The sequence below is a fragment of the Synechococcus sp. CC9902 genome (assembly GCF_000012505.1).
Lineage (GTDB): Bacteria > Cyanobacteriota > Cyanobacteriia > PCC-6307 > Cyanobiaceae > Parasynechococcus.
Window position 1 is genome coordinate 559415 of sequence record NC_007513.1, and the last position, 55585, is coordinate 614999.

General features: G+C 55.1%; 56 protein-coding genes, 2 tRNA genes and 1 pseudogene (2 of these 59 cut by a window edge). 28 read left to right on the forward strand and 31 right to left on the reverse strand.

From position 1 onward, the window contains the following. Together SYNCC9902_RS02780 and purC are read left to right on the forward strand one after the other, a co-directional pair. Positions 1–741 carry the 3' portion of a hypothetical protein gene (locus SYNCC9902_RS02780; RefSeq protein WP_011359367.1) on the forward strand. It extends 153 nt beyond the left edge of the window, so the window shows 741 of its 894 coding nt (coding positions 154–894); its start codon lies beyond the left edge, outside the window; it ends in the stop codon at positions 739–741. Beyond that, a complete protein-coding gene (gene purC / locus SYNCC9902_RS02785; RefSeq protein WP_011359368.1) occupies positions 738–1490 on the forward strand; it encodes a phosphoribosylaminoimidazolesuccinocarboxamide synthase in 753 nt (250 codons plus the stop codon). The genes SYNCC9902_RS02780 and purC overlap by 4 nt, the downstream gene beginning before the upstream one ends. 2 nt (positions 1491–1492) lie before the next feature. Here purC and SYNCC9902_RS12855 read toward each other — a convergent pair whose 3' ends face one another. Continuing rightward, on the reverse strand, positions 1493–1747 hold the full coding sequence (locus tag SYNCC9902_RS12855; protein WP_232179252.1) for a hypothetical protein: 255 nt from the start codon (positions 1745–1747) through the stop codon (positions 1493–1495). 83 nt (positions 1748–1830) lie between these two features. Between SYNCC9902_RS12855 and SYNCC9902_RS02790 the strand changes: the two genes are divergently transcribed. The 7 genes from SYNCC9902_RS02790 (at position 1831) to SYNCC9902_RS02820 (ending at position 8020) form a co-directional block, all read left to right on the forward strand. Continuing rightward, a complete protein-coding gene (locus SYNCC9902_RS02790) occupies positions 1831–3753 on the forward strand; it encodes a BamA/TamA family outer membrane protein (RefSeq protein WP_232179253.1) in 1923 nt (640 codons plus the stop codon). After that, positions 3753–4580, forward strand: a complete 828-nt coding sequence (lpxC, locus tag SYNCC9902_RS02795; RefSeq protein WP_011359370.1) for a UDP-3-O-acyl-N-acetylglucosamine deacetylase — start codon at positions 3753–3755, stop codon at positions 4578–4580. The genes SYNCC9902_RS02790 and lpxC overlap by 1 nt, the downstream gene beginning before the upstream one ends. Continuing rightward, the gene (gene fabZ / locus SYNCC9902_RS02800) at positions 4577–5032 is read left to right on the forward strand and encodes a 3-hydroxyacyl-ACP dehydratase FabZ (RefSeq protein WP_011359371.1); all 456 of its coding nucleotides are present in this window, start codon (positions 4577–4579) and stop codon (positions 5030–5032) included. Before lpxC ends, fabZ begins: the two co-directional genes overlap by 4 nt. Positions 5033–5037: 5 nt before the next feature. Beyond that, positions 5038–5865, forward strand: a complete 828-nt coding sequence (gene lpxA / locus SYNCC9902_RS02805) for an acyl-ACP--UDP-N-acetylglucosamine O-acyltransferase (protein ID WP_011359372.1) — start codon at positions 5038–5040, stop codon at positions 5863–5865. Beyond that, positions 5865–7046, forward strand: a complete 1182-nt coding sequence (gene lpxB / locus SYNCC9902_RS02810) for a lipid-A-disaccharide synthase (RefSeq protein WP_011359373.1) — start codon at positions 5865–5867, stop codon at positions 7044–7046. The genes lpxA and lpxB overlap by 1 nt, the downstream gene beginning before the upstream one ends. Continuing rightward, on the forward strand, positions 7046–7684 hold the full coding sequence (gene msrA, locus SYNCC9902_RS02815) for a peptide-methionine (S)-S-oxide reductase MsrA (protein ID WP_011359374.1): 639 nt from the start codon (positions 7046–7048) through the stop codon (positions 7682–7684). Before lpxB ends, msrA begins: the two co-directional genes overlap by 1 nt. 150 nt (positions 7685–7834) lie before the next feature. Then, a complete protein-coding gene (locus SYNCC9902_RS02820) occupies positions 7835–8020 on the forward strand; it encodes a hypothetical protein (RefSeq protein ID WP_041424832.1) in 186 nt (61 codons plus the stop codon). Here the strand turns inward: SYNCC9902_RS02820 and SYNCC9902_RS02825 are convergent, their stop codons facing one another. From SYNCC9902_RS02825 to SYNCC9902_RS02850, 6 genes are read right to left on the reverse strand one after another with little or no spacing between them, the layout of a single operon-like run. Further along, entirely contained in the window at positions 8021–8257 is a 237-nt protein-coding gene (locus tag SYNCC9902_RS02825; protein WP_011359375.1) for a hypothetical protein, read from the reverse strand. It abuts the gene before it with no gap. Continuing rightward, complete coding sequence (locus SYNCC9902_RS02830) at positions 8254–9726, reverse strand: leucyl aminopeptidase (protein ID WP_011359376.1); 1473 nt, start codon at positions 9724–9726, stop codon at positions 8254–8256. The genes SYNCC9902_RS02825 and SYNCC9902_RS02830 overlap by 4 nt, the downstream gene beginning before the upstream one ends. A gap of 47 nt (positions 9727–9773) precedes the next feature. Continuing rightward, entirely contained in the window at positions 9774–10361 is a 588-nt protein-coding gene (locus SYNCC9902_RS02835; RefSeq protein ID WP_011359377.1) for a hypothetical protein, read from the reverse strand. A gap of 4 nt (positions 10362–10365) precedes the next feature. Further along, the gene (locus SYNCC9902_RS02840; protein WP_011359378.1) at positions 10366–10947 is read right to left on the reverse strand and encodes a hypothetical protein; all 582 of its coding nucleotides are present in this window, start codon (positions 10945–10947) and stop codon (positions 10366–10368) included. Positions 10948–10995: 48 nt separating this feature from the next. Next, complete coding sequence (locus tag SYNCC9902_RS02845; protein ID WP_011359379.1) at positions 10996–11340, reverse strand: hypothetical protein; 345 nt, start codon at positions 11338–11340, stop codon at positions 10996–10998. Positions 11341–11374: 34 nt separating this feature from the next. Further along, entirely contained in the window at positions 11375–12094 is a 720-nt protein-coding gene (locus SYNCC9902_RS02850) for a response regulator transcription factor (protein ID WP_011359380.1), read from the reverse strand. 136 nt (positions 12095–12230) lie between these two features. On the opposite strand from SYNCC9902_RS02850, the gene SYNCC9902_RS02855 reads away from it, so the two are divergent. The 3 genes from SYNCC9902_RS02855 to SYNCC9902_RS02865 all read left to right on the forward strand — a co-directional run bounded on the left by SYNCC9902_RS02855 (position 12231) and on the right by SYNCC9902_RS02865 (position 14820). Next, positions 12231–12560 carry a DUF1825 family protein gene (locus tag SYNCC9902_RS02855; protein ID WP_009790413.1) on the forward strand — a complete coding sequence of 110 codons (330 nt, stop codon included), beginning with the start codon at positions 12231–12233 and terminating at the stop codon, positions 12558–12560. A gap of 47 nt (positions 12561–12607) precedes the next feature. Beyond that, the gene (gene tyrS, locus SYNCC9902_RS02860; RefSeq protein ID WP_011359381.1) at positions 12608–13855 is read left to right on the forward strand and encodes a tyrosine--tRNA ligase; all 1248 of its coding nucleotides are present in this window, start codon (positions 12608–12610) and stop codon (positions 13853–13855) included. An 89-nt stretch (positions 13856–13944) separates the two neighbouring features. Beyond that, positions 13945–14820: an SMP-30/gluconolactonase/LRE family protein gene (locus tag SYNCC9902_RS02865; RefSeq protein ID WP_011359382.1), complete on the forward strand. Its 876-nt coding sequence runs from the start codon at positions 13945–13947 to the stop codon at positions 14818–14820. A 19-nt stretch (positions 14821–14839) separates the two neighbouring features. Here the strand turns inward: SYNCC9902_RS02865 and SYNCC9902_RS02870 are convergent, their stop codons facing one another. After that, on the reverse strand, positions 14840–15760 hold the full coding sequence (locus tag SYNCC9902_RS02870) for a hypothetical protein (protein ID WP_011359383.1): 921 nt from the start codon (positions 15758–15760) through the stop codon (positions 14840–14842). Positions 15761–15798: 38 nt separating this feature from the next. Here SYNCC9902_RS02870 and pyrF point away from each other — a divergent pair, with 38 nt between their 5' ends. Further along, complete coding sequence (pyrF, locus tag SYNCC9902_RS02875; protein WP_011359384.1) at positions 15799–16554, forward strand: orotidine-5'-phosphate decarboxylase; 756 nt, start codon at positions 15799–15801, stop codon at positions 16552–16554. Here pyrF and SYNCC9902_RS02880 read toward each other — a convergent pair. From SYNCC9902_RS02880 to SYNCC9902_RS02905, 6 genes are all read right to left on the reverse strand, one after another. Then, positions 16544–17962, reverse strand: coding sequence for an autotransporter outer membrane beta-barrel domain-containing protein (locus SYNCC9902_RS02880; protein ID WP_041424834.1), 1419 nt, complete (start codon positions 17960–17962; stop codon positions 16544–16546). The genes pyrF and SYNCC9902_RS02880 overlap by 11 nt on opposite strands. A 564-nt stretch (positions 17963–18526) precedes the next feature. Next, positions 18527–19129: a glycerol-3-phosphate 1-O-acyltransferase PlsY gene (plsY, locus tag SYNCC9902_RS02885; protein ID WP_011359386.1), complete on the reverse strand. Its 603-nt coding sequence runs from the start codon at positions 19127–19129 to the stop codon at positions 18527–18529. Next, on the reverse strand, positions 19129–20145 hold the full coding sequence (locus tag SYNCC9902_RS02890) for a DUF3086 domain-containing protein (RefSeq protein WP_011359387.1): 1017 nt from the start codon (positions 20143–20145) through the stop codon (positions 19129–19131). Before SYNCC9902_RS02890 ends, plsY begins: the two co-directional genes overlap by 1 nt. A gap of 141 nt (positions 20146–20286) precedes the next feature. Then, the gene (locus SYNCC9902_RS02895) at positions 20287–20697 is read right to left on the reverse strand and encodes a DUF3119 family protein (protein WP_011359388.1); all 411 of its coding nucleotides are present in this window, start codon (positions 20695–20697) and stop codon (positions 20287–20289) included. Continuing rightward, positions 20694–21443, reverse strand: a complete 750-nt coding sequence (locus tag SYNCC9902_RS02900) for an MlaE family ABC transporter permease (protein WP_011359389.1) — start codon at positions 21441–21443, stop codon at positions 20694–20696. Before SYNCC9902_RS02900 ends, SYNCC9902_RS02895 begins: the two co-directional genes overlap by 4 nt. Next, positions 21440–22762 (reverse strand): MFS transporter, encoded by a 1323-nt coding sequence (locus SYNCC9902_RS02905; RefSeq protein WP_049749476.1) that lies wholly within the window; start codon positions 22760–22762, stop codon positions 21440–21442. The genes SYNCC9902_RS02900 and SYNCC9902_RS02905 overlap by 4 nt, the downstream gene beginning before the upstream one ends. A 133-nt stretch (positions 22763–22895) precedes the next feature. On the opposite strand from SYNCC9902_RS02905, the gene SYNCC9902_RS02910 reads away from it, so the two are divergent. Further along, a tRNA-Gly gene (locus SYNCC9902_RS02910) sits at positions 22896–22966 on the forward strand. Positions 22967–22969: 3 nt separating this feature from the next. On the opposite strand, the gene SYNCC9902_RS02915 is transcribed toward SYNCC9902_RS02910, so the two are convergent. Further along, the gene (locus SYNCC9902_RS02915; RefSeq protein WP_011359391.1) at positions 22970–25048 is read right to left on the reverse strand and encodes a glycogen debranching protein; all 2079 of its coding nucleotides are present in this window, start codon (positions 25046–25048) and stop codon (positions 22970–22972) included. A gap of 54 nt (positions 25049–25102) precedes the next feature. Between SYNCC9902_RS02915 and SYNCC9902_RS02920 the strand changes: the two genes are divergently transcribed. From SYNCC9902_RS02920 to SYNCC9902_RS02940, 4 genes are all read left to right on the forward strand, one after another. Continuing rightward, positions 25103–25762 carry an MBL fold metallo-hydrolase gene (locus SYNCC9902_RS02920; protein ID WP_011359392.1) on the forward strand — a complete coding sequence of 220 codons (660 nt, stop codon included), beginning with the start codon at positions 25103–25105 and terminating at the stop codon, positions 25760–25762. Between the two features lie 102 nt (positions 25763–25864). After that, complete coding sequence (locus SYNCC9902_RS02925; RefSeq protein ID WP_255346187.1) at positions 25865–26170, forward strand: HU family DNA-binding protein; 306 nt, start codon at positions 25865–25867, stop codon at positions 26168–26170. A gap of 57 nt (positions 26171–26227) precedes the next feature. After that, positions 26228–27109 (forward strand): tRNA glutamyl-Q(34) synthetase GluQRS, encoded by an 882-nt coding sequence (gene gluQRS / locus SYNCC9902_RS02930; protein WP_011359393.1) that lies wholly within the window; start codon positions 26228–26230, stop codon positions 27107–27109. A gap of 512 nt (positions 27110–27621) precedes the next feature. Continuing rightward, positions 27622–27900 (forward strand): hypothetical protein, encoded by a 279-nt coding sequence (locus tag SYNCC9902_RS02940; RefSeq protein ID WP_156771046.1) that lies wholly within the window; start codon positions 27622–27624, stop codon positions 27898–27900. Positions 27901–27980: 80 nt separating this feature from the next. Here the strand turns inward: SYNCC9902_RS02940 and SYNCC9902_RS02945 are convergent, their stop codons facing one another. Then, positions 27981–28184: a hypothetical protein gene (locus tag SYNCC9902_RS02945; protein WP_011359395.1), complete on the reverse strand. Its 204-nt coding sequence runs from the start codon at positions 28182–28184 to the stop codon at positions 27981–27983. Between the two features lie 279 nt (positions 28185–28463). Here SYNCC9902_RS02945 and SYNCC9902_RS02950 point away from each other — a divergent pair, with 279 nt between their 5' ends. Next, positions 28464–29018 carry a hypothetical protein gene (locus SYNCC9902_RS02950; RefSeq protein ID WP_011359396.1) on the forward strand — a complete coding sequence of 185 codons (555 nt, stop codon included), beginning with the start codon at positions 28464–28466 and terminating at the stop codon, positions 29016–29018. 51 nt (positions 29019–29069) lie between these two features. Here SYNCC9902_RS02950 and SYNCC9902_RS02955 read toward each other — a convergent pair whose 3' ends face one another. The 3 genes from SYNCC9902_RS02955 to SYNCC9902_RS02965 are packed head-to-tail and all read right to left on the reverse strand — an operon-like array spanning position 29070 to position 32331. After that, a complete protein-coding gene (locus tag SYNCC9902_RS02955) occupies positions 29070–29795 on the reverse strand; it encodes a succinate dehydrogenase/fumarate reductase iron-sulfur subunit (protein WP_011359397.1) in 726 nt (241 codons plus the stop codon). Beyond that, complete coding sequence (locus SYNCC9902_RS02960) at positions 29792–31708, reverse strand: fumarate reductase/succinate dehydrogenase flavoprotein subunit (RefSeq protein WP_011359398.1); 1917 nt, start codon at positions 31706–31708, stop codon at positions 29792–29794. Before SYNCC9902_RS02960 ends, SYNCC9902_RS02955 begins: the two co-directional genes overlap by 4 nt. Beyond that, positions 31705–32331 (reverse strand): succinate dehydrogenase cytochrome b subunit, encoded by a 627-nt coding sequence (locus SYNCC9902_RS02965; RefSeq protein ID WP_011359399.1) that lies wholly within the window; start codon positions 32329–32331, stop codon positions 31705–31707. Before SYNCC9902_RS02965 ends, SYNCC9902_RS02960 begins: the two co-directional genes overlap by 4 nt. A 424-nt stretch (positions 32332–32755) precedes the next feature. Here SYNCC9902_RS02965 and SYNCC9902_RS02970 point away from each other — a divergent pair, with 424 nt between their 5' ends. Then, complete coding sequence (locus SYNCC9902_RS02970) at positions 32756–33553, forward strand: hypothetical protein (RefSeq protein ID WP_232179254.1); 798 nt, start codon at positions 32756–32758, stop codon at positions 33551–33553. Positions 33554–33644: 91 nt separating this feature from the next. Then, positions 33645–34643, forward strand: a complete 999-nt coding sequence (locus SYNCC9902_RS02975; RefSeq protein ID WP_232179255.1) for a hypothetical protein — start codon at positions 33645–33647, stop codon at positions 34641–34643. Positions 34644–34708: 65 nt separating this feature from the next. Here the strand turns inward: SYNCC9902_RS02975 and SYNCC9902_RS02980 are convergent, their stop codons facing one another. Together SYNCC9902_RS02980 and SYNCC9902_RS02990 are read right to left on the reverse strand one after the other, a co-directional pair. Beyond that, a complete protein-coding gene (locus SYNCC9902_RS02980) occupies positions 34709–35089 on the reverse strand; it encodes a hypothetical protein (RefSeq protein WP_041425303.1) in 381 nt (126 codons plus the stop codon). Between the two features lie 1097 nt (positions 35090–36186). After that, positions 36187–36259, reverse strand: a tRNA-Thr gene (locus SYNCC9902_RS02990). Between the two features lie 86 nt (positions 36260–36345). Here SYNCC9902_RS02990 and SYNCC9902_RS11970 point away from each other — a divergent pair. Continuing rightward, on the forward strand, positions 36346–36567 hold the full coding sequence (locus SYNCC9902_RS11970) for a DUF3493 domain-containing protein (RefSeq protein ID WP_369776182.1): 222 nt from the start codon (positions 36346–36348) through the stop codon (positions 36565–36567). A gap of 501 nt (positions 36568–37068) precedes the next feature. Here SYNCC9902_RS11970 and SYNCC9902_RS12860 read toward each other — a convergent pair. The 9 genes and pseudogenes from SYNCC9902_RS12860 to grrP all read right to left on the reverse strand — a co-directional run. Next, positions 37069–37644, reverse strand: a pseudogene (locus SYNCC9902_RS12860) (low-complexity tail membrane protein); the annotation flags it as partial. 14 nt (positions 37645–37658) lie between these two features. Continuing rightward, entirely contained in the window at positions 37659–41189 is a 3531-nt protein-coding gene (gene infB, locus SYNCC9902_RS03000) for a translation initiation factor IF-2 (protein WP_011359405.1), read from the reverse strand. A 69-nt stretch (positions 41190–41258) separates the two neighbouring features. Next, entirely contained in the window at positions 41259–41537 is a 279-nt protein-coding gene (locus SYNCC9902_RS03005; RefSeq protein ID WP_011359406.1) for a YlxR family protein, read from the reverse strand. Beyond that, positions 41534–42991, reverse strand: a complete 1458-nt coding sequence (nusA, locus tag SYNCC9902_RS03010) for a transcription termination factor NusA (RefSeq protein WP_011359407.1) — start codon at positions 42989–42991, stop codon at positions 41534–41536. Before nusA ends, SYNCC9902_RS03005 begins: the two co-directional genes overlap by 4 nt. 39 nt (positions 42992–43030) lie before the next feature. Further along, positions 43031–43498 carry a ribosome maturation factor RimP gene (gene rimP / locus SYNCC9902_RS03015; protein WP_198001747.1) on the reverse strand — a complete coding sequence of 156 codons (468 nt, stop codon included), beginning with the start codon at positions 43496–43498 and terminating at the stop codon, positions 43031–43033. Positions 43499–43606: 108 nt separating this feature from the next. Next, a complete protein-coding gene (locus SYNCC9902_RS03020; protein WP_011359409.1) occupies positions 43607–43804 on the reverse strand; it encodes a hypothetical protein in 198 nt (65 codons plus the stop codon). A gap of 100 nt (positions 43805–43904) precedes the next feature. Continuing rightward, positions 43905–45110, reverse strand: coding sequence for a cyclophane-forming radical SAM/SPASM peptide maturase GrrM/OscB (gene grrM, locus SYNCC9902_RS03025; RefSeq protein WP_011359410.1), 1206 nt, complete (start codon positions 45108–45110; stop codon positions 43905–43907). Then, positions 45104–45493: a GrrA/OscA1 family cyclophane-containing rSAM-modified RiPP gene (grrA, locus tag SYNCC9902_RS03030; protein ID WP_011359411.1), complete on the reverse strand. Its 390-nt coding sequence runs from the start codon at positions 45491–45493 to the stop codon at positions 45104–45106. The genes grrM and grrA overlap by 7 nt, the downstream gene beginning before the upstream one ends. A 49-nt stretch (positions 45494–45542) precedes the next feature. Further along, complete coding sequence (grrP, locus tag SYNCC9902_RS03035) at positions 45543–46400, reverse strand: extracellular substrate binding-like orphan protein GrrP (RefSeq protein ID WP_011359412.1); 858 nt, start codon at positions 46398–46400, stop codon at positions 45543–45545. 185 nt (positions 46401–46585) lie between these two features. On the opposite strand from grrP, the gene SYNCC9902_RS03040 reads away from it, so the two are divergent. Then, a complete protein-coding gene (locus SYNCC9902_RS03040) occupies positions 46586–47647 on the forward strand; it encodes a trypsin-like peptidase domain-containing protein (protein ID WP_011359413.1) in 1062 nt (353 codons plus the stop codon). 37 nt (positions 47648–47684) lie between these two features. Then, positions 47685–48404: a ribose-5-phosphate isomerase RpiA gene (rpiA, locus tag SYNCC9902_RS03045; protein ID WP_011359414.1), complete on the forward strand. Its 720-nt coding sequence runs from the start codon at positions 47685–47687 to the stop codon at positions 48402–48404. On the opposite strand, the gene hisD is transcribed toward rpiA, so the two are convergent. Then, positions 48397–49728: a histidinol dehydrogenase gene (hisD, locus tag SYNCC9902_RS03050; RefSeq protein ID WP_041424847.1), complete on the reverse strand. Its 1332-nt coding sequence runs from the start codon at positions 49726–49728 to the stop codon at positions 48397–48399. The two genes, rpiA and hisD, sit on opposite strands and share 8 nt — an antisense overlap. A gap of 109 nt (positions 49729–49837) precedes the next feature. Here hisD and rpsT point away from each other — a divergent pair, with 109 nt between their 5' ends. The 4 genes from rpsT to SYNCC9902_RS03070 form a co-directional block, all read left to right on the forward strand. Further along, positions 49838–50134: a 30S ribosomal protein S20 gene (rpsT, locus tag SYNCC9902_RS03055; RefSeq protein WP_011359416.1), complete on the forward strand. Its 297-nt coding sequence runs from the start codon at positions 49838–49840 to the stop codon at positions 50132–50134. A gap of 47 nt (positions 50135–50181) precedes the next feature. Further along, positions 50182–50970: a TatD family hydrolase gene (locus tag SYNCC9902_RS03060; RefSeq protein ID WP_011359417.1), complete on the forward strand. Its 789-nt coding sequence runs from the start codon at positions 50182–50184 to the stop codon at positions 50968–50970. Between the two features lie 287 nt (positions 50971–51257). After that, positions 51258–54551 carry a DNA-directed RNA polymerase subunit beta gene (gene rpoB, locus SYNCC9902_RS03065; protein WP_011359418.1) on the forward strand — a complete coding sequence of 1098 codons (3294 nt, stop codon included), beginning with the start codon at positions 51258–51260 and terminating at the stop codon, positions 54549–54551. 61 nt (positions 54552–54612) lie between these two features. Continuing rightward, positions 54613–55585, forward strand: the 5' portion of a protein-coding gene (locus SYNCC9902_RS03070; RefSeq protein ID WP_011359419.1) for a DNA-directed RNA polymerase subunit gamma. Its footprint extends 932 nt past the window's final position; 973 of the gene's 1905 nt are visible here — the first part of the coding sequence; it begins with the start codon at positions 54613–54615; its stop codon lies off the right edge, out of view.

Genomic DNA, 55585 nt, shown 5'->3' on the forward strand with positions numbered 1-55585 from the left:
GCGGGAACAAAGCTGCGAAAGCAGAAGCTTCGCGATCGTCTGCTGGCCATCCACCCAGTTCCGGCAAGCTTTGATCTCACGATGCGCAATGCAGGCGCCCTGTTGACCTGTGGTTCCCCAGAAGGAACTGCCTTGGTGCTGAATCGCTTCATTCCAGCCCGTGGCGACGAGCGTCGTCGGTGGCTGTTGATCCGCTGGCAGGCGGCTGCAGCTGCCCTGGATCATCGGCAGGCCGCTCTAGCTCTGCGGCGTCTTGTCGACGGCAACGTGGCGACCCTCGACGACATCACCTTGGCGGGCCCCCGCAATGGCCTTGATGCTTTGGCCGCCCATGAAGCGTCGCGGGGACGGCTCCAAGCGGCTGCACTCGTGCTTCTTCAAGGTGACTTGCAGGGTGTTACGGGGTCTCGACGACGGGGGCAAGTGGCTGAGTGGCTTGCCGCGACTGAGCCTGAGCAAGCTGATCAGCTCCTAGAGGCAGCCCTTGATGAGGCGGCCTCGAACCAGGCCTGGAGCTTGGCGATGGAGTTATTGCAGTTGCAGTTGCAGTTGCAACTGGCCGCTGGTGGTGACGGTGAGCGGCCGCGAATCAGGCTGGAACGGTTGGCGGCTCGTTTGGATGATGCCTACACCCTGTTGCAGCTCAATCCGCAGAGCAATCCGCTACCGTCGCTGCGCTCTCCGCGGGAGCCGGGAGGCCATGCTGCGGTAGGAGAATCAACGACAGCACCGTCGCTATGACGCCGGATCACGGACCGCTTTTGTACGAAGGCAAGGCCAAGCGGGTTTTCGCTTTGGCAGAAACCGACCGGGTTTTGGTCGAATTCAAAAATGATGCAACGGCCTTTAATGCCCAGAAGAAGGCTCAGTTAGACGACAAAGGCCGCCTCAATTGTCAGATCTCCGCCCGTTTATTCGAGTTGCTTGAGCAGCACGATGTGCCGACGCATTACTGCGGATTGGTGGATGACACCTGGATGCAAGTGCGGCGGGTTGAGATCATTCCGCTGGAAGTGGTTCTTCGCAATGTGGCGACGGGTTCCCTTTGTCGACAGACGCCGATCGCCGAGGGCACAGGGCTGAATCCAGCTTTGTTTGATCTCTATTACAAGGATGATGCGCTGGGAGATCCTCTGCTGACCGAGGCCAGGGTGCAGCTGTTGGGGGTGGTGAAGGCGGACCGTCTGTCAGCAATTGAACAACTGGCCCGTCGTGTGAATGAGATTCTCTGCCCATTTTTTGCTGCTATCGACCTTCAATTGATCGATTTCAAGCTCGAATTTGGGGTGACATCGGGGGGAGAGTTATTGCTGGCTGATGAGATCAGCCCAGACACCTGCCGACTTTGGGACCGCCGAAGCTCCGATGTGAATGATCGAATTTTGGATAAAGATCGATTCCGTAAGGATCTTGGCGGTGTAATGGAGGCCTACGGGGAGGTCTTTAAACGGGTCCAATCCCAATGCCCGAACCCACGCAACTGCCTGTAAGGTCAGCGGACATTTTTGTGGCTTCGGCCCTCATATCGCTTCGATGACCCGACGTACTCGCCGTTCCTCGGTTGCCATCCGTCGCGGAGTCTTGGGTCTCGTACTGGGTGTTCCGTTAATAAGCCAACCGCTTCAGGCTCAGCCTTCAGAACCTGTTGGTGATCTAGCTCCTGACGAGACCAACATTGAAATGGTTGATATTCAACCTGGGGAGATGGAAGCTCCTGCGGTTGAAATGGTCCAAGTGGAGCAACCACGGGTCCTCATCTCTGAGGTCACGATTGAAGGACTGTCGGGGCACCCAGAGGAAGATCGTCTGCAGCTGTCTGCCTACGACGCCATGCAAGTACGTCCTGGCAGCCGAGTTACTCGAGATGAACTTCAGAACGACCTCAACGCGATTCAGTCGACGGGTTGGTTCTCCGATGTGCGAATTGTCCCCGAGAACGGTCCCCTTGGCGTTCGGGTAATTGTGCAGGTGGAACCATTCCCACCGCTGACAAGTGTGGAGTTGAACCCTGTTTCCGAAGAGTTGCCAACCACTGTGTTGGAGGAGACCTTCGCTTCGGACTATGGGCGCACTCTGAACCTGAATGATCTTCAGCAACGGATGAAAACGTTGCAGGACTGGTTTGCTGCTGAGGGTTACTCATTGGCACGGATCACTGGCCCAGAACGGGTGAGTCCTGATGGAGTTGTTTCGTTGAAACTGACCCAAGGTCGTGTTGCTGACGTTGAGGTGAAATTCCTTACCAAAGATGGTGATGACGTTGATGAAAATGACAATCCAATTAATGGAAAGACCAGGGATTGGGTGATCACTCGAGAAATTTCGATCAAGCCGGGTGATGCATTCAACCGCAACATGCTTGAACGGGATATCAAGCGGCTGTACGGAACGCAGTTGTTCAGCGATATCAAAGTTACTTTGAAGCCATTGCCTGAGCAGCCTGGTGAAGTGGTGCTTGTTCTTGGGATTGTTGAACAATCCACGGGCCAGGTTTCTGGTGGATTGGGATATAGCCAATCTCAGGGTGTCTTTGGTCAGGTTCAGCTTCAAGACACCAACCTGTTTGGGCGAGCTTGGAACCTTGGTTTGAATGTGACCTATGGACAATATGGAGGGTTGTCAAACCTCACCTTTACGGATCCGTGGATATACGGTGATAACCATCGAACTGGATTCCGCGGCTCGCTTTTCTTGAGTCAACAGGTTCCCCAGGTTTTCCAAAGTGAAGACAATGGAAATATTCGTACGCTGAAAGATTACGAGGACAATGGTGGCCGCAATGCCTATGAAACTGGCCGTAAATATGGTTTTAGCGATAATGACAAAGTCCCCGGCTCTGTCAACAAGGCAGACGATGAATATCCCAATAAAAGTTGGTTTAACTACGAAGGCGATTCCATTGCACTTCGCAAGGTCGGCGGAAATTTTGCCTTCACACGCCCTCTTAATGGTGGCGATCCATTCAAGGATGTTCCCTGGCGAGTGCTTGCAGGAATGTCGTTCGAGAATGTAAGGCCAATCAATTTTTCTGCAGATTCCCGACCTTATGGTGTGGCCTCTCGGAAAATTAAGAGCGGAAAAGTTAAAAATAAGGATATTGTGTGTATCTCTTACAATTGTGCCGATAGTAATTATCTAACTTCCTTCCGTTTTGCTGCCACCTACAATTCATATAACGATCCAAGTAACCCCACGAGCGGAAGTTTTTTCACCGCTAGTACTCAGCAATTTATTGGAATTAACGAAGATTCTCCAACCTTCAACAAACTGCGCACGAGTTATACCCAATTCTTCCCTGTGGATTGGTTGAAGCTACACAAAGGATGTCGACCCAAGCCCGGTGAAGCGGCTGATTGCCCCCAGGCGATTGGAGTTCAGGTCAAAGCCGGTGCTGCTATCGGTGATATGCCTCCCTACGAAGCGTTTTGCTTGGGCGGCTCCAATTCGATCCGTGGTTGGTACGACTGTGACCTTGCCGTTGGTAAAGCGTTTGGTGAGATCACCCTTGAATATCGCTTCCCACTGATCAGCATTTTCTCTGGTGAGGTGTTTATGGACGCCGGAACAGACTTTGATACGCAAAAGGATGTTCAAGGCAAGCCTGGATTGCTTCTCAATAAAGACGGTTCCGGTGTTTCTGTTGGTACTGGCGTGATTGTGAAAACACCGGTGGGCCCGTTGCGTCTAGAAGTCGCTACGAAAGATTTCACGGACGATTACCGCTTCAATTTGGGAATTGGCTGGAAGTTCTAGTGACCAACTGGCCTGAGGATTATTCGGGTTCATGGACGCTCGCCGGGCATGCCGAGCGTTCTGGTGTCTGTCTTCACAGTGGTCATTCTTCAGTCGTTCAACTCAAGGGATCTGTCGATCCAGGCTTTTATCTGAGAGTTGAGGGCCATGACCAGGCCTTTCGCCTTTCACCCCATCAGGTTCGCGATAGCCAGCTCTGCACCACCCTGGATTTGGGCCCATGCAAGGTGGCCACAGTGGAACATTTATTGGCAGCCTTAGCTGGGTGTGGCTTAACCCATGTGGAAATCCAGCTTCAGGGTGATGAAATCCCCCTGATGGATGGTTCAGCCTTGAACTGGGTTGAAGCAATTGTGGAAGCTGGAATTCAACCAGCGGTCACCCCACGACTGCCCACCCCACCGTTGACTCAACCGCTGATTTGCTCTCGCGGGGGGAGTGTGATTACGGCGACTCCGGCGACAACATTCCGAGTGGTGGGAATTATTGATTTCCCTCAGCAAGCGATTGGTCAGCAGCAGTTGTCCCTGGATCTCACCCCCGAACGGTTCGTGAGAGAAATCGCCCCCGCACGCACCTTCGGCTTTCGCGATCAAGTGGAACAGTTGCGCGCAGCTGGATTAATTCAGGGTGGGGCCCTGGACAATGCCCTGGTCTGCGATGGTGATCATTGGGTGAACCCTCCGCTTCGTTTTCCAGATGAACCGGTGCGCCATAAGCTTTTAGATCTCATTGGAGATCTGGCCCTCGTCGGCTTTCCCCAAGCTCAGGTCCTCGTTTATCGGGGCTCCCACGGACTCCACACCGATCTCGCTGCTGCCCTGTGACTGACCCAACGCCATCGGATGTCGTACTGACAAGCGAGCAGATCGCTGGGTTATTGCCGCACCGTTATCCATTTGCCCTTGTTGATCGGGTGATTGCTTATGAGCCAGGGGTTTCGGCCACGGCCATTAAAAACATCACGATGAATGAGCCTCAATTTCAAGGGCATTTCCCAGAACGTCCATTGATGCCTGGGGTGTTGATCGTGGAGGCGATGGCCCAAGTTGGTGGTTTGATCGTTGCTCAAATCCCCGATTTGCCCAAAGGGTTGTTTGTGTTTGCAGGAATTGATGGGGTTCGGTTTCGACGACCGGTTGTACCCGGTGATCAATTGATCATTCAATGCGAGTTGTTGAGCTTGAAACGCAAGCGTTTCGGCAAAATCAAAGCTGAAGCCACTGTGGAGGGTGCATTGGTTTGCTCCGGTGAATTGATGTTCTCCTTGGTGGACTGAGGCTGATGACGGTGGAAAGGTCTACTCCACAGATTCATCCACAAGCGGTGGTTGATCCCAAGGCCGAGCTTGGAACTGGTGTGGTGATTAGTTCTGGTGCTGTGATCGGTCCGCAGGTGGTGATTGGTGATCACACCTGGATTGGTCCCAATGCGGTCTTGGATGGACGGGTCACATTGGGGAAGGACAACAGGGTCTTTCCTGGTGCTTGTTTGGGGCAAGAGCCCCAGGATTTGAAATACCGCGGTGCCAACACGGAGGTGGTGATTGGCGATGGCAACACGCTTCGGGAATTTGTCACGATCAATCGCGCCACGGAGGAGGGTGAGCAAACCCGTCTAGGTGATCGAAACCTCTTGATGGCCTATTGCCATCTGGGCCACAATTGTTTGTTGGGCAACGGCATCGTGATGTCCAATGCCATTCAGGTGGCAGGCCATGTGGTGATTGAAGATCGTGCGGTGATTGGCGGTTGCCTCGGCATTCATCAATTTGTACACATCGGTGGATTGGCCATGGTGGGTGGCATGACCCGTGTGATTCGCGATATTCCTCCTTATTCCATGGTTGAAGGTCATCCAGGGCGCTTACGTGGCTTGAATCGGGTTGGTTTGCAGCGCAGTGGACTCGCTGATCGGCATGAAGGTCGCGAACTCAAACAACTCAAAGACATCTGGAATTTGCTCTACCGCTCAGATGTCGTCATGGCGGAGGCTTTGGTGCAGGCTCGCAGCCAAGAGCTTTTCCCCGCAGCAGACCATTTGTGCAGCTTCCTTGAGGCGTCAACTGCCCCGGGTCGGCGCGGACCGACCCCTGTTTTGAGTCATCGCTGATGGTGCGTCTGCTCATCAGCACCGGCGAAGTCTCCGGAGATTTGCAGGGCAGCCTGTTGATCCATGCTCTTAAAGCTGAAGCCTCAAGACGGGGGATCGAATTAGAGATCTTGGCCCTCGGTGGTCCACGGATGAAGGCGGCTGGTGCCGAGTTGATTGCCGACACCGCTCCGATGGGTGCGATCGGTCTCTGGGAAGCCGTTCCGTTGATCGTGCCCACCTTGCGGCTCCAGGCCAAGGTGGATCGCTTGTTGGCACAACGACCTCCCGATGCGGTGGTGTTGATCGACTACGTGGGGGCGAACGCTCGGCTGGGCACTCGGTTACGCAAACTCCGTCCGTCGTTGCCGATCACCTATTACATCGCTCCCCAGGAATGGGCTTGGCGCTTCGGTGATGGCAGTACGACCCAATTGCTCGATTTTACGGATCAGATTCTGGCCATTTTTCCTGCTGAAGCCGAGTTTTATGCCGAGCGTGGAGCAAAGGTCGCTTGGGTTGGCCATCCACTGCTGGATAGCTTTCAAGATTTGCCGGAACGGCAGGAATCTCGTCGGGCGCTTGGACTTGATCCCGATGCCCCGGTCTTGCTTTTGGTTCCAGCATCACGGCCGCAGGAACTGCGCTATTTGATGCCGGCTCTGGCTCGTGCAGCGGCGATGCTTCAGCAGCGTTGCCCCGGCCTGCAAGTGTTGGTGCCTGCAGGGCTAGAGCGGTTTGAACAGCCCTTGGCCGAAGCCCTTGCGGCAGCGGGTGTCCGGAACGGTCGTGTGATCCCCGCGGCCGCTGCCGATGGTATGAAAAAGCAGCTAGCAGCGTCGGCGGATGTGGCGCTTGGAAAGTCCGGCACGGTGAATTTGGAGTTGGCATTGCAGGGGGTTCCGCAAGTGGTGGGCTACCGGGTGAGCCGAGCTACAGCCTTCGTTGCAAGGCATGTGCTGCGCTTCAAGGTGGACCATATTTCGCCGGTGAATCTCTTGCTCAAGGAGCGCCTGGTTCCAGAATTGCTGCAGGATGAGTTCACGCCTGAGGCTCTGGTGGAGTTGGCTCAACCCTTGCTGTATGTGGGCAGTCCAGAACGGAACGCGATGCTCCACGGTTATGGCCGGCTTCGCGCCACCCTTGGGGAGCCTGGCGTCACCACAAGAGCGTCTCAGGCGATCTTTGATCAATTGATGTGATGGCTCGAGTGATCGGCGTACTGCTCAGTGCCCTATTGGTGCTTGGAGGGTCGCAGTCCGTTGCGGCGGCTGAACAAACGGCGGTTTTTGCTGGGGGATGTTTCTGGTGTTTAGAACACGATTTGGAACACCTGCCTGGGGTGATTGATGCGATCAGTGGCTATAGCGGCGGGCATGTGGATCAGCCCACCTACCGCCAGGTGAGCGGAGAAGATACAGGCCATCAGGAGGCGGTACAAGTGCGCTTCGATCCAGCTCTGATCTCCTACAGCACGTTGTTGCGCAGCTACTGGCGCAACGTGGATCCCTTTGACGGTGGTGGTCAGTTTTGTGATCGCGGCGACTCCTACCGACCCGTGATTTTCACGGCTGATGCCGTCCAAGCCAAAGCTGCAGAAATGAGTGCGGCGGCGGCGGCTCAAGATCTAGGCCGACCGCGATCCGCCATCAAAGTAGAACTTCGTGGTTCTGCACCGTTCTGGCCCGCAGAGCAATATCACCAAAATTATGCCGAGCTCAACGACCTGAAGTATTCGTTTTATCGGTTTAGTTGTGGCCGTGATCGCCGCCTCGATGCGGTGTGGGGCGCTCAAGCCAGAACTGATCAAAGTTGGCAAAAAGCTACCGAATTAGAATAAAATCCTTAAGAAAACTGCCTCTATCCTTTTCCAGGCATTAAATAATTGAGTTCCTAAATTATCAGTGATTTCTCAGTGAAGATGCGGGTTGTCCGCTATCGACGTTCCTGAGAAACATGTTTACCATCAGAACTGGAAGGAGAGAGATGTATGTATCTGCTGACCGTTAAGGATGGCCTTGGTACCCGTCACATTGGACCATATCCATCTCCGAAGCATGCTTCGGATGATTTGGATCGGATTTTGGAGTCGTGTTCAGATCGCGCCCGTTGGCAGATCCATGCCCTGGAAATGCCCGAGCGTGTCGGTCGAGAACTTCACGCCATGGCGTCCTGATTAGGGACGTTTGCGCCCTGGAAATCCTCGGGTCAGACCGCTTTCCACCATCAGTCCAATGCCTGCATTGATGCAGATCAAGCTGAGGGTTCCATACCAAAACCAAGGCCCGCCGTCTTGCCCGAGCATTTGAACCACCTTGCGGCTGACGGCTTCTCCAAACAGGCATAGGCCAACCGGGAGTAGTAAAACTCCCAATTGCGCCTTCAAGTACCAGCGGATCGGTGAAGAACTCATGCTTGCGCGCACACCCAGTTCACCAGGGTGCGCACGCCGTAGCCGGTTGCTCCGGCTGGGTTCACCCCCTTGCCTTTATCGCTCCAGACAGGCCCAGCGATATCGATATGGGCCCAAGCCGTGTCTTGGCTAACGAATTCTTTGAGGAACAAGGCAGCGGTGATCGAGCCGCCTGGTCTCGGTCCGGTGTTTTTCATATCAGCCAGGAGCGACTTCAATCCTTTCTTGTAGGACTGGCGCAGTGGCATTCGCCAGAGACCTTCGCCACCCGCGTCGGCAGCTGTGTCTAGCGCTTCAGCAAGGGCTTCGTTGTTGGACCAATACCCCGCCATTTCATCGCCAAGTGCGACGACGCAGGCCCCGGTCAGCGTGGCTAAGTCCACAACGGCATCGGGCTTCTGCTCGCAGGCGTAGAGGAGTGCGTCGGCCAGGGTTAGCCGCCCTTCCGCATCGGTGTTGTTGATCTCAATCGTTGTGCCATTGGCGGCCGTCACAATGTCGCCTGGGTGAACGGCGGAGCCATTAACCATGTTTTCGCAGGAGGCCACCACCATGTGCACCTCCACGCCGGCGGGCTTCAGTTCTCCAATAGACCGCATCGCCCCGAGCACGGATGCACTTCCGCCCATATCGAATTTCATCATGTCGATCTGAGCACCCCCCACTTTGAGGTTGTAACCGCCGGAATCAAAGGTGAGGCCTTTGCCCACAAGGGCGAGGCGACGCTTCACCGCTCCTTCTGGGCGATAAATCAAATGGATGAATTTGGGTGGAAGATCCGAGCCCTGGCTCACTGCCAGAAACGCGCCCATGCCACGGGCTTCACAGTCGGCTCGCTCGAGGATGGTGAGTTCCATTCCGTAGTCGTGTGCCAACGCAGCAGCGGTTTCCGCTAATGCTGCAGGGGTGACGTAGTTCGGTGGAGCTGCCACAAGCTCGCGGGCCAGCTCAACGCCGGCGCACGTGGCATTAACGGGTTCGAGGCCAGCGGCGGCAGAGGCCGGTAAGCCAATGAGTTCAAGGGCCGTGGGGAGGCGACGTTCTTCGGGTTCCTTCTGGAAGCGTTGATCGGCGTACAGCGAGAGGCGAACGGCTTCGGCGCTAATACGGGCTGCATGGTCGGGATGGTGCGAATCCCAGGGCAGCTGAAGACCAAGGCAACCCTTGCAACCAATCGAGGCCTGGGCAGCGGCCGCCGCAGCTGCCCTGATGCCATCGAGATCAATGGCATCAGCATCGCCAAGACCGATCAGCACGAGCCGCTGTGGGTTGCCATTGGCTAAGGGATGGAGCACCAGCTTTTGGCCCGTTTTGCCTTCAAAGGCCTGCTGGTTTAGGGCGCTGCTCACGCCTGGGAAGCGACTTTCCAGGTTCACCGCCGTGGTGGACGGATCTCCCTTGGGTAACCCGACGACCAGCACATCGCCGCTCCATTCCTTGACGTTGGTGGATGAGATGGAGAGCCGCATGGGCTGACGCCGAGTCAAACCACGAGCGTAGCGATCCCTCTAGACAACTAGAGATCAGCGGTGAATGGTGTGGCCCAGCGCTGTCTTGTTTCCTTATTAAAAGGTGGATTCCAGTGCTGGATTAGCTGTTGTTCGAGCCTGCGGCGGGCTCGTGTGTCCGTTGGGGCATCGGTGCAGAAGCGAATGCTGAGTTGATGGGCCATTTGGCAGCGTTGAAGGGCTTCGCCATAAGCAGATAAATAGGCCTTGCAATCGTGCTCCCCTTTCCAGCGCCGATCAGCGGCTTTGGTTTCCCCCACGTACAGCAGAAGGGGATGTTCAAGGTGGGGGGGACGGTCAAGCACGAAATAAATGGCGGCTCCCCGATGGGGGCTTTCAGCCCAGCGCCAGAAACTCAACGGGAGCGGGGTGAGCGCTAAGGGATCGATGGACGTCGGATCGATGGACGTGGCGGCATCAGCAACGTTGCCGCTCAATAAATCGCCTTGACCCGAGCCAAAGACGTCGCGGCGAAAACGTGGCGACTGAAAGTCGTGGAGTCGCTGCTGCCAGCCCCGCAACTGCTCCGCAGTGATCGGGAGATCAGGAGTGGGTGTTGACCCCAGCGGAATGCCCGAGAACAGATCGCCTTGCATGACTTCAACCGCGGGGCGGGAGCGACGGGCCTGCCCGTCGCTGGCCGAAGGACACGCGACCAATCAAAGCCTCCACGCTGCTGGCCGGAAGGCAAAGCCGCTCTTGCAGGTCGGCTAGATCACGGAACCCGCGCAGGCGTCGCTCCCGCAGTAGTCCATGGATGCGTTGGTCTGGCCAAGCCAGGGATGTGAGTTCTTCGGAACTGGCGTTGTTCACATCGATGCAGCTCCTTACCGGTTGGAGCGGCGCATCGCCATACCAGTTGAAAACAAGGTGGGGTGCCCAAAGCTGGGCGAGATCGGTGGGAAGGTCGAGCAGACGAAACAGGTCGTCAGCGGCAGCGAATTGAACCCCCCCGCGCTGAAGCCGCACAAGAAGGTCGGCCATGTCATCGGTGCAGCCGGGCAGTTCTCGCCACTGCTGTTGGCTGCCGCGGTTCACGTCGAGAAACCAGTTGCTCGGAAGGGCCGGTTCGGGCCTTGCAAGCGCGTTATTGGACGTTGCAGACGACCGTGCAGGGGGTAGTTGTCCAGTGGCTTGCAGCACACGTCTGGCCAGCGGATCTAACCAGTGGCTGCGGGGCATTTCGCACAACGGACGTGGGCGAACCTTAACGACATGCCCCGTAGGTTGCTATTGGAAATCTTTCACGATCGTTTCACAGCCCCCTTTTGAATTGATGTAGTCCTTCATCAGGTCTTCAAAGCCAGGGCTGTTGTTCACCGTGCGGCGCTCGTCTGGACTCACCTGTTTGGCATCAAGGAACCGGTTGGCCAGTGAGAGGGCTTGTTCGGCCCCCATCGTTCCTGTCTGAATCAGGCATTTGGCGTTCGCTTGGGCAATGGTGACCAATGCCGTGGTGCGTTCCGTCTGCGCAACGGCGACGCTTGAGCCAAACCCAAGCAGGGTCCAACCGATCAACACAACGGCAACGGCGTAAAGAGAGCGCTTTTTTGATAACCGGTTGGAGTGGTCCATGCGTGCTTGTTTTGAGCTGTGGCTTTGTTTTGGTTCAGCGATGGGTTTTGTGGTGCCAGCGGGGAATCGGAGCGGGAGGGTCCACCAAGTTGTGTTGGAAGGCAATCAGCACGGCTTGGGTTCGATCTCGGGCTTCAAGTTTCCGGAGAAGGCTGGTTACAGCGTGTTTGATCGTGTCGATGGCGAGATGCAGTTGGTCGGCAATCTCTTGATTGCTGAGTCCCCGGCATAGACCTCGTAAAACATCTTCCTCTCGCAGGCTGAGCACGTCGCTTAGCAGTGGTGGGCCGTCAAGGATGGGCCGGCGGCGGCTCTGCTGACAGACCCCTGTGATGGTCGGGTCCATGTGGATCCCATCGCTATCCATCGCTTGGAGAACGCTCAGCACTCCACCATCGCCAAGGCGTTCACGGCTGCATAGGCCCTCACAGCCAGAGGCGATCGCTGCATCAATGGTGCTCAGCAGAGGGCGCTGAATCAACATCAAGCAGCGCAGTTTTGGATGCTGGGCCTTCGCTGCGGCCACCAAGGCTGGGCCTGAGCCGCTCTCGAGCAAATCAGTACAAACCAGGAGTTGAACGTCGTTCGCCGTGAGGCAGTTGAGGGCATCCTGCTCACTGGTTGCAGCGCCGACTAAGGGTCCAATGCCCTCAAACAAATGCGTTAGGGCTGTGATAAACACTCGGTCTGCACTGGCGATGACTGTGCGTCGATCTCTCAGGACAGGAAGGCTGCGTGTTCTGATCTCACGCATGAGTGGTATTTGCGCAGTGAGGTTCACTCGGGGAGATGGTGGTCACTTCGGGAATGATGTCCATGGGGTGAACCCGCACTGCCAATGGTGATAGGAAGTCTGCAGAATTTCCGTTAACGAACGACATTTCGAAGCGATGGCCTTCTTCGATTCCGACATCGTCCAAGACGAGGCCAAGCGCCTGTTTGGCGATTACCAGCAGTTGATGCAGTTGGGCAGCGAGTACGGCAAGTTTGATCGCGAAGGCAAGAAGAAATTCATTGAAACCATGGAGGAGCTCATGGGGCGCTATCGCGTGTTCATGAAACGGTTTGAGCTGTCGGAAGACTTTCAGGCGAAGCTCACGGTGGAGCAGCTTCGCAGCCAGTTAGGGCAATTCGGCATTACCCCTGAGCAGATGTTTGAACAGATGAACACCACCTTGGAGCGGATGAAAGCTCAAATTGAGTTGCCCCCTTCGGACTGAAGGAGCACTCGTACGATCGCCTCAACAGCTCTTCCATTTCCGTCCCCATGCCGGAGACCAATCCGTCGTTGCCGTCATGGCTGAATCGCGGCATGGCCGACTTGTTTCCTGCAGGCGAGCCCAGCGATGTGGATCAATCCTTGGCAGCGCGGTTAGCGGCAGCTGAGGCTGAGGGCCGTCCGTTGCGGGTGAAGCTGGGTATCGACCCTACGGGTAGCAACATCCACCTGGGGCACAGCATTTTGTTCCGCAAGTTGCGGGCCTTTCAGGATGCCGGCCACATTGCGGTATTGATCATTGGGGATTTCACGGCTCGGATAGGCGATCCCACGGGCAAGAGCGCGACGCGGGTGCAATTGAGCAAAAATGACGTTGCGGTGAATGCGTCCACCTACTTGCGCCAACTCGGGCAAGATCAGCCCAAAGAAACGGCGTTGCTCGATTTCGAGACCCCTGGTCGGCTGGAGGTTCGATACAACAGCGAATGGTTGGAGGGCATGGACCTTCCAGCGGTGATCGGATTGCTGGGCACCGGAACCGTGGGCCAGATGCTGGCGAAAGAAGATTTTTCGAACCGCTACAACAGCGGCACTCCCATTGCCTTGCATGAGTTTCTGTATCCCCTCCTTCAGGGGTACGACTCGGTGGCGGTCAACGCCGATGTGGAACTCGGGGGCACCGATCAAAAATTCAATGTGGCGATGGGCCGTGATTTGCAGAGGCATTTCGGCCGCGGCACCCAGTTCGGTTTGTTGTTGCCGATCTTGGTTGGTCTGGATGGGGCTCAAAAAATGAGCAAAACCCTCGGCAACACCGTGGGTCTGGAAGACGACCCCCTATCGATGTATTCCAAACTTGAGAAAGTCGGCGATACGGCGATCAACGACTACGTGACGTTGCTCACCGACCTCAATGTCGAGGCGTTGCCGGAGAACCCACGAGAGAAGCAGAAGGCGATGGCACTGGCGGTGACCGCAACGCGCCATGGCACGGATGCGGCCGCAAAAGCCCAGCTCGATGCTGGAAACCTGGTTGGTGGTGCAGGTGATGCATCCGCTGATGTGCCTGAGGCCTCGTTGCTTGCGGTGAATTTCCCGGCGAAGGCTTTCTACTTGATGAGTGCTGTTGGTATCTGCGCCAGCAGTAGCGAAGCGCGGCGCCAAATCAAGGGGGGTGCTGCTCGCCTGGATGGGGAAAAAATCACCGATCCCAATCAGGAATTCGCCTCGGCCGCTGAGCTTGATGGCAGGGTGCTGCAGCTCGGCAAAAAAACCTTTCGGCGATTGACGGCATAACGCGTGGCTGTTGGGTTTTTCGACACTGTCTTGGATTCAGACCCTTGGTTAAATGATCTTGGCCATGCAGGGCGGGTGCCCGCGACGTGATGAAGCCTCACTGTGTTCTTGATGCTCAGGCTGGCTTGGCGGAAGGTCCCCACTGGTGGGCAGAGAAAGGTATTTTTCTTTGGGTGGATATCGAAGCCTCGCGGGTGGGCTTATTCGATCCGGTCGCCCGCAGCAATCGATTTTTGGATTTGCCCTCCCATGTGGGGGCCGTGGTCCCAACCACGACGGGCGATTTAGTTGCCGCGACGGCCAAGGGGTTTGTGCGACTCAATCCGCAAAGCGGAGTTTTGACTGCCCTTTGCGATCCTGAACCTGGACGTTCGGAACATCGCTTCAACGATGGAAAGTGCGATTCCTGGGGACGGTTTTGGGCGGGAACGATGGCCTACGACTTCAGCCCTGGCGCAGGATCACTTTGGCGGTTGAACAACGATTTCAGCTGCAGTTTGCAATGGCAAGAGCTCACGATTTCGAACGGTTTGGCCTGGAGCCTTGATCGACGTTTTTTGTATTTGATTGATTCGCCGACTCTGACGGTGATGGCTTTTCCTCTGACGTCGACCGGTTCACTAGCAGGCCATCCCACTGCATGCATCACCATTCCGGCGGAGTGGGATGCCCTACCCGATGGGATGTGCATTGATGCGGAGGGCAAGCTGTGGATCGCCCTATTTGGTGGGGGTGCCGTCACCCGTTGGGATCCTCTGGATGGTCGGTTGATGCAAACGGTGGAGCTTCCCTGTCGCCAGGTCACCTCCTGTTGTTTTGGTGGCCCTGATTTGGATCAGCTGTTGATCACCACAGCGCGTCGGGGCCTTGATGCTCAAGCACTAGGGGAACAGCCCTTGGCAGGAGGTTTGTTTCAGCTGAGCCCTGGTATTAAGGGATGCCGATCTGAAATGTTTCGAGTTTAGGTATTAATATCGTTCTTTCCTAGATGAAGAAGCGGCGCCAAAAGTTTGGTTTTTGTAATTGTCTTTTGAAGTCATCTGGCGTGCTTAGGCAGTCTCTCCAGTCGCCAAAGTTCTGTTGGAACAGGGCTTCGATCTTTGGTTCTTGTGCGATTCGAGATTCCAGTCGGTCTTGAACAGCTTTGTCAAACCAGGCTGGTAATTTAATTCCTTTTTTGGAGTGAAATCTTCGGAGATAGTTGTGTTCAATTGCGTCTTTTGAGGGAGATACATTGCTATGGCCGCTGACTTGTCCAATGCAATCACTGAGGTTGCGCCCGTCATTGGAAATGCTCTGGATTAAAAGATCTCCTGGGGTATTGCAATTCTTGGTGAAGTCGTCGAAATCGATCCCGAGCACTTGTCCTTTAAGCCGGTTGCGGAGGCTGTTGACCAGGCTTGGGTAGTTGAAGTAAAAACGCTGCTCGAGATTCTGGTTCTGAAAATCTAAAAAGCCTTTAGCTGCAGCGAGACGCCCACTGGATGCAAATTCTAAAATTGGGTAAGTGTTGCCAAAATTACGTCTTGGATCCGATAATTGAGAATATAAAGAGCAGTAAGATGAAAAAGGATTGCGAAAACAAAGAACCCAAGTGATGTTTTTAATCCCTGACTGGTATAAAGTATGTTCAATTTTTTCTGGATAGTCGTGGTGGAAGCGATATTCAAAATTTTCAGCAGATACTAATAAGCAGCCATCACGCATTAGTTTTTTGCTTTTGCGCGCAAACATGCGGATCCAATCTGTATCGGGCAAATTGGCGAAATTATTGTGATGTGGTTTCCTGCTTTTTGGGTAGTAAATGCCAGCTTTTAATAATTCACTGGATGCGTTATTGCAGCTGCGCTGAAACGATGTAGTGCCTGTTTTGTGGAGGCCGGCATGAATTACAGCGCGCAGCATCGGATGAACCGTGATGGTGTGGAGGAAGGCCCTTCAGGATGGAGGTAGATCTTTCCTCTGATGTGGCTCTGCTGCACTCTGCCAACCCCGCTGACCAGATCATTGTGGCCCTCGACGGCATGGCCCCTGATCAAGCGCTTGCTTTCAGTGTGCAGGTGGAAGGGTTGCGTTGGGTGAAGGTGGGGCTGGAGCTGTTCGTGCAGGCGGGGCCTGAGGTGGTGGCTCAGCTGCGGGAGCAGGACTTGCGGGTGTTTCTCGATCTCAAATTTCACGACATCCCGGCCACGATGGCCGGTGCCTGCCGGCGGGCGGCTGCGCTTGGGGCTGAGCTGATCACAGTGCATGCCTGTGCCGGCAGCGAAGCTCTGAACGCCGCGCAATCTGCAGCAATGGAGGGAGCTCAAAGCAGCGGGCAGCCCTCGCCAACTCTTCTGGCAGTGACGGTGCTCACAAGTTGGGAGGAGCAGCGTTTACAGCGGGAACTCGCCATCAGCCAAGGCATCGCTCCGCGGGTTTCGGCCTTGGCCCAGCTATCGGCCACTGCCGGTATCGGTGGATGTGTGTGTTCGCCTTGGGAGGCCGCGGCATTACGGGCTCAACATCCCGAGCCGTTTGCATTGATCACGCCCGGGATTCGCCTCAAAGGCGCTGCGGTGGGTGATCAAGCGCGGGTGATGGGGCCGGCTGAGGCGATGACAGCAGGCGCAACACAGCTGGTAATCGGACGACCGATCACCAGAGCCAACGACCCCAGTGCAGCATTTAACGCTTGCTGTCGAGAGCTCAGAACTTGAAGTTCAAGCCTCCTTGCACTTGCCAACTGGTGCCACGATTGCCAGCCCAGAGCAACCCTCCACCACGGGCGTACACCCCCATCGAGGTGTCTTGGAAGTTGAAGGTGGTGTAGTCGAGGCCCAGTTCCACGAGGGCGGCATGGTCGTCGTTGCCATTCACGTCCCAGCGTTGGCTCTTGCCAGATTCGAGGTAACTCACTTTTTGGTGGTCACCGCTCATCCCCCAGTCGGCGGCCCAGCCCACCCGCAGCGAGGGTAAGAGTAATGATCGTTCGCCATCACGGATGGGAATGGCGAACTTCACGGAGAGCTCACTTCCCAGTTGGTCGACTTCCATCTCATGGAAGCGGAGACGATCACGCCGGTTGGCGCCGTGTTCGCTGAACTTGTCGAGGCTGGTGTTGGTGTAACTCAGTTGGGCCTGAGGTTCGATGATCCAGTCACCGCTTTGTAGTGGTGCACCGATGTTGAGCACGCCAGTCCAGGAATTGCCGCTTCGGTCTCCCTTGGCGGTTTCACCATCGATCTTGCGGCGATGCTCACCGTCATAGCCGCCGGCGCTGACCATGCCGCGCAAGTAGAAGTCGCTGGTCCAGTACTCGGCGTAGGCACCACCACCCCAACCATCGCTATCCCAGCTGCCGCGTGCACCATCTGTGCCGTTCATCACCGCATAGGTGCCAAACAGGCCGATCCGGGTTTCATCGTTGATGGGAATGTCGAAGCCGATCTGGCTGCCGCCATTGCTGAAGTTGGCGTAGCGATCGCCAGCGGCACCGTTGCTACTACCGCCGCCAAAGCCGCGCACCCAAGCATTCAGCCCGGGCTCATTCACCTCGTTGGTGAACAGCAAGCCATGGGGCTCCAAAACCTCCCCGTAGCTCAGTCCGTCCACCGTGATGACCATGCCATCTGCATCGGTATCGGCTTCGATGCCAACGGCGTTGAGCTGGGCCATGTCGTTGCGATCGAGCGTCCGCTCGAGGTATGTCTCTGCTTCAACGTCATCGAGCTGATCGCTTTTGAACCAGAGCGGGCGGAGTGGTTCAGCGGGGCGTGGCTCGGGCGTGGCGTCCGGTGTGGCTTTAAGAGCGGCTTCCTCCATCACCTCCTGGAATTGCCGATACGGCGGAGCAGGCGGGAATTGAGTACAGGGCCCAAAGCACGACGGAACGATCACCATTCGTTTGGACTTGTCTGGCTTGTTCGACTTCTTTGATTGATTTGACCGCTTGGGCTTATCGGGTTCCTCGGGGGTTGAATCCGGCAGGCAGACTTCGCTGCCAAAAGGATCAACCGTGCAGCTCTCGGCTTGGGCCGGTTGATGTGCCATGACGATCTCCAGCATCAGTAGACCCATTCCTGCAGCCAGAAGTGTTTGCAGGCTTGGGATTGAGCGCCAGAACATCGGTGAGTGGTGAATGTATGGAGTAATTTTGACGGTTAAAAAATAAAAAGCGAGTGATTGATGGCGAATGAAAAATATGGAATCGCTCTTTTGATATAAGGCCTAAAAAAGATGTTGTGTCTAGCAAGTTTCTTGTTTAGCTGATTCAGCTTTGGACCGCAATTCGGGGTCAAATAGAATAATCTTTGACATCTAGTCACCAATTTCGTCAAGGGTATTGCCGGAAAAATGCTCGATCGGTACCAACCTTTTGCGAGCATTCCTTTGGGTTGATTTTTTATTGAGATCTAGAAATTCAGGAATGAAAGGGTGATTAAGATCGCTACATAGACGGTCTAGCAATTTCTTTGTGACGGCCTTTGCTGAGCAAGTTAGTTGTGATCAGCTGCAGGTGTCGGTGGTGAGCATGGGTGATGGCAGCGATGTTGATTTCCCGGCGATCTATGCCGATCTTTTTTGAGAGCGCACATTCAACAACAGCAAAGGCGGCTGGGAGTACGACTACTTCACCAGCTACGCCATGCCGGACTTCATCGGCTGAGGCTGGGCGAGAGAAAGGACGCTTTAGCTCTTCCCTTTCTCCCCGATGCGCGGTTCCGTGCCCGCCAGCAGCCGCTCAATGTTGCTGCGGTGTCGCCACAGCACCATCAGGCTGGCCACCACCGATACCGCCACGTAGGCGCTGCTGCCGCCGGAGGTGAGCATCAGCACCGGCAGACCGATGGCGGCCACCACGCTGGACAGCGACACGATCCGGCTGAGGCTGATCACGGCCATGAACAACCCCAAACATGCAAGCCCCACGGGCCAGGCCAGACCCAGGAACATCCCCAGGCCAGTGGCAACGGCTTTGCCACCTTTCCAGCCCAGCCAAACCGGCCAGATGTGACCGGCCAACGCTGCAAGCCCTGCCAGCACCTGCACCCAGTCGTTCAGGCCAAAGCTTTTCGCGAGCAGCACGGCCAACGCCCCTTTGCCCACGTCGAGCAGGAACACCACCAACGCCGGGCCTTTGCCCACGTTGCGCAGCACATTGGTGGCGCCGGTGCTGCCCGAGCCGCACTGGCGCAGGTCAATTCCCTTGAGCCAGCGCCCGGCGAGGTAGCCGTTGGGCATCGAGCCCAGCAGATAGCCAAGCGCTAGGAGCAACAGTGAAGAGAGCAGCATCAGAGCAGGTCGTCGTCATCGAGCCGTTCGTTCGGGCCAGCGGCAAACGCCAGCCACAGTGGAAACTGAAGCACAGGAATCGCCACGTCGCGCTCGGCGGTGTCGATCAAGATCAGTGGCACTTCGCCGCGCTCCTCCAATCGATCGGCCCGTTCCACCAAAGCTTCTGATCGTTCAAACAACACGATCCCGCTGCTCGGTCCGAAGTCTTCTCGGCCCAAGCCGAGGGCATCTTGAAGGCCGCGTCGCCATTCGCCCAGCCGTTCGGGTGCCCCCGCGAGCACCAGGCATTGGAATTGGGCGCCGTACAGCTCGCCGATAATGGCGATCAAGGCCGCGCTCACCAGGATGTTGCGCGGGCGGCTGCCCCGGCTGGGCTGAGCGCCACGGCCGCCTTGGTTGAAGAACCAGTCTTCGAGCAGGGCTGTATCTCGTGCGTCGATGCTGCGGCGCAGACTCCAGGGGTCGGCATAGACATCTGGTTGTTGCAGGAACCGCTGCAGGGCACTGCGAATCAGGGCTTCATCGGGGCGAAACGTGTCCGACACGGCGATGGGTGGGGAGGTGTCGCTTGCGTTCTGACCCTCGGCCCCCTGTTGGTCTGTTGCTTGTTGGTCGAGTGGTGAGGGTTGCACCACCATCGGTTGCACCACGAGGTCCAGGCTCTCCACCGACTGCACCAGGTCTTGAAGTGCTCCACCCAGATACTCCTGGAAGCCCTTCACCCGCCGTGCAATTGCATCGGATTGACCGGCAAAGGAGGTTTTGAGTTCGGCTTCGAGCTGTTGTTTGCGGTTGGTGAGCAGCGTGATCTCTGCCGATAATTCATCGCGGCGGGATTGGAGATCTTTTAAGGCCAGCTCCACCACGGGGTTGTCGGGGGCCGGCTGGTTCTCGTCCGCAGCTCCAACGTCAGACGCTTCATCGGGTTGATCAACCGCGGCGTCTGCTGTCGGTGGTGCTTCAGGGGTCTGATCGGTGCCGTTGTTGATCGCCTCGAGCTCTTGATTCTCCATCGATCGACACGAGCTACACCAACTATTGCAACCGACCCTGCAGGCTCTGCAAGTGCAAAACGACGCAAAACAATTGAGCGAATCAGCGGCTCACAAAATCGTGAAGATCTCGACACGATTTCGTGAAAATATCGTGATGATTTAGGGCTTGTTTTCCGATTGTTGTTGGGTTGTCTCGAGCTTGCCAACCCGTTGTTCGAGCTGTGCCCTTAGCTCGCTTGGGCTGAACAGGATTGGCAGAAAGTGAATGCTTTTGGTTTCCCGAAAGAAGAACAATCCCGGCAGCCAGGGGGCAAATAGGCGCCAGGCCAGCCAGTGTTCGTAGGGAAAGCGACGCAACTCCCGACCGTTTTGCCAAACGATCAGGGCGCGCTCTTCAAATTCCAGGCGCAAACTGGCGGTTTGGATGAGCAGGAACAGGCCAAACAGCACCACCACCAGCGTTGGCCAGGGTTGACCTGGTAAAGGCAGTAACGCAGCTCCGAGGGCCACCACCAGCAAGGGCAAGCGTGGGTCTGGCCGCAAGATCACGTTGGGCAATGGGGTTGTCATGCGCCGAACAGCACTTGGGTTAACACCACGTCCATGATGCAAACCAAAATTAGGATCATCACCACGGCACCTGTGGTACTGGTGCCCACTTCCTTCGGGCCACCCTTGGTGGTGAGGCCCCACCCGCAGGAAATGGTGGCGATGATCAAGCCAAACACCACAGCCTTCACAAGCATGAAGGGCAGATCCTCTGGATGCATCCAGGTGCGCACGGACGTCCAGAACACTGAGGGTGGAATGTTGTAGAGCGCGGTGCTTGTGATCTGTCCCGACCAAACCGCCACGATGAAAAAGAAAAAGCACTGCAGAGGTGCCATCACCACAAGGGCGATCAGCCTTGGCACCACCAGGTATTCCACTGGGTCGGTGCGCAGCATTGTGATCGCATCAATTTGTTCGGTCACTTTCATGGTGCCCAGCTGCGCTGCGTAGGCAGTGGCGACTTTCCCGGCCAGCAAGCAGGCGGTGAGTAGGGGTGCGATTTCCCGGGCGAGTCCGATCGCGAGGATGCCGCCCACCGTGGATCCAGCCCCTTGTCGGGTGAGCTCTGCGGCCACTTGAATGTTGAAAACCGAGCCTGCAGCCACCGAGATGATGAAGACGATCAGCAAGCTGCCTGGGCCGGCTTCCATCAACTGATCGGAAAGATCCACTGTGTTGATCCGCCCGCGCATTGTTGCTGTAACGGCTTGGCCGCCGATCAAAAGGCTTGAGCCCAAACGTTTAAGCGAGCGCGGCATTCTCATCCAGCGGAGCTCTTGAGATGGGCATGGCGATCGGGCCAGCCTCGCATCACTCCTAGGCCCATCAGCACCAGAATGGCGGGGATCAAACCCATACACAGTCTGACGGCCAATAAAGCGGTGTTGGGCTGCTCAATGAAATTCAAAGCCCCATCACAGCTAGTGGTTGAGATGTATCCCGTGAGCGATAACAGCAGGCCAAACACGCTCATGCTCAGGCCTATGACTAACTTCTGGCCAAACACCATCCAGGCGGTGTAAAGCCCGGCGGGGCGGGTTGGATCCGCGTCGATCGCATCAGGTAGGAGCGACCAGGGGATTAGGTAAGCCGTGGCTGCTCCTAAGCCCACCAACATGATCAAACTCACGATTGGGAGGTAAGCGTTGAAGCTGCTGCCTGTTTCCACCGGTTGCAGCAGCATCGACAACAGGCACGCCACGATCCAAATACTGGCTCCCCAGGCAAGCGCTTTGATCCGACCATGGCGATTGGAGAGCAGGCTCCAGAGCTGGAGGCCCGCCAGTGCGGCGATGTTGAACGCCAGCAAGAGCAGGGTTGAGATGCCGGCTGGGACGTGCAGCACCTGCACCAACCAGATCAAGGCCACCACCTGCATCAGCTGAAGCCCAAACCACAGCAAGAGATAGAGGCCTAACACCTTGATAAAGCGTGGGTTAGTTCTGATCCGTCGAAATTGCTGAAGCGGAGCTTCATCGCTTCCGCTGGGGCGTTGGGCCTGTTTTGCGAAAGGTGCTAAGCCCCAACAGCACAGCAGGGTTGTGCAGGCGGCAATCGTTCCGGCGATCTGGCCCATCAAGATGTAGCCACCGCCTCCTTCCCTCAGCACAAGAAAAGCAACGAGAAGCCCAATGGTTCCAGCCAGGATCGATCCGGTGAATCGGGCTGCGTTCAACCGCGTGCGAATGGATGTATCGGCTGTGAGCTCAGTAGACAACGCGGCGTAGGGAAGATTCACGCCCGTGTAGGCGGTCATCAGCAGGATGGCCATCACCACGTAGTAGATCGTGCGTTGCAGGAGGGTTCCCTCAGGCACCCACCACATCGCAGCCAGGCTGATCCCCAACGGCAGGGAGGCGCCAAGCATCCAAGGCAACCGTGGCCCCCATCGGCTTTGGGTGTGATCACTCATCCAGCCAATGAGGGGATCGTTAAATGCGTCCCAAACCTTGATCACGGTCAGGAGTGAGCCCGCGATGAAGGCGGGCAAACCCGCTGCACAGGTGAAGAAGGGAAATAGGTAAAAGCCAAGGATTGTGGCGGCCAAGCCTGTGCCTGCATCCCCAAAGCCATAGGCCACCATCAGGCGACGGCGGGATCCACCCAGCTGGGCGTCTGACGTTGTCACGCGAAGAAAGGGGTCAGGCCGACAGTCATAATGAAGGTGTACTGACACGAGCACCACCTTTCAATAAAGGTAGTTTGTCTGTACTAGCGCGGGCGTTGTGTAATGGTAAGACCTCAGCCTTCCAAGCTGATGACGCGGGTTCGATTCCCGCCGCCCGCTTGATTAAAGCCGCAGGTTTGAGACTTCGTCTTGAGCCACGAGCAGCACAAAACTTCGGCTTTGCATGGGGATGGTGACCCCTCGGAATGGGACGGGTTGCTCCGGCAGATCCTTTGGAGATGGCAGAGACGTATCGATCACCCGCGTCCACGGCGAAGCTGGAACAGGAAGTTCGAAATTCAAAGCTTCTTTATGGGCGTTGAAGCCCATCCAGATCAGGGCACCGTGGCTTCCCATATGCAAGCTTGTGGCAATGGAGCGAGACCATGCCGCCCAATCCGGCTTTGAGAGTTCCACGCCATGCCACTGACGCCACAGATCAGTTTGATCCTGCGGATGTTTCTTCGTGGTTTCCCGCGCTGGAATCAAGGGGTTGAACAGCTGCGGTAGGGCCTGACGCAACTTCAACAGGCGTGTGAGAAAAAGCTTGAGCTCCAAATCGCAGTGGTCTTCGTTCCAAACCATCCAGCCCAATGGACTGTCTTGGCACCAGGTGTTGTTGTTCCCCCCCTGGCTTCGTCCCACTTCATCGCCCATCAGCAGCATCGGTACCCCACGGGCGAGCAACAGGGTGCTCAGCAGATTGCGTTGCTGTCGTCGTCGTAATGCCAACACCGCTGGATCGGTGGTGGGTCCTTCTATGCCGTGGTTCCAGCTGTTGTTGTGGTTTTCGCCGTCGCGGTTGTCTTCGCCATTGGCGAGGTTGTGCTTGCGGTTGTAACTCACCAGGTCGGCAAGCGTGAAGCCATCGTGGGCTGTGATGAGGTTCACGGAGCGACCCATGGCGACAGCCTTCCCGTCGTAGAGGTCTGGACTGCCTTTAAAACGTTGTGCCAGGGCCCATGTGGTGTGCTCATCACCTTTCCAGAACCGGCGCAATCCATCACGGAAATGACCGTTCCACGTGCCGACTCGCTTCGCTGGAAAGTCATTCAGCCGGTACAAGCCACCACAATCCCAAGGCTCGCTCACCAGTTTGAGGTCGCTGAGCTCGGGGTCCGCTTCCATCGCCGTGAATAGAGGGGGGTGGTCAAGGGGCTTCAGTTGTGCGCCCCGGCTGAGCGCAATCCCAAGGTCGAAACGAAAGCCATCAATGCCAAGTTCAAGAGCCCAGCAGCGCATGGATTCCAAGATCAGCTGTGTGCTGATCGGATCGTTGGCAGCGATTGAATTGCCGCAGCCGCTCACGTCGAGGTAGTCGCCGTCGCTGTTCTGGTGGTAATAGGTGTCGTCAGCAAACCCACGCCAACTCAGCGTTGGACCGTGGCGATTTCCCTCAGTTGTGTGGTTGTACACAACGTCCAGCAGCACTTCAATACCCGCGTCATGGCAGGCGGCGACCAATTGACGCATCTCATCGCGTCCTTGCAAAGGATCGTCTACTGAGCAGTAGCCGTGGTGGGGTGTGAACCAATTGAGTGGGCTGTATCCCCAAACATTGTCCCGACCTGGAGGTGCATCGGCAGGGTCAAAAATGAACACCGGTAGGAGCTCAATCGCCGTTACTCCGAGATCTTTTAAGTAAGGGAGCTTCTCAATCACTCCGCGATAGCAGCCTCGGTCTGATCGGTCCAAACCTGAATCGCTCGCCCGGGTGAAGGCACCCACATGCAATTCATAAATCACCGAACGTTGCCAGCTGTGACGGGGGCGCGGGTGGGATTCGAAGTCGAACGGCTTCCGCTCACTCACCACGGCCTTGAGGCAAGCATGGGCATTGGGCGAGGGTCCCGTGGCGAGGACTCGGTCGTAGACATCCCAACCAGTAATCGCTCGTGCTGCTGGATCCAACAACACTTTTGAGGGGCGAAAACCATGGCCTCCCGGTGCTAGGGGGCCAAACACTCGGTAGCCGTAACAGCAGCCCTCGTTGAGTCCCTCCACTTCGACATGCCAGTAATCCCCTGAACGATGCCGTCGAGCATCAAGCTCGATCACCCGTTCAGGGGCCCCATCACTGCCGTTGCGATACAGCAACAGCTCGATCCGATCCGCAGCAGGGGCTGCCAAGGAGAAATTCACTCCTCGCGTTGTTGTACTGCTGCCCAAGGGCCAGGGCTTGCCGGAATGAATGCCGCTCAAGGCCTGGTGGAGATGTGGCCTTCAAACTAGTGGTTCGCTCCGCTCTTGAGTGTCATGACCATGACCACTGCCTTGGAGGCCGGTCGGCCGCCGCAGCAGGTGCGCAACGATCTATGGCTTTTTCCGCCGAATCGGGATTGCCAGGGCGGTAGTTCCTGGTGGTTAAACATCGATCCTGAGCCGGTCTTGATTGACTGCCCGCCTTTGACACAGTCCACGATCACGACTCTGAAGGCTTTGGCCGGGACCCGTCAGCCGCGCATTTTGCTCACCAGTCGTGAAGGCCATGGCCGGTTGCGACGGCTGCAGGAGCAACTCGATTGGCCGGTGCTGGTGCAAGAGCAGGAGGCCTACCTGCTGCCCAATGTGGAGCGCCTCGAATGTTTCAAGGATGAGCACACCACAGCCAGCGGATTGCGTTTGCTTTGGACCCCAGGACCGACTCCAGGCAGTGCCGTTGTGCTCGCGCCGGCCCCTGTTGAGCTGTTGTTCTGCGGGCGTTTGCTGACTCCGCTGGCACCCGGATGTCTCGGACCGTTGCGACATGGCCGCACATTTCACTGGCCTCGCCAGCTCGCAAGCTTGACCAAATTGCGATCCTGGATTCCCCCAGAAGCCAGTCCAGAACTGGCTTCTGGGGCTGCTCTTGGGGGGTTGCGTGGCGAGCGTTTAGTGCCCTTCTCCGGGTGGAGTGCTCAACCATCCACTCCCTAAAGCATTGCGCCAGAAGACATTTCGCTTGCAGCTACCGGTTGAACTCCATACGATTAGCGCGCTTGTGGAAGTCATCGGCGCAACCACAACGCCGCATCAGAGCTGTTTCCGCCCCCCATCGTTTCCTTTCAAATGAACAAAGCTGATTTGGTCAACCTGGTTGCGGCTCGCACTGAGCTCACCAAAACCGACGTGTCCATGGTTGTGGATGCCGCGATTGACACCATCATCGATTCCGTCGTTGAAGGCAAAAAAGTTTCCATCCTTGGTTTCGGATCCTTCGAGCCCCGTGAGCGTTCGGCTCGCCAGGGCTTGAACCCTAAAACTGGTGAAAAAATTGCCATCCCAGCCAAGCGCGTGCCTGCATTCACCGCCGGCAAGATGTTCAAAGATCGCGTTCAGGGCTGATTCCTTCGAACAATTTGAATTTGTTCTCCGAGGCGGCTGAAGAGGCCGCCTTTTTTAATGCGTTGTCCGAACCATCTCCTTCTCCAGCTCGATCAGGGCCACCGGCTGAGGGAGCGAAGCGGTTATCGCGGCCGCTTCGCTCCATCTCCAACTGGTGTTCTGCATTTCGGCAATCTCCAGACGGCTCTGCTGTCTTGGCTTCAGGCCCGCTGCTGCGGAGGTGAGTGGTTCCTGAGAATTGATGACCTCGATACCCCAAGGAATCGACCGGAATCGCTGTTGCGGATTCAATCCGATTTGCTTTGGCTTGGCTTGCACTGGGACGGCCAGCCCATTTTGCAAAGTTCCCGGCTTGGGATCTACAACTCGTGGTTGTCATCTCTTCGACGCAGTGGCCTTGTGTTTGCCTGCCGCTGTTCCCGCCGCGATCTGGCTGGCGAGTCGATCTATCCTGGGACGTGTCGAGCGATTGATGCGGGTTGGGGATGGCGGGCGCAACGTCTACCGAGTTGGCGTTTACGGGTGCCTGAGCACAACCCCTTTGGCAGTGGAGATGTGGTTGTACGACGTGCCGACGGTTTTATCGCTTACCAGCTCGCCACAGTGATCGATGAACTGTCTTTTGGAATCACTGATGTGGTTCGTGGCAACGATCTCCAAGATGCGTTGCCAGCCCAACGCAGTCTTTATGCAGCGTTAGGGCAAAAGCCGCCTCGGTTTTGGCATGGACCTTTGCTTTACGACGACGATGGGCAAAAGCTTTCGAAGCGAGAATCCAGTGCTGGTTTGGATGTTGCTCGCTTAAATGGTGAAGACCCCGCCCACGTGATTGGTCAATTGGCGGCCGGCCTCGGTTTGGTCCCGATGGGAACGCGTCTTTCGTTAGACGAACTGTTGTCCGACGTCCGTGATGCCAGCACTCTCCCCCTGAATTCTTAAGGAAGGATTCGGGATCACCGGCAACGAATCGACCCATATTGATAGTCATTCCAGTCCTAGCAGTCCATGTCGACTTGCACGATTTGCGGTGGCAGCGGCGTTCAACGTGTGTCTAGCCAGCGTTCACGCACTTGCCTTGTCTGTCTTGGTCAAGGCATTCTTTCAGCGGCAACGAAGCCAGCCCCTCTGAGTCACCAGCCTGGTGCCGTTCCAAGTTTGAAGGATTTGAGCTGTCTCACCAAGCCAAGAACCTGATCTTCAACCCAACGGTGCTTTTTCTTTGTTGCGCAGCACGAACAGAGTTGCAGTGCCGACAACCACCAGCAGTGGTACCGCTGTGAACAGCAGCAGGGCAATTGCGGAATAATCGGTATACACGGTGGAGCTTTTGCTCGAACTGCGGCCACTATCTCAGGAAATGGACGTTGCCCCCCCTGATTGTTTGCACCGAAACAGTTGTCTCCGATACGGTTCGTTTGAGTTCAGCATGTGCTGTGATCGCCCTGACGGTAATGACGTTTTTTGCTCCCGATGTCAGTGCCCAGGGGTTTGAACGTTTGAACAGCGACGCTATTCGTTGTTTGCAAACCGGGGATCGAGGAATCTGCCAGCGCGCTCTGAACAACGCTGAAGTGCTGCAAAGGCTTGCTTCAAATCGGCAGGCTTATCCCTGTCAAACCTTGCTTCTTGGGGTTCAAGCCGACCTCATTCTTCAGCAGTTGGGAGATGGTCGCGGTGATCGAGCGATCTCAGATCTCCAGGAAGCGCGACGCGGCTGTCCTGGCCTGTGAGGGTTGATCAAAAGATTGTGAATGTAGCCATATCGATATTTTCAAGATGTTTTGAATAACCTTTGTGGTGGTTGTTGAAATCAATTTTGTTTTTCGTTGATGAAATCTGCAAAGGAGTGAGACGCAATTGTTTCAAAATAGTCATCGACAATTTCAACGGCATTCATGCCTTCATTGGCATTGATAATGCAGCTCACATAACACGCGATCGCATCGCCTAACGTCTCGAATCGTTCCACAGGAATGGATTGATTGCCGTCGTCGAAGAGAACCTCAAAGGTCATCGTTCATATAGGCACGATGGATGCATGAGACTAATTGATCGTTCTTGCGGTGATTTTTAAGGTGTTGGAAGGTTGGTCATTCCTTCGTCTGCCTGTCTTGAAGTCAAGGAACAATAATGGGGTTGGTTTGGATGTCGGTGTCCAGCTCGATTCAGACTCTTTTTCTGCCATGCATTTGTTGAAGTGCCAATTGCTTCGATTCGACTAGCGCAGCAGCCTTCGGCTTGCATCCACGTCTTGGCCTCGAGGCCGTTAACGTTGCCGAAATAAAGTCTGACAATGGCGATTTACGACGGAGTCTTGAATGTCGTTTTACGAAATCCATTCGAAGACAAAAGTAAGTTTTTTAAAAAATCTCAATATGTTTTTGGTCCAAGGTTTATTTTAGGGACTGTATTTGCGTTTGTTGGTGTATTTGGTTTCGCAACATCTGGTCTTGTTTGGGAATTTAAGGGTATTGAGCTTGGTCTCACCGCACTAATAACTTCTTTCATCGCGCTTCTTTTCAGCATCGTATTTTTATTTCCATTTTCGAAGCCGAAAGAAGAACAACCTTCTAGACAAAACAATATCGTAAAAGTAAAAACTACTCCATCCCAAGCATCATCTGAAGCTGTGGCCATTGACTCGGTTGAGTCCGTTATTACAACGGCCGAAGAAATTCGTACACAACTTGCATTGAGTGAAAAGGAGAAGCCTGAAATTGTTATGGTCAATTTTTCTACAAATCATTTGCTTCCTGGAAGCTCTTTGCTCCCATCAAAGAGAAAAGCTGGTAAATCGTTAGATACCTTTCGTGAAACAGCTAAATCCCTTTACAAAAGTGAAGCTTAGATCTTTTCAGTTTTCAAATATTTGGGGTCTCGGAATTAACTCATAGACTTTTTATATTTTCTCTTTATGCATCCAACTAATCCAGTCTGCTGAAATTTCCTGAGGGCAAACTGCTTCGCATTCCAAATTGCTGCTACAGCTTCCGAATCCCTCTTGTTCCATTCGAAGTTGCATCGTCCTTGCCCGTGTGGATCGTTCTGGCTGTCCTTGGGGCAGTTGGCCGAGGTGAGCCAGTTTTGCCGCTACAAAAAGGCTGGCTGAGGCATTGCGACAACTGGCAACGCAAGCACCACAGCCGATGCATGTCGCTGTATCGAATGCCTTTAATGCTTGTTGTTGACCAATGGGTTGGGCGTTGGCATCAGGCGCCTGTCCTGTTCCAGTTGAGCAATAGCCCCCAGCCGCAATAATGCGATCCAATGCTGATCGGTCCACCATCAAGTCTTGGATGGTGGGAAATGCATTGGCTTTCCATGGCGCCAGAGTGATGGCAGCACCGTCGGAAAATTCTCTGAGATAAAGCTGGCAAACGGATGTGGCTGTGCGTGGTCCATGGCCTTGGCCATTGACGAGAAAACCGCAACTACCGCAAATCCCTTCTCGACAATCATGCTCAAAACTGACAGGTCGTAGTCCGCTACTGATCAGCTGTTCATTCAGTTGATCGAGGGCCTCTAGCAGGGAGAGATCAGACGACACATTCTCCAAAATATGAGTTTCATAGGAGCCCAAATCCGAGGCTGTTGTTTGCCGCCAAATCCGCAAGGTGAGTTTCATTTGTAGCTGCGGGTGCTGGGTTTCAAGGTGGTGAACTGCAATGCTTCTGTATGACGGATCGGTGTGCCATTGGCGTTGTGCTCCCACGCTGCGATATGGGCAAAGTTGGCGTCGTCTCGCAACGCTTCGCCTTCTGCACTTTGATGCTCTTCGCGGAAATGGGCGCCGCAGGATTCCTCTCGAGCCAACGCATCGCGCAGCATCAGGTCTGCAAGTCCGAAGAAGTCACTCACCCGTAGTGCTTTTTCGAGTTCGGCATTTGGTCCATGGGCTTCGCCTGGTACGCGCACCTCGTGTTGGAAGCGTTCGGAGAGGGCTGCCACAGCTTGAAGACCCTGCTTTAAGCCCTTCTCATGACGACTGATGCCGCAGTGATTGATCATGATGGCGCCAAGGTCTCGATGGAAGCTGTCCACTGGAGTGTTGCCTTGGCTGTTGAGCAGGTTGTCGATGCGGGATTGGGTGCAGTCGAGGGCTTCTCGACAAGCTGGATGATCGTCTTGAATCTGTTCCCCTGCATGCCCTGCGAGCCAGCTCGTTACTGTCGATGGCGCAATGAAATATCCATCGGCCAGTCCCTGCATTAAGGCACTTGCCCCCAGGCGATTCGCACCATGTTCGGAGTAGTTGGCCTCGCCCAGAACAAACAATCCCGGAATCGAACTCATCAGTTGATAATCCACCCATAGTCCTCCCATCGTGTAGTGCGGAGCTGGGTAAATCCGCATCGGTTTCTGATACGGATCGTCGCCGCTGATGCGCTCATACATCGTCATTAAATTGCCGTATCGCGCGGCGATGGTGTCGCGTCCCTCATTCGCAATGGCGTCGTTGAGATCGAGGTACACCGACCGTCCCCCAGGGCCCACACCGCGGCCTGCATTGCAGAGTTCCCGGGCCCGCCGGGACGCAACATCGCGAGGCGTCATGTTTCCGTAGGTGGGATACATCCGCTCGAGGAAATAATCCCTTTCCTCTTCCGGAATCTCATTGGCTGGACGCTGATCCCCAGCCCGTTTGGGCAACCAGATCCGCCCGTCATTGCGAAGACTTTCGCTCATGAGCGTCAGCTTGCTTTGGAAGGCATCACCGCTCGGAATGCACGTCGGATGGATCTGGGTGAAGCAGGGGTTGGCGAAGAGGGCGCCCTTTCGATGGGCACGCCAAATGGCGCTGGCGTTGGATTTCAACGCATTGGTTGAGAGGAAGTACACGTTGCTATAGCCACCACTGCAGAGCAGGACGGTCCGGGCGGTATGCACCTCAAGCTCACCGGTCAGTAGGTGTCGGGCCACCACGCCGCGGGCCATGCCATCGATGGTGATCAGCTCCAGAACGTCGCGGCGTGTGAGCAAGCGCACGCGTCCAAGTTCCACCTGGCGCATCAAGGCTTGATAGGCCCCATACAGCAACTGTTGCCCCGTCTGTCCGCGGGCATAAAAGGTGCGGCTCACCAATGCACCCCCAAAACTTCGGGTGGCCAAGCTTCCGCCGTATTCCCGAGCGAATGGAACCCCTTGGGCGACACACTGATCAATGATGCCGCTGCTGATTTCGGCCAGCCGCTGACAACCGGCTTCGCGGGCTCGGAAGTCGCCCCCTTTCAGCGTGTCGCTGAACAGTCGACTGATGCTGTCGCCATCGACCGCCACGGCACGGGCGGCATTAATGCCCCCTTGAGCTGCCACCGAATGGGCGCGCCGTGGGCTGTCATGGAAGCTCAGCACCGTCACCCGGTAACCCTGTTGGGCCAGAGTTGCAGCGGTTGAGGCTCCCGCAAGACCAGTGCCAACGACAAGGATGTCGATTTGGCTTTTGCGCAGTGGACTGATCAGTGGACTCGTTTCGCGGGTGCGACGCCAGGCGTCCGCTAGCGGGCCTGAGGGCAGGCGTGGATCGGGTAAGCCACTCATGCTCCGACATCCAGGGCCAGCCCCAGGCTGATCAGGAGAAACCCCCCGCTCACGAGCGCTGCAAGCATCCGTCCGCCGAATCGAATCGAGCTCTTGTTGGAAGGATCCAGCCAACCCAAGCTGCGATGGGCTGCCTCAGCCCCGTGAACGAGATGCAGTCCGATTGCCAAAGCACCAAGGCAGTACATCGCAAGGCTGAAGGGCTGTTGCAGCACATGCACCAAGGCCTCTCGCTCGTGACCATCCAATGGGCGTGGAAAACGAAGCTGCTGCAAATGGAGCCCGATAAAGCCCAGCGTGATCACGCCAGCGATTGTTTTGCTTCGACTCGCCCAGGCGGCAAGCGGTTCGCCGCGTCGACTGACGAGGTCTGCCGTATTTCCGGCCTGTCGATTACGAAGTGCCTTTTGAAGGCTCAGGCTGATGTGGAGAAAGCTGGTGAGCCCAAGCCCAAGTTCCAAGGGCCTCAACCAGAGATTGTGGTGCAACCCACTCGCATAGGCCTCAAAGCTGGCCGGCGCTCCGAGGACAGACGTCAAACCTCCCAGATGAACCACAAGAAACAACACGAGTAGGAGGCCGCTCAGGGCGTTGGCGTTTCGAATCGTGCTAGTAAGAGTCATCCAGGCGGAATGCAGCAGAGGGTGAGATCTGTCGTTCGGGGCGTTCCCCTAAGGGTCGCAAATGGAGTTCGGCCGGCAAAGCATTGAATCAACACTCAATTCAACGCAACGTTGCTGGTGCCTAGGCAGAACGTCGATCGGTTTTTAGGGTGATGGTTGTGGCTCAGTTCAGGCCCTGATTTTTATACGCCGTCGCCTTCGTTGGTTGGTTGTCCTTGTGGCGGCGACATGCGTTTGCACGTTGATTTTTGGTTTGTGGAAGCCAGCGGCTCCACTCCCTCGCGATGTTGCCGTTGCCCAGCCCATCGATTGGGAACTATCACAAGCCAAAACGGTCTCCCCCGAGCTTCCTGAACTCAATGTTGGGGTTTATGTCACCAACATCAATAACATCGATCTTCTCGATGATCAGTTCTCGATTGAGATGCTGCTTTGGACCGAATGGGCTGGAGATCCGGCCATCAATCCCAGCGATGACCTGATGGTTCTTAATGGAATTTACGACGGTGATATACAACGTTTTGAACGTGTGAGTCGTGAGAATCGTCTCGATACAACTTGGAGTTTGTACCGCGTTCGTTCATCTGTCGTTAAACATTGGCGGCTTCAACGTTATCCTTTTGATACACAGATTCTCCATGTCAATATTGGGTTAGAGAATCCATTACAACCCATCAATCTTGGCTTAACCCAAGAGAATAGTTTTTCAATTAATCCAGGCCTTTTGTTGTCGGGTTGGAGCCTGGACCAGCCCAGCTCCTACGTCTCTAGTATTAGTTTGATGAGTGATCTTGGTCAGCCCCTTGATGAAAGTGTTGTGATTCGCCGTCAATCAACAGTGTCTTTTGATTTGCCCATTCAACGAAGGAGCTTGTTGTTTGTGGCTCCTGATTTCTTGGGTTATATGTTGGCTGTTGGATTGTGTTGTATGAGCTTATTAATTACTCATAGTCGAGATGATCTGATTCTTGCTGCAGTTGTATCTGCCGGTGGAAACTATGTATTTATTGCTGGAAATCTCCCCGTTACGGCGATGACTGGGTTTATCGGAAATTTGCAGCTCATCATTTTCTTGGGAATTTTATATGTGGTTGCTGCTGACGAAATGATCGATAATCAATTAACGCACTACAGCCAGCGTATTTCGCGAATTTTACGTGTTTTGCTTTTGCCCAGTTACGTCGGAATCACCATTCTTGGCATTGCCTTAATCATTCCCTAATAGAAATCTTATGGAACCATCGTCTGAGAAATTGTCAGCAGACCATCCCCATGGTTTATGGACGCTCGTGACAACGGCGATCTCTCTTGTCTTGCTGCTCGTTGGTGGTTTATTAATCCAGCCACGTTTGGTGGAGCGTCGGACCAGGATTGATGACCAATTCATCCTCACCCCGACGGAAGTAGCGGCCTTGCCTTCTGAAACTCTCGTGGTGGTTTTAGATCGCGAGGATGGTCAAGATCAAAATGATTTCAAATACAAGCTTCTACAACTGATCCTTCAGCGCAGTGGGCAGCCCTATGCCATGGGTTTTAGCACCATGATTCAGTCGCAAGATGAAGCGGTCGAAGCTATTTCCCATGGGTTTGATTCTCAACGAAATCCGATGGGGCTCACCGTGGGGGTTTATGGCGCTGGTGCTGCCCTCAATGAGCATTTGCATCCGATCGAAATCCCCGTGGCTGGCGGAGTTTTGGGTTTGCGGGCTGGCTGGACCTACCGAGAGGAATTGCCAGTACTCGCCACGATTCAAGAGATCAGCGATCTCCAAGATATTGTTCTTTTGCAAGGCTTGGGATGGAGCGATGTGGAGATATTTGATGCGGCAGGTTTACGTACATATACAGCTCGTCCAGAGGAACTCTTTCGGTTAGTTGACAATCGTCGTGTGCAACTGTTTCCGCGCGGGATTGCAGAATTAGAGGATGAGGAGCCCGTTGTTCGTGCTTCTACGAGCCGCACTGTGCTGGATCCATATCTTTTGATTGCCTATCCATTTGCAGGGTTTTTCTATGTTGCCCCTGATAATCAGCGTTTAGCTCAGGCTATTCGATCTGGTTTTGAACGTGCTATGGAGGATGGCTCCTATCAAGAGCTCATTGATCAAACTGTGTTCACTCCTTGGCTTAAAAAGTACCTTAATCTCGCAAAACGAAAAGTAATTGTCCTAAATAATCCAAATGCGGCTGAGGTTTTGTCCGCGGTTAATCCCGGTCACTGGATTGTGCCTTGGCATAAGCTTTTACAGGGCACCATGAACCGTGGTGAAGAACTCTGCACTGTGCAGCAGCTAAAGGCATTGTGCGATTAAAAGATCTTGAACGATCAGTTCAAGATCTTTGTTATTTGTAATTAGGGCTGTGCTTCGTTCGGTACTTAAAGTGCGGTCACCATTTGCTTGAATACATCGCTTTCGGTATCTTCCGCCATATCTCGAAGTAGTTCTTTGCTGTCTTCACCAAGGTTTTCAAGGGTTTTTGCGGTGTAATCAAAGTTGTCAAAAATTGTCTCGACAGACCACACATAATTATTCTCAATCGCGTAGCTGCAAATGCTTTTTACAACCTCATCTTGCGTGGCTCGGATGCCTTTTTTCCAGAGGTCATCAATAATAAAGTCGACGGTGATAGATCCTTCAAGCATCGGATCAAGATCGAACGCCAGGATGCAGCCGAGCTCATTAAACGTGTCGACCCATGAACTGTTGCCTGCGAGGCAGTCTTTGATAATGGAATGAGCCTCTTGCTTCGTGGTCACGAGATACAACGTTGAATGCTTTGTTTTTAGAGCATCCTTGCTTTGCTTGCTGCGATATTTAGGAAGACTTCAACTCCTTCCATCTAAAGCCATTAAAAATGTTACATATCTCATGCCGTTCCCGCCTCGCTCATGTCTTCCAACTGGCTTTTGTTTCTTAAGATAGTAGTGGTATTTGTTTAAGCTAACTTTCCCGGCCATGGTTTTAATATCGAATAAATCAGTGCTATGGCGGAAGTTAGATTTGAAGTTGAGCATCATTCCCTGTCTCAATGCAGGATTAGCAATCAGTCTCTTCTGCTCGGTGTCGAGATTGAAATGTCAGGAAGGGCGCTATTGATGATGCAGGGTTGTATCTCAATGGATGTTCTACTGATTCATCGCTATGAGGACTATCTTCGAAGGAAAGAGTAATAGGGCAGTGTATTTTGCTCCAGCCTTGGAGCCATAAGCTTCAACGTATTTCATTATTTTGTAGATATTGATTCTCGGTTGCTACTAAAATTTCGATGTATGTTCATTGTTGGTCGCTTGCAGTTATTTGTCTAAATGACACCACTGCTCTGCAATGGCTGAGATACTCATCTGATGTCATCTCATTTTTGGCTTTATGGGTTTGGCGGCTCAAGATTTCAAATTCAGCGATTGGCTTTTGATGAACATGTCCCACGGTGGGCATTCTTTTAAGGCACTTCTGGCGGGTCAAGCTGCTGTTCAGTCGATCGCCCCTGCTGATTGGCATCAGCTGCTCGCCATCTAATGGAATCCCGTCATAGGGATCCGTCCCGTCGCAGTTATGAAAAGCTTTATGGACAGCCATGATGGCTTCTTTGGCTTGGTATGTCCCACCGCGCCTGCGGTCGCGTCGTGTAAGGATCAGCGCCTCGCGGTTTAAGACCCTTTTGTAGGCGTTAGGTGTGAGCTTTAGCCACAGGGGTGGAATGAAATCACGGATTTTTGTATTGTTAAGTCCTTCGAGCTGAGTGATATGAATGTCTCCAATTTAGTGATCAAGATATTGTCATATATCCGCCGGCTTCAATTGTTCTTATTCTCAAATCATGTGTAGGCCTTGGTTGCAGTCAATTCCCGTTGAAAGCCGATGACCTGACTTGAACAGGCGACCCACGCTTTACGAAAGCGTTGCTCTACCAGCTGAGCTACATCGGCAACGAATTTAATTTATCATTCCAGAAGTACTTTTCCTTGCTCACTTGTCTGATCAGCAGGGTCGAAAGTCTGGTCTTGACCCCGCCATGAGAGAGCGTCTCCTTAAGGAGTCACTCACCCCTTGGCGTGGCCTGAGGAGGCTCGTTTGGGGTGCCTTGTTCGCTTCCGCCGGACTCGGTCTGTTCACAATGCTCTTCCGCGTTTCCGCCGGCAACGCTGTTGAACTCAGTGACTTCGGGATCCAAGCCGGGGCTCTCACTCTCTTCTCCGTCCTCCTTTACGTCGACCGTACCAAAAGCACCGACTGAGTCCTCGTCCTGTCGCTGTGCGACCTCTGGAGGGTCTGTTTCGAGAACTGATGCTGCGTCCATGGTGATCTCGCGATCGCCTGCCCTGATGTTCTCTTCGTTGTTGTCGGCTTCATCGTTGACAGCCTGATCATTTACAGCCTGTTCGTCTTTGAGCTGTTCGAGGTTGGCTTCGTTGATGTTGACCTTGCTGGTGTCCTCCTCGGCTGGGTCGATATCGAGGCCGACATCGTTTGTTTCGGTGTTGTTCTCTTCAAGGCCATTGTCTTCAAGGCCCTCGTCTTCAAGGCTCTTGCTCTCGTCGAGGCTCGGTTGGTTGTACTTCTCAGGATCGTTGAAGCTGTCTGTTGGGGTCGTTTGGCCTTGATCTGCCGCATCTGCGTCCAATGGATCGTTCTTCGTTGGAACAGGGTCTGATGAAACAGCTTCTGATGCTGGTGGCGGCTCTGGGGTTGTTTTCGCAGCAGGTTCAGGCCAATCCAACTGACCCAGCCGAAGAATTTGCAGCCCAAAACTCGTGTGCTGTTGATCCGCTGCAATCGAGTTGTGTTCGGCCGTGTTCCCTGGTGACGCCGCCTCGTCGAGTTGACTCCGAATGGGTAGGAGCCATCCCAAGGCTTGGCTGATTTGTTGGACTTGCCACACCATCAAGGCCAGCACTGGGATGCTGATCAACAGAGTGACGAGTCGTGATTGTCCGAGAACGGGTGAAAACTCACTGGCCAGCACAGCGGAATCATCAAGCCACCACAGCAAAGGCAGAGATCCAAGCGCTGCCACAGCAACACTGGTGCGGCTGATGAGGCCACCCTGCTTCGCACTGAGAGCTTGCTGGGCTTGATCACGCTCCTTCAGTGGCACGCGTACGAGCAGCAGTGATCCCCAATCAGCCGGTCGTTTCCATAACGCGGCAGCAGGTGCCAGAACGCCAATGGCCCAGATGAGTAGACGTTCGACTGGAGGGACCGGTCCAGGATCGGCTCCCGCAAGAATCAACCGAATCAGCAGTAGCTCTAATGGAATGGCTCCAAGGGCAAGGCATTGGAGCCAGAGCAAAGGCTCGAGACGGGGCTTCACGACAGAAGTGGAGATCAGGTTGTGAGTTTGCGGCGTTGGGTAACCATCTTGAAGGCTTCGATGCGATCACCCTCTTCCCAGTTGGCGAAACGGTCTGCACCAACACCACATTCGAAGCCTGTAGCCACTTCTTTGACGTCGTCTTTGTTGCGACGCAGAGAATCCAAATCGCCGGTGTACACCACTTGTTTGCCTCTGTGCACTCGGACTCTGCAGTTGCGGTGCAGCTTTCCGGTGTTGACGTAGCAACCCGCAACAGCGCTTTTGCCGATGGTGAACACGGCGCGCACCTCGGCTTCGCCAAGGGCTTCTTCGATGAGTTCTGGCTCGAGTAAACCTTCCATCGCTAGCTGGATGTCTTCCAGCAGCTTGTAGATCACGTCGTAATCCCGAACATCAACACCAGTGGCATCGGCGGCCTTTTTGGCTCCAGAGGCCATGGAGGTGTTGAAACCGATGATCACGGCACCAGAAGCCGCCGCCAGGTCGACATCCGTTTCGGTGATTTCACCTGGAGCCGACAGCAAGACCCGCACTTGCACTTCATCCTTGGGTAGTTGCTCAAGCGAACCGAGGATGGCTTCCACGGATCCCTGAACATCAGCTTTAAGGATGAGGTTGAGCTCTTTGAGCTCGCCTTCATTGGCTTGACCGGACATTGCCGTGAGCGAGACCCGTCGCGAGGCCATTTGTTGAGCGAGGCGTGTCGCGCGAGCATTTGAGGCGCGGTCGCCCACCACAGCCCGAGCAGCTTTCTCGTCGGGGTAGACCTCAAACTCGTCGCCAGCTGTGGGCACTTCGCTGAACCCGAGGGCTTCCACCGCAAACGACGGCCCAGCCTCCTTGAGGCGCTGGCGATTGTCGTCCACCATGGCTCGAACTTTGCCCAACACCGGCCCTGCGGCGAGTACGTCACCGGTTTTAAGGGTGCCGTTCTGAATCAACAAGGTGGCGACTGGGCCTTTTGCTTTGTCCAGGTGAGCTTCGATCACGGTTCCGCGGGCGGGGCGGTCTGGGTTGGCCTGAAGGTCTTCCACCTCAGTCACCAGGAGCAGCATTTCGAGAAGCTTGTCGATGTTTTCGCCCTTGATGGCGCTAACAGGCACCATCACCACATCTCCACCCCATTCTTCAGCGAGGAGATTCTGCTCAGAGAGCTCTTGCTTCACCCGGTCTGCAGAGGCACCTTCTTTGTCGATCTTGTTAATAGCAACAACGATCGGCACCTCTGCGGCCCGGGCGTGGCTGATCGCTTCAAGCGTTTGAGGACGCACACCGTCGTCGGCGGCGACGACCAAGACAGCAACGTCGGTGACTTTCGTTCCCCTCGCACGCATCGCGGTGAATGCAGCGTGGCCCGGGGTGTCGAGGAAGGTGAGCTTCCGTGCCTCGTCTTTGTGTTGGATTTCAACCTGGTAAGCACCGATGTGCTGGGTGATTCCACCGGCTTCTCCAGCAGCCACCCGTGCTTGTCGGATCGCATCGAGAAGGCTCGTCTTGCCATGGTCGACGTGGCCCATGACGGTGACCACAGGAGGGCGACGAATCAGGTGTTTGAGATCCGCCTCTTCGATCATTTCGACGGTCTTCTTCGCCGCCTCCTCTACATCGTCCTGAAGCACAGGAACATCGAATTCCTTTGCCACCGCTTCGATGGTGGGCATATCCAGGGTTTGCGTCACCGTGGCGATCACCCCTTTAAAGAACAGGGATTTGATGATTTCTGAACTCTCGATGCTGAGCATGTCTGCGAGTTCTTGCACCGTGAGGTTGTCCTCCGGTACCACGATCATCTCGGGACGTACTTGCTTGGCCTCCCGCGCTGCCCGCAGTTCCATGGCGCGACGACGTTGCCGTTGACGAGCGGTTTCCTTGCGGCGTTTGCGCACCGCTGCCACAGGCTTGGGAGCCGTTCTTTGTTGGGCTTTCGGTTTGGCTGGGCGCGCCAGGCTGGCTGAAAGCACCATTGCCTGCTGTTCGCCAGCAAATCCGCCGGTTTGTGCAGCGAGAGCATCATCGTTCTCGCCAATGATGTGGACTTTTTGCCGTTGTTTTTGAGGCGAGCGGCTGCGTAGTGCCTCGAGCTTGGCGCTGTCGTCCCAATCGGGGCGCCCAGGGCGCCGTTGACCTCCGGGGGCACCTGGGCGGAATCCTGGGCGACGAGGCGCTGAGGGTGCTGTGGGCCGCGCCACTGGAGGAGTAGCTGTGCCGGCGGCTTCCGTGGGGCGATTGGGAGCATCAGGACGCCGGGGTGCTGGGGCTGCCGGACGACTAATAGGCTTTTGGAGCTGCATGAGCTCGCCGGGTGCCACGGGTTTACGCATGCCACCGGGCATGCCCGGCCGAGTGGGTGCGCCGGGTCGTGTTGGCGCTCCTGGACGGCCACTAGCTGAAGAGCCATCGCGTCGGATTGGCTTACCAACCAATTCGAGGGTGTTCCCTCCGGGGCGTGTGGGTGCACCGGGTTTTCCGGTTCGTGTGGGTGCACCGGGACGTGCGGGTCCCCCTTGGCGTTGGGGCACTCCGGTTCCAGGACGTTGGGGGGCTCCAACACCTCCCGTACGGCGAGGAACGGGTTTGCCGACGAGTTCGGGTCGCGGCGTCGGACGTGCGGGGGTGCCGGTTTTGGTCGGAGCGCCCACGCGTGGTGGGGTTCCCGGACGGGGTGGAGCCCCAGCGCGGGAAACAATTTGCGGCTTCTGGCCCTGGGGTGCCCCTGGTCGGCTTGGTGCTGCTGCGGGACGCGGGGTTGGCCGTGATGGCGCTGGGCGCGGCGTTGATGCTGGTGGGGGGGCGCTTGATGCTGCCGCAGGGCTGCTAGCAGGCCGTGGGGTTGGCGCCGTGGGCTTCACGATCGTGGGTTTCGCTGCTGCAGGCTTCGCAACCACTGCAGGTTTTGCTGCCGTGATCGGTTTCGAGACAATTGCAGGCTTTGCGGCCCCTGTGGGCTTCGTTGCTGGAGTTGGTTTGCTAACGAGTTCTGGCGCTGACGGTTTGCCGACGACCTGAGGCTTCGGGGCTCCCTGGGGCTTCGAGGGGGCAGGGCGACTTGGGGCAGCGGCAGCAGCCGGTCGAGGTGTAGAGGTTGTCGTCGCTGCCGTTGGGCGCGCTGGCGCCGTTGCAGGTTTGTTCGGCGTTGATCCAGCCGACGTGCTTCCAGCAGGTGCAGGCCGAGCGGGTGGGGCGACAGCCTTCACCGATGGTTGCAAGGGTTTGCTGGCGGCCGGTTGAGCCGGAGCTTGCGGTTTTGCAGCAGCAACAGGAGCTGTGACGCCTGGCGAAGCAGGGGCCTTTTTGACCGACAGGATCGATTTGCCCGCTGCCGGTTTGGCTGGTGCAGGTTTGGCCGCCGGAGCGGTTGGTTGGCTGGGTGAAGCACCCTTCCCAAGCAAGCTACGGATCTTTCCGGCTTCGGAGTCACTGATTGAGCTGCTGTGGCTTTTGGCTGCGATTGAAAGCTTCTCGGCAGCATCCAACACGTCCTTGTTTTCAAGGCCGAGGTCCTTGGACAACTCGTAAATTCTGACTTTGCCGCTGCTGGTCATTCAGTTGGGGTCTCCGATCGAGCCGGGCATGGTGTGCCGCGGTGCCCTCACGCAAAGTGAGGACAATGTTTAGTTTGCCTCAGCGGATTCACCAGTGCTTGCACTGAGCCGCCCATTCAGCGTCGTAAGAACTGCATCTGGCACCTGACATCGCAGAGCTTTTTGCAGGCGTTTGCGGCGCCGAGCCTCTTCAAGGCACTCTTCCTTCGGGCAGAGATAGGCCGAGCGGCCCATCCCGAAGTCCAGAAGGACCCCATCCTTATGGTCACGGATCACCCGCCAAAGGTGGCGACGATCCTGGAGCTGGCGACATGCCACGCAACGACGGAGGATGGGCTTGGCGCTCACCGGGCGTCCTCACTCATGTTGGTTTCGGCATCGCCACTGGCCTCGCCTGTCTCTTCAGGGGCGACTGTCTCCCCCTCTACGTCTTCAATAACGGCATCTCCCTCGACAAATTCGGCAGAGGGTTCTTCGGAGAGTTCAGCTTCCTCGACATAGTCCTCGTCATCTTCTGGGAGTGGATAGAGCTCCCGGAGGCGAGCATCTTCTTCTGCCCTTGCGGCTTGTTCCACCGCTAAGCGCTCCTCCGCTTCTTGCTGAAGCGCTTCCTCTTCTTCTCTCTGAGAAATCAGTTCAGCAACAACTGCATCTTCAGCGGGCTGGTCGTATTCAGTTGAATTTTTTATGTCGATTTTCCAGCCCGTTAGTCGAGCCGCCAAACGCACGTTTTGACCTTCACGGCCAATGGCAAGGCTGAGTTGATCGGGTGGTACTAAAACGTGGGCATGTTGTCCAGCGGGATCAACGAGCCGCACCATTTCAACCCGAGCGGGACTGAGGGAGTTAGCGATGTATTGGCCTGGATCTTGCGACCAGCGAATGACATCAATTTTTTCACCGCGCAGCTCGTTGACCACCTGTTGGATCCTGGATCCGCGAGCACCGATGCAAGCGCCGACAGGGTCGACTTCCCGTTCAATGCTGTCGACAGCGACTTTGGTGCGTGGACCAACGGATCGTGATGGTGGGTTCGCTTCACGGGCAACGGCCACGATGCGGACGGAACCTTCTTGGATTTCTGGAACTTCGTTTTCGAATAGATAAACAACGAGGCCAGCATTGGAGCGGCTCACGAAGAGCTGTGGACCGCGCCGCGGTACTTCGCTCACCTCTTTCAAAAACACCTTGAAGGTGGCGTTGGCCCGGTAGTTGTCATTCGGCAGCTGGTCGCGGCGAGGGAGCTCCGCTTCCACTTCGGGCCTGCCTAGGCCTGAACTCACAGCCATGATGATCGACTGACGTTCGAAGCGGATCACCCGAGCGGTGAGCACGGGATCTTCGAGATCGGCAAATTCCTCTTGGATCATTCGACGCTGCTGATCCCGCAGCTTTTGGGCCAGGACTTGTTTGGTTGTGGCCGCAGCCATACGACCGAAATCTTCCTTCTCTGGCGTGACGTCGAGCACGACCGTGTCGCCAGATTGGGCGTCTTCGGCTACTTGCATCACCTCCGCAAGGGCAATTTGATGATCTTCGCTTTCAACTTCGTCAACAATGATTTTGCTGGCAAGAACTCGATATCCCTCCTCTTCGAGATCAAGACCAACGTCAAAATTGCTGAAGTAATCCTCATCAAAAGGATCTTCGCTAATGCCGATGTAGAGAGTGCGCCGGTATCGCTCGTATCCCTTCAGCAGGGCTTCCCGTAAAGCTGCTTCAACAACTTGCGGAGCGAGTTTCTTCTCTTCACTGATGTCATCGATCAGATTGGTGAGACCGGGAAGCAGTACGAGAGCCATCGGGCTGGGGGTAAAAAAAGGAGTGAGCGTTTTGCTCGATTACTGGCCGGGGGTGGTGAGGCGTACCTCGATCACCTGGTCGCGAGGGATGCTTTTGATCCGCCCACGGATGTTGATCTGCAGTGAATCCGTATTGCGTTCGTGCAGAAGACCTTCCAGACGATGCTCAACATTCCCTTGATCACGATGGGTGACATCCACAGGAAAACCGCGGAAAGTCTGGAAATCGCGATCGCAACTCAGTTGCTCGCCAATCCCGGGGCTGCTGATTTCAAGGACATAAGCCTCGACCAGTTGCTGGGATTCCTCCAAAGCTTCACCGAGAACACCACTAAAACCAGCACAATCGTCAAGGTTGACGTCGGACCCGCTGGTGTGTCGGATCTGAACTTGCAAGGTGATGGGGTTCATATGCGTCAGCAGTTGAATCCCACACAGCTCGAAGCCTTGAAGCCCTGCAACCCGTTGGGTGAGCTGCTCAAGTTCTGGCAGAAGAGGATGAGGCAAAAGAACTGATATCAGGCCATGCCCGACGTGCATTTTCAGTTGTGACCGATCTCCCGTAGGAGATGCCCGTCGGACACCAGATGAATCTAGATGACAGCCTGCAACCTGTCAGGAGTTGGTTGCATTCACATCAATGCTCGGCGCGTCTGGAAAGGCATCACCCTTTTGTTCAGGACCCCGCAACTCAACGTCTTGATTAAGGCACTTCGATCGTTGCTCAGCTGTTTTGTGATATTGGCAAACGCGGCTCCAAAGTTTGCTTCTTGTTCCAGTCGGACCACTGCTGAAAATGACTTTGTCCGGCATCCCAACGTTGGATTCAATTTGAACCCCGCATTGCTCACAACGCTGACTGGTAGGGGTGGAATTGGACGCGCTCAAATTTTACAAATCGAGATATCAAATACTACGAACTTCGGGACGCCGTGGTTGTTCGGTTGACCTCAATGGGTGGGCTCTCTTCGAACCGCTCGAGAAGCACTTCCACGGGGATTTTGGTGCCGAAGCGGCAGGCATTGGTTTCACTTGAGGCGAGGGTGCCGTGCTCCCAAAACTTGTTGCTTCCATTCCCGCCTCCACACAAGCCAAAGTGTTCGCAACCCTTGTGGCATGTCTCCACCCCTTGGGTCATGTCTTGAAGCAGACGCTGAAAAGACTCTGTCCGCGTTGATTCTTCGAGGCTGTGCGTTTTAAGGTTGCCAAGATTGAAGGTGCCGTAGCGGTCGCTGGCGACGGAAAGCAGTTCCGGATCGAACGTTGAAAAATCACCTTGGGCGTCAACGCTCAAAATTGAAAAGGGGCGGTTCAGTTCGTTCTGCTTCATTCGGCGATCCCCCTGTATGAGGCTAATCACCTGTTCAAATTCACGTAAGACAACGGGATAACCGTCTTGCTCGCTTAGTCGCCAAAACGTTCGGAGAAAATCTTTATACTTAGCCTCCATATTTGAGCCTGCCATTGAAGATGATGTATTGATTCCTTCCTTCTCTTCAACATTGAAACCCACATCATTGATGCCATTGTCTCGATAAAATCGGTACATACGCTCGGGTTGTTCCATGGCATCTGCAGTGATCACAGAGATGCAGTGGAACGGCACTTGATTTCGATGTAAGGCTTCAATTCCCCGCATCGCCATGGCATGGGATCCACGCCCGTTGCGGAAGCGTCGATGGGCATCATGAATGTCTTCAGGTCCATCAACACTGATGCCTACCACAATTTCATTGCGCCTAAAGCAATCACACCAATCGTTGTTGATCAATGTTGCATTGGTTTGCACATGTTGGTCAATCTCTAGATCTTGAGCACCAAAGTGTTCAAGAGATTGATTGATCAATGTAGTGGCATCGTCGTACCAATTTGTTGGCAGAGTGAGGGGTTCACCGGCATGCCATACAAGTGAGAATTCCGGTCCTGCGTATGGGCTTTCTAAAATTCTCTCAACTAAAAGAGGAATTAAATTGAGATCAAAAACTCGCTTTTTTTGTCGATCTGGCAAATAACAATATGAGCAATCAAGATTGCACAACGACGTCGACTGGATCACCACCAGGCCAATGGGCCCGAACTGACTGAAGTCGGGCCGAACGTTTGAAGCTGCGATTACCAATTCGCGAACCCACCGCCGCCGTTGCGCCAGCCGCCGCCACCGTTGCCCCAGCCAACCCGATAGCCACCATTGCCCCAGCTATTGCGGCTGTTGCCGAACTTGCCGCCGCCCTTGCCGTTACCCCATTTGCCGCTGCTCTTACCGCCATTACTCCACTTGTTGCCGTTGCCGTTTTTCCACTTTCCTTTGGCAACTAGAGCTTCATCTGGCTCGGCATTTTTAAGGAGGCTTTCCCAGTTGCCGTTGCGAGCCGCGTCAATACGAGACTCAACGGTGTTGTTTGTTTGGTCTGGAGCATTGAAGATCGATGTGGCTTCAGCGCTCTGGCACAGCACAGCACTTGAGGCGAGTAAGGCCTGGAAGGCGATGAGGGAACGTTTCATTGGTTTAGTTGACGTTTTTTTCAGAGAAATAGCGGACTAAAAGTACGGATCAGTTGGGTGATACGGACATCTCCGAGGTTGTACTGAGTAACAGGGAGTACAGAGCGGTAATCACTGATTCAGGAAGCATCACGTTGCTACCGGGACCAATCCAGCGGTTCACCATTTCGCGTGTTGCAGCATTGCCGTTGACGTATTCCTGCATCGTTTGACCGATCGCGTTGTTGGCTGCGGCTAATAGTTTGCCGTTGTTTTGTTTAACGATGCATCCGATACCTGTGCGGCCGTAGGGACGAATCGGAACGAGGTCGCTGTTCTTGGCGTCACTATTTGCGGCAAGCCAAAGCGTGCCACCGGCGAGGGTGGAGATTTTGCCGCTGTCGTAGGCAGCGAATGCTTCCGCAGGGGTCGCATAGGCCTGGAGCGAAGCGCTAGGAACAACGGTCTCCAAAATTTTGGCTGAGGAGGAATCCTTCACGACGCCCACTGTCCTGCCGCGAAGCGATGAAGGCGTGCCGTTGATGGTTGTTTTGGTCAGTAAGCGGGTTCCACCAATCGCAAATGGAATGGTGTAGCTCACTTTTTCGGCCCGACCCCAATCAAAGGCCACACCGCAAGCGATGTCTGCTTTACCGGATGTGATGGCTTTCATTCCATCCTCTGCGGACGTCGTCGGAATGAATTTGAGAGTGCGTCGACCTGCCTGATCTTTGATCAGGTTCAACATGTCGACACCAAAGCCTTCGTAGGTATCACCCGACTTTTGATAAAGCGGCTTCACGTCTTCAAAAATCACGGCCTTCAACGACGTCCTTTTCGCAAAAGGTCCGGCGGCAGCATCAACGGTGGTGAATAAAGGGGCTCCAAGAGCAATCACACCCAATGTTGAAGCAAGAAGTGCTCGCATTCGTATAGCGCTTTGGTCTTGTTCTACCCGTCAGATTCCGGCAAAAGATGTTCTTTTGAGATGCGTAAAGCAAGTTTGCTCGATTCGGACCATCCCCATCCCCCTGCGGATTCATATAGAAGTGTCAGGACTGCTCATGAGCATTGTTCAAGATCGTTCTCCGTTGGGTCCTGGGTCTGGTGTTGATGCTTGACACATTTTTGTTGTCGGCATCCCCGGTTCAAGCTGTTGAGCACAGCTTTGTGGCGAAATCGGTGCGTCGTGTCGCCCCTGCTGTGGTTCGGATCGACACCGAACGCACCGTGGAGCGGCAAGCCTTTGATCCCACGTTGATCGATCCGCTTTTGCGTGATTTGTTGGGGGATCCGCAGTTAGGACCCGAGCGAGAGCGGGGGCAAGGATCAGGGGTTGTCATTGACTCCAAAGGACTGGTGCTCACCAATGCCCACGTTGTCGATCGTGTGGAATCAGTCAGCGTCACCGTGGCGGATGGTGAGCAGCTTGATGGCCATGTGGTGGGCTTCGACCCCGTTACCGATATCGCTTTGGTTCAGCTTGAGGGGCGGAACTTACCTCCGAAAGCACCCTTAGGTGATTCAGAAGTGATGGAAGTTGGCGATTGGGCGATCGCGCTCGGCACTCCCTTTGGCCTGGAGCGCACCGTCACACTCGGCATCGTCAGCAGTCTTCACCGCAATATCAACAGTCTTGGTTTTTCGGACAAACGCCTTGATCTGATTCAAACGGACGCGGCGATCAATCCAGGGAATTCCGGAGGGCCTCTGGTGAACGGAGAGGGAGAAGTGATCGGGATTAATACCCTTGTGCGTTCTGGCCCAGGGGCGGGTCTGGGCTTTGCCATCCCGATCAATTTGGCGAGACGCGTGGCTGATCAATTGCAGGAGCAGGGTGAAGTTGTGCACCCCTACATCGGATTGCAGTTGGTTGGGTTGACGCCTCGGATTGCCAGGGACCACAACAAAGATCCCAATGCATTGGTGCAACTGCCAGAGCGCACAGGAGCGCTGGTACAAAGCGTTTTGCCTCAGGGCCCTGCCGAAGAGGCTGGGTTGCGTCGTGGTGACCTGGTGATTGCGGTGGATGAAAAGCCTGTTGCTGATCCGCAGGCTTTGCTCGAGGTGGTGGATGCTGCTCGGCTTTCTGAGCCCCTGCCCTTAACGGTGTTGCGCAACGGCCGTGAGCTCACTCTGTCGGTCAAACCGGCTCCCTTACCAGGCTTGGGCTGAAACCCTTGCTACCGTCTCGCCCACAGATAGCGAAACGATGGCGGATCTTCAAACGCAAATGAAGCACGCGGTTGCTGATGCCGCGGTCGAGCAGATCAAAGACGGCATGGTTCTCGGTCTTGGTTCCGGATCCACTGCAGCACTTATGATTCGCGCTCTTGGAGCGAAGCTCGCTTCAGGAGAACTTAAAAATATTGTGGGTGTGACAACTTCCTTTCAAGGGGAGGTTTTGGCCGCCGAACTGAACATCCCTTTATTGAGTCTTAACGCTGTTGATCGGATCGATCTGGCCATCGATGGTGCCGATGAGGTGGATCCGAGTTTTCAGCTCATTAAGGGTGGTGGTGCATGCCATGTTCAGGAAAAACTGGTTGCAGCCATGGCTGATCGATTTGTGGTGGTGGTGGACTCCACGAAACTGGTCGATCGTCTCAACTTGGACTTTTTATTGCCGGTGGAGGTGTTGCCAGGGGCTTGGCGGCAGATCCAAAAGACTTTGGCCGCAATGGGAGGCAGTGCCGAGCTTCGTATGGCCCAGCGGAAGGCTGGTCCGGTGGTGACCGATCAGGGCAATCTTGTGCTCGATGTGAAGCTCGAGGGTGGAATCACCGATCCAGCTTCTTTAGAGAAGGCAATCAACAACGTTCCAGGCGTGTTGGAAAACGGGTTGTTCGTCAATCTCACCGATGAAGTTTTGGTGGGTGAAATCTCGGATGGTGTTGCAGGCGTTCGCAGCCTTGAGCGGCGCCTTAGTTGAGCCGACGCCTTACGGATTCGGCATGGCTATGGAGTCCTTCGCTCGTCGCCAGTTCTTGAACAGCTGATCCTGTGGCTTCAAGGGCCGCGCGGTTAAAACCGATCAAAGACGTGTGACGCATGAATGTTTCAACACTTAGGGCTCCACTAAAACGAGCTGCGCCACAGGTGGGCAGGGTGTGATTCGGACCGGCTAAATAATCACCAACCGCCTCCGGTGACCAAGGGCCCAGAAAAATGGCACCGGCATGTTGGATCCGTTCAGCCAACGCCTGGGGACGTTCCACCAACAGTTCCAAATGCTCTGGAGCGAAGCTGTCGCTCAACTCGGCGCAGCTTTCGAGGTCGTCGCAGACCACCACCAACCCCCAGTTGCTGATTGAGGCCTCGCAGATTTCGCGGCGCGGGTGCCCCTCGAGTTGTTGCTCGATTTCATGGGGAATCTGCTCAGCCAAGGCTGGATTGGTGGTGATCAGAACCGCAGCGGCGAGCGGATCATGCTCGGCTTGGGCTAACAGGTCTGCGGCAACTTGATCAGGTTTGGCGCTTTGATCAGCGATCACTAAAACTTCACTAGGCCCCGCCAGGGAGTCGATGCCCACTTGGCCATAGACAGCTTGTTTGGCCAAGGTGACGTAGAGATTTCCAGGTCCGCTGATCACGTCCACCTTGGGAACGCTGTTTGTTCCGTAGGCCATAGCTGCGATCGCTTGGGCCCCACCAAGGCGAAAGACGGTTCGAACCCCTGCGAGATGCGAGGCCGCGAGAACCACCGGATTGACCGTTCCGTCGCGACCTGCCGGCGAACAGATCACAACCTCTTTGACCCCAGCAACCTTCGCTGGTACAGCATTCATCAAGACTGTGCTGGGATACGAGGCTCGACCTCCTGGCACGTATAAACCAGCTCGATCCACCGGCCTCCAGCGGCGTCCAAGCCGTTCTCCATAGGGCCCCTCGGTGGCGATATCCGATGGCCGCTGACGTTGATGAAAGTCGGTGATGCGCCGATGCGCGAGCTCTAGGGCGTCCTGAAGGTTGGCCGGCAGGTTGCGCCATGAACGCTCGAGCTGCTCCTGGGGAACAGCGACCGGATTTGGACGGAAGCCGTCAAAGCGCTCTGTGAATTCGACAACTGCGGCATCCCCCCGGGCTCGGACTTCGGACAGAATCGTGTCCACACGTGACTGTGCATCTCGTTGTTGGGCATGAGCCGTCCGTTGGACGAGGCGCTGGAGTTCTCCTTTGGCCTGCTCCGGATCTCGCACGATGCGGAGTGAAAAACCCGCCGGACTCTTCTCAGGCAAGGAACGATTTGGGTTCATTCCCCTCAAATTAAGACCCGGACTGGTGAGGCGCTGCAAGGTCGTGGCCCCATCGAACTAAGGCGTCAAGGGAGTATGGTGTCGGATTGTTCGCAACGTCCCCGCGTCAGTGGCCAATAACAATTCAGCGAAGAAGCGTATAGAGATTGCTGAGCGCAATCGTTTGCGCAACCGCACCTACAAGTCGTCCATGCGCACATTGATGAAGCGCTGCTTCAGTGCTTGCGACGCCTATGGCTCAGCCCCTGGGGAAGAGGCCAAGGCCTCCGTTCAGGCTTCGTTGCGCGAAGCGTTCAGCAAGATCGATAAAGCTGTGAAAGTGGGTGTTCTTCACCGCAACAACGGCGCCAACCAGAAATCCCGGTTGAGCTCCGCTGTGCGCAAGGTTCTCGAACCAACCAGCTGAACATCGTCAACGGGCAGAATGGGTCGAAAGCGCGTTTCGGCCCACCTGTGTCGCCCACCTCGACGCTGATCGACAGCCACTGTCACATCGTTTTTAGGAACTTCGAGGAGGACCTCGATGAGGTTGCTACACGCTGGAGAGATGCTGGCGTAAGGGCTCTGTTGCATGCATGCGTCGAGCCCGCCGAGATTCCTGCGATCCGTGCTTTAGCTGATCGTTTTCCAGAGATGCGCTACTCCGTTGGGGTCCATCCGCTCGACACACAGCACTGGTGCCCAGATACGGTTGATGTGCTGCGTCAGGCGGCTCTCGATGACTCCCGGGTTGTTGCAATTGGCGAGCTTGGCCTCGATTTATTCCGCGACAAAAATCTGGAGGAGCAACTCGCCGTGCTTCGCCCGCAGCTTGATCTGGCTGTTGAGTTAAATCTTCCCGTGATTGTTCATTGTCGGGATGCTGCCGAGCCGATGCTGGACGAGCTCCGCACGCGACGATCTGAGGGCCTTTGCCCTACCGGTGTGATGCATTGCTGGGGAGGGACTCCGGAGGAAATGCACGCTTTTCTCGATCTTGGCTTCTATATCAGTTTCAGCGGGACCGTCACATTTCCAAAGGCCCTCGCGACCCACGCCTGTGCCGAGCAGGTTCCTGAAGACCGTTTTTTGGTTGAAACCGATTGTCCTTTCCTGGCTCCAGTGCCAAGACGTGGCAAGAGGAACGAACCGGCTTTTGTGGCCTCAGTGGCCTCTCGTGTTGCCGATTTGCGCGGTGTAGACGTCGACCGGGTTGCCGCTGTGACGACGTCCAATGCGCGCCGTCTTTTCAAACTGCCTTGAATCCCTAACCTGCTGAAGGAGAGGGCATCACGCTATGTAAGATGTCGTATTGGCCTGGCCATAGACCGGTTCCCCGTGTCTGTGGTGCCTGAAGCGTCCATTCCCTTCCGGTGCACTTGTCTCGTTAGCTGATCTGCCCCGCGATTGCTGAGCTCAACAGTTGGTTTGTTGGTCTTCTCCTTGGAAGACTCATTCCCTCGCTGTCGTTCTCATAACTCGCTAACCAGATCTGCGTGCTGAGTTCAGTCCAGTCCTTTTGTTCCTTCGTCCTCCCTGCCGGTCCCCGCATGAGCAGCAGCGCGATTCAGGTCGCCAAGACCGCCACCTTCCTCCCAGACTTGGTGGAGGTTCAGCGGGCCAGCTTTAAGTGGTTCTTAGATAAAGGTTTGATTGAGGAGCTAGAAAGCTTCTCTCCAATTACCGACTACACCGGCAAGCTTGAGCTGCACTTCATCGGTAGTGAATATCGACTTAAGCGCCCTCGCCACGATGTGGAAGAGGCCAAGCGCCGCGACGCGACGTTTGCATCGCAGATGTATGTCACCTGCCGACTCGTTAACAAGGAAACGGGTGAGATTAAAGAGCAGGAGGTATTTATAGGCGAATTGCCTCTAATGACTGAACGTGGCACGTTCATCATTAATGGTGCTGAACGCGTGATCGTGAACCAGATCGTGCGTAGTCCAGGTGTCTATTTCAAAGATGAAATGGATAAAAATGGTCGTCGTACTTACAACGCCAGTGTGATCCCCAACCGTGGGGCATGGCTGAAGTTTGAGACAGATAAAAACGATCTTCTACACGTTCGAGTTGATAAAACTCGCAAGATCAATGCCCATGTACTCATGCGTGCCATGGGTCTTTCCGACAACGATGTGTTGGATAAGCTCCGTCACCCGGAGTTTTATAAGAAGTCGATTGATGCCGCTAACGATGAAGGCATCAGTTCTGAAGATCAGGCTCTGCTTGAGCTCTACAAAAAGCTGCGTCCCGGCGAACCACCATCGGTGAGTGGTGGTCAGCAGCTTCTGCAAACCCGCTTCTTTGATGCAAAGCGCTACGACCTTGGTCGGGTTGGTCGCTACAAAATCAACAAAAAACTCCGCCTCACGATTCCAGACACCGTCCGCACCCTCACCCATGAGGATGTCCTGTCGACTCTGGATTACCTAATCAACCTGGAGTTGGATGTTGGCGGTGCCAGCCTCGATGACATTGATCACCTCGGCAACCGTCGCGTTCGTTCTGTCGGTGAATTGCTTCAGAACCAGGTTCGTGTCGGACTGAACCGACTTGAGCGGATCATCAAAGAGCGAATGACGGTTGGTGAAACCGATTCACTCACTCCAGCTCAACTGGTGAATCCAAAGCCCCTCGTGGCAGCCATTAAGGAATTCTTTGGCTCCAGTCAGCTGAGCCAGTTCATGGATCAGACCAATCCCCTGGCTGAGCTCACCCACAAGCGCCGTATTTCTGCCCTCGGTCCAGGTGGCCTCACCCGGGAGCGTGCCGGTTTTGCTGTTCGTGATATCCATCCTTCTCACTACGGGCGTCTTTGTCCGATTGAAACTCCAGAAGGTCCGAATGCCGGTCTAATTAACTCTTTGGCGACGCATGCGCGTGTCAATGAGTACGGCTTCATTGAAACACCGTTCTGGAAAGTCGAGAACGGTGTTGTGATTAAGTCTGGCGATCCTATTTATCTCTCGGCCGATCGAGAAGATGAAGTTCGAGTTGCTCCTGGTGATGTTGCCACCGAGGACAACGGTGAAATCAAAGCTGATTTGATTCCCGTTCGCTATCGCCAAGATTTTGAAAAAGTTCCACCAGAACAAGTTGATTACGTCGCTCTATCACCCGTACAGGTGATTTCAGTGGCGACCTCTTTGATCCCGTTCTTGGAACACGACGACGCCAACCGCGCTCTGATGGGTTCCAATATGCAGCGCCAAGCTGTTCCTCTGCTGAGGCCAGAACGCGCTCTTGTCGGAACTGGACTCGAGACTCAGGTGGCTCGAGATTCCGGAATGGTTCCAATTTCAAGAGTGAATGGAACCGTTGTTTATGTCGATGCCAACGCCATCGTTGTTCTCGATGAAGACGGTCAGGAGCACACGCATTTCCTACAGAAGTATCAGCGTTCCAACCAAGACACCTGCCTAAATCAGCGTCCAATCGTCCATCAGGGTGATCCGGTGATTGTTGGTCAGGTCTTGGCGGATGGTTCCGCCTGTGAAGGCGGTGAAATTGCCTTGGGACAAAATGTTCTGATCGCTTACATGCCCTGGGAGGGATACAACTACGAGGATGCCTTGCTCGTCAGTGAGCGCCTGGTGACCGACGATCTCTACACCTCGGTACACATCGAGAAGTACGAGATTGAAGCCCGCCAGACCAAACTGGGCCCAGAGGAAATCACCCGTGAGATCCCCAATGTTGCTGAGGAAAGCCTTGGCAATCTTGACGAAATGGGAATTATTCGTGTTGGTGCTTTTGTTGAAAGTGGCGACATTTTGGTGGGTAAGGTCACTCCCAAAGGTGAGTCGGATCAACCACCCGAGGAAAAACTGCTCCGCGCCATCTTTGGTGAGAAAGCTCGCGACGTGCGAGATAACTCACTTCGTGTTCCTGGCACGGAGCGCGGTCGAGTTGTTGATGTTCGGATCTATACCCGCGAACAAGGTGATGAGCTTCCACCTGGCGCAAACATGGTGGTTCGCGTCTACGTGGCGCAGCGCCGCAAGATTCAGGTCGGCGACAAAATGGCTGGTCGCCATGGCAATAAGGGAATTATCAGCCGCATTCTTCCCCGTGAAGACATGCCTTACCTACCCGATGGCACCCCGGTCGACATCGTGCTGAACCCTCTGGGTGTGCCGAGTCGTATGAACGTTGGCCAGGTGTTCGAATTATTGATGGGCTGGGCTGCGTCCAACCTCGACTGCCGCGTCAAGATCATTCCTTTTGATGAAATGCACGGGGCTGAGAAGTCTCAGCAGACGGTGACCACGTTCCTCACCGAGGCAGCAAAACTGTCAGGAAAAGACTGGGTCTACAACCCCGAAAATCCTGGAAAACTTGTCCTTCGTGACGGTCGTACTGGTCTTCCTTTTGATCAACCGGTTGCCGTGGGCTATTCGCACTTCTTGAAATTGGTGCACCTTGTCGATGACAAGATTCACGCCCGTTCCACTGGCCCTTACTCCTTGGTGACTCAGCAGCCACTTGGTGGTAAGGCCCAACAAGGTGGCCAGCGTTTGGGTGAAATGGAAGTTTGGGCTCTTGAGGCTTATGGCGCTGCTTACACCCTGCAAGAATTGCTCACCGTCAAATCCGATGACATGCAAGGTCGTAACGAGGCCTTGAACGCCATTGTGAAAGGCAAGCCAATTCCTCGCCCGGGGACGCCCGAATCCTTCAAGGTGCTCATGCGTGAGCTCCAATCCCTTGGTTTGGATATCGCGGTCTATACCGAAGAAGGCAAAGAAGTCGATCTGATGCAGGACGTGAACCCGCGTCGAAGTACCCCAAGTCGTCCGACCTATGAGTCGCTTGGGGTCGCTGATTACGACGAGGACTGACGGATCAACGAACGAACCGACAACCCGCTTCTTCTTCCTTAATCGTCTTCCTTAATCGTCAATGACCAACAGCAACCTCCGTACCGAAAATCACTTCGATTACGTCAAGATCACACTTGCATCGCCCGAGCGGGTGATGGAGTGGGGTCAGCGCACCCTTCCTAATGGACAGGTGGTTGGCGAAGTCACCAAACCGGAAACCATCAATTACCGGACGTTGAAGCCCGAGATGGACGGGCTTTTTTGCGAGAAGATTTTTGGCCCTTCTAAGGACTGGGAATGCCACTGCGGTAAGTACAAACGTGTGCGTCACCGCGGCATTGTTTGTGAACGTTGTGGTGTTGAGGTCACGGAGAGCAGGGTTCGCCGTCATCGGATGGGCTTCATCAAGCTCGCCGCTCCGGTATCCCATGTTTGGTACCTCAAGGGGATCCCGAGCTATGTGGCCATTCTTTTGGATATGCCGCTCCGCGATGTTGAGCAGATTGTTTACTTCAACTGCTATGTCGTTCTTGATCCAGGTGATCACAAGGATCTGAAGTACAAGCAGCTGCTGACGGAAGATGAATGGCTGGAAATCGAAGATGAGATTTATGCAGAAGAGTCTGAAATTGAGAATGAACCGGTTGTTGGCATTGGTGCCGAAGCCCTGAAGCAACTTCTTGAGGATCTCAGCCTTGAAGAAGTCGCGCAGCAGCTACGTGAAGACATCAATGGCAGTAAGGGCCAAAAACGCGCCAAGCTGATCAAACGTCTTCGCGTGATCGATAACTTCATCGCGACGGGTGCTCGCCCCGATTGGATGGTGCTTGACGTTATCCCAGTGATTCCACCGGATCTCCGTCCGATGGTTCAGCTGGATGGTGGACGTTTTGCTACGTCCGATCTCAATGATCTTTACCGCCGCGTGATCAATCGGAACAACCGCTTGGCTCGGTTGCAAGAAATCCTGGCGCCCGAGATCATTGTCCGCAATGAGAAGCGGATGCTTCAAGAAGCCGTTGATGCATTGATCGATAACGGTCGTCGAGGTC

What these genes read in the sequence shown, in the direction of transcription:
- purC (WP_011359368.1), top strand. Translation starts at nt 738, where the DNA reads ATGACGCCGGATCACGGACCGCTTTTGTACGAAGGCAAGGCCAAGCGG.
- SYNCC9902_RS02790 (WP_232179253.1), top strand. Translation starts at nt 1,831, where the DNA reads ATGCAAGTACGTCCTGGCAGCCGAGTTACTCGAGATGAACTTCAGAAC.
- lpxA (WP_011359372.1), top strand. Translation starts at nt 5,038, where the DNA reads ATGACGGTGGAAAGGTCTACTCCACAGATTCATCCACAAGCGGTGGTT.
- lpxB (WP_011359373.1), top strand. Translation starts at nt 5,865, where the DNA reads ATGGTGCGTCTGCTCATCAGCACCGGCGAAGTCTCCGGAGATTTGCAG.
- msrA (WP_011359374.1), top strand. Translation starts at nt 7,046, where the DNA reads ATGGCTCGAGTGATCGGCGTACTGCTCAGTGCCCTATTGGTGCTTGGA.
- SYNCC9902_RS02820 (WP_041424832.1), top strand. Translation starts at nt 7,835, where the DNA reads ATGTATCTGCTGACCGTTAAGGATGGCCTTGGTACCCGTCACATTGGA.
- SYNCC9902_RS02825 (WP_011359375.1), bottom strand. Translation starts at nt 8,257, where the DNA reads ATGAGTTCTTCACCGATCCGCTGGTACTTGAAGGCGCAATTGGGAGTT.
- SYNCC9902_RS02830 (WP_011359376.1), bottom strand. Translation starts at nt 9,726, where the DNA reads ATGCGGCTCTCCATCTCATCCACCAACGTCAAGGAATGGAGCGGCGAT.
- SYNCC9902_RS02835 (WP_011359377.1), bottom strand. Translation starts at nt 10,361, where the DNA reads ATGCAAGGCGATCTGTTCTCGGGCATTCCGCTGGGGTCAACACCCACT.
- SYNCC9902_RS02840 (WP_011359378.1), bottom strand. Translation starts at nt 10,947, where the DNA reads ATGCCCCGCAGCCACTGGTTAGATCCGCTGGCCAGACGTGTGCTGCAA.
- SYNCC9902_RS02845 (WP_011359379.1), bottom strand. Translation starts at nt 11,340, where the DNA reads ATGGACCACTCCAACCGGTTATCAAAAAAGCGCTCTCTTTACGCCGTT.
- SYNCC9902_RS02850 (WP_011359380.1), bottom strand. Translation starts at nt 12,094, where the DNA reads ATGCGTGAGATCAGAACACGCAGCCTTCCTGTCCTGAGAGATCGACGC.
- SYNCC9902_RS02855 (WP_009790413.1), top strand. Translation starts at nt 12,231, where the DNA reads ATGGCCTTCTTCGATTCCGACATCGTCCAAGACGAGGCCAAGCGCCTG.
- tyrS (WP_011359381.1), top strand. Translation starts at nt 12,608, where the DNA reads ATGCCGGAGACCAATCCGTCGTTGCCGTCATGGCTGAATCGCGGCATG.
- SYNCC9902_RS02865 (WP_011359382.1), top strand. Translation starts at nt 13,945, where the DNA reads ATGAAGCCTCACTGTGTTCTTGATGCTCAGGCTGGCTTGGCGGAAGGT.
- SYNCC9902_RS02870 (WP_011359383.1), bottom strand. Translation starts at nt 15,760, where the DNA reads ATGCTGCGCGCTGTAATTCATGCCGGCCTCCACAAAACAGGCACTACA.
- pyrF (WP_011359384.1), top strand. Translation starts at nt 15,799, where the DNA reads ATGGAGGTAGATCTTTCCTCTGATGTGGCTCTGCTGCACTCTGCCAAC.
- SYNCC9902_RS02880 (WP_041424834.1), bottom strand. Translation starts at nt 17,962, where the DNA reads ATGTTCTGGCGCTCAATCCCAAGCCTGCAAACACTTCTGGCTGCAGGA.
- plsY (WP_011359386.1), bottom strand. Translation starts at nt 19,129, where the DNA reads ATGCTGCTCTCTTCACTGTTGCTCCTAGCGCTTGGCTATCTGCTGGGC.
- SYNCC9902_RS02890 (WP_011359387.1), bottom strand. Translation starts at nt 20,145, where the DNA reads ATGGAGAATCAAGAGCTCGAGGCGATCAACAACGGCACCGATCAGACC.
- SYNCC9902_RS02895 (WP_011359388.1), bottom strand. Translation starts at nt 20,697, where the DNA reads ATGACAACCCCATTGCCCAACGTGATCTTGCGGCCAGACCCACGCTTG.
- SYNCC9902_RS02900 (WP_011359389.1), bottom strand. Translation starts at nt 21,443, where the DNA reads ATGAGAATGCCGCGCTCGCTTAAACGTTTGGGCTCAAGCCTTTTGATC.
- SYNCC9902_RS02905 (WP_049749476.1), bottom strand. Translation starts at nt 22,762, where the DNA reads ATGGTGGCCTATGGCTTTGGGGATGCAGGCACAGGCTTGGCCGCCACA.
- SYNCC9902_RS02920 (WP_011359392.1), top strand. Translation starts at nt 25,103, where the DNA reads ATGACCATGACCACTGCCTTGGAGGCCGGTCGGCCGCCGCAGCAGGTG.
- gluQRS (WP_011359393.1), top strand. Translation starts at nt 26,228, where the DNA reads ATGCGTTGTCCGAACCATCTCCTTCTCCAGCTCGATCAGGGCCACCGG.
- SYNCC9902_RS02940 (WP_156771046.1), top strand. Translation starts at nt 27,622, where the DNA reads ATGACGTTTTTTGCTCCCGATGTCAGTGCCCAGGGGTTTGAACGTTTG.
- SYNCC9902_RS02945 (WP_011359395.1), bottom strand. Translation starts at nt 28,184, where the DNA reads ATGACCTTTGAGGTTCTCTTCGACGACGGCAATCAATCCATTCCTGTG.
- SYNCC9902_RS02950 (WP_011359396.1), top strand. Translation starts at nt 28,464, where the DNA reads ATGGCGATTTACGACGGAGTCTTGAATGTCGTTTTACGAAATCCATTC.
- SYNCC9902_RS02955 (WP_011359397.1), bottom strand. Translation starts at nt 29,795, where the DNA reads ATGAAACTCACCTTGCGGATTTGGCGGCAAACAACAGCCTCGGATTTG.
- SYNCC9902_RS02960 (WP_011359398.1), bottom strand. Translation starts at nt 31,708, where the DNA reads ATGAGTGGCTTACCCGATCCACGCCTGCCCTCAGGCCCGCTAGCGGAC.
- SYNCC9902_RS02965 (WP_011359399.1), bottom strand. Translation starts at nt 32,331, where the DNA reads ATGACTCTTACTAGCACGATTCGAAACGCCAACGCCCTGAGCGGCCTC.
- SYNCC9902_RS02970 (WP_232179254.1), top strand. Translation starts at nt 32,756, where the DNA reads ATGCTGCTTTGGACCGAATGGGCTGGAGATCCGGCCATCAATCCCAGC.
- SYNCC9902_RS11970 (WP_369776182.1), top strand. Translation starts at nt 36,346, where the DNA reads ATGAGAGAGCGTCTCCTTAAGGAGTCACTCACCCCTTGGCGTGGCCTG.
- infB (WP_011359405.1), bottom strand. Translation starts at nt 41,189, where the DNA reads ATGACCAGCAGCGGCAAAGTCAGAATTTACGAGTTGTCCAAGGACCTC.
- nusA (WP_011359407.1), bottom strand. Translation starts at nt 42,991, where the DNA reads ATGGCTCTCGTACTGCTTCCCGGTCTCACCAATCTGATCGATGACATC.
- SYNCC9902_RS03020 (WP_011359409.1), bottom strand. Translation starts at nt 43,804, where the DNA reads ATGCCGGACAAAGTCATTTTCAGCAGTGGTCCGACTGGAACAAGAAGC.
- grrA (WP_011359411.1), bottom strand. Translation starts at nt 45,493, where the DNA reads ATGAAACGTTCCCTCATCGCCTTCCAGGCCTTACTCGCCTCAAGTGCT.
- grrP (WP_011359412.1), bottom strand. Translation starts at nt 46,400, where the DNA reads ATGCGAGCACTTCTTGCTTCAACATTGGGTGTGATTGCTCTTGGAGCC.
- SYNCC9902_RS03040 (WP_011359413.1), top strand. Translation starts at nt 46,586, where the DNA reads ATGCTTGACACATTTTTGTTGTCGGCATCCCCGGTTCAAGCTGTTGAG.
- rpiA (WP_011359414.1), top strand. Translation starts at nt 47,685, where the DNA reads ATGGCGGATCTTCAAACGCAAATGAAGCACGCGGTTGCTGATGCCGCG.
- hisD (WP_041424847.1), bottom strand. Translation starts at nt 49,728, where the DNA reads ATGAACCCAAATCGTTCCTTGCCTGAGAAGAGTCCGGCGGGTTTTTCA.
- rpoB (WP_011359418.1), top strand. Translation starts at nt 51,258, where the DNA reads ATGAGCAGCAGCGCGATTCAGGTCGCCAAGACCGCCACCTTCCTCCCA.